Raw genomic sequence first — 57,671 nt, 5'->3', positions numbered from 1 at the left:
CACCGCGAGCCGGCACGCGCACTGGCTCAACCCCGAGCCCAAGCACCTGTGGGGCAGCGGCGACTCGGCGGTGCCGCGCTACCAGGAGGTCATCACGATGCACGAATGCCGGTCCGCCAAGCAATTGGCCGCGGTGATCGACCAGCTGCTGCCGGTCTGAGACCTCCCCCTTCCCCCTTCCCCCTTCCCGCGAGGGTGCGTGTTTGTACGCGGACACGCCGCGGGGCCCGTACAACTGCGCACGCTCGCGCAGGAGCCCGCCTGGGAAATCGGGCGGTATCGCACGCTCAAGTAAGCTGGCACATCGTGCAAAAGCGGCTTCGCAGGTTGGGAGTGATGGGTGGGACGTTCGACCCCATCCATTACGGCCACCTGGTCGCCGCCAGCGAGGTTGCCGACCTCTTCGACCTCGATGAGGTGGTGTTCGTGCCCAGTGGCCAGCCGTGGCAGAAGAGCCGGCACGTCTCCGCCGCCGAGGACCGCTACCTGATGACGGTGATCGCCACCGCGTCCAATCCCCGCTTCTCGGTGAGCCGGGTCGACATCGACCGCGGCGGGCCCACCTACACCCGGGACACCCTGCGGGACCTGCACGAGCTGAATCCCGATTCCGAGCTGTACTTCATCACCGGCGCCGACGCGCTGGAGAGCATCCTGTCCTGGCAGGGCTGGGAGGAGCTGTTCGGGCTCGCGCGCTTCATCGGCGTCAGCCGCCCCGGGTACGAGCTGCGCCGCGAACACATCACCGGCGTGCTGGGCGAGCTCACCGAGGACGCGCTCACCCTCGTCGAGATCCCGGCGCTGGCGATCTCGTCGACCGACTGCCGCCGCCGCGCCGAGGAGCACCGCCCGCTGTGGTACCTGATGCCCGACGGCGTCGTGCAGTACGTCTCCAAGCGGCGGCTGTACACCAAACCCGGGGCCGAGGGGTCGGCGTGAGCGCCACGCAGGAAGCGATCGACATGGCGACCGTCGCCGCCGGCGCGGCCGCCTCGAAGCTGGCCGACGACGTGCTCGTGATCGACGTCTCGGGCCAGCTGGTGATCACGGACTGCTTCGTCATCGCCTCGGCGTCCAACGAGCGGCAGGTCAACGCGATCGTCGACGAGGTCGAGGAGAAAATGCGCAAGGCGGGCTACCGGCCGGCGCGGCGCGAGGGCGCCCGGGAGGGGCGCTGGACGCTGCTGGACTACCGCGACATCGTCGTGCACATCCAGCATCAGGACGATCGCAACTTCTACGCCCTGGACCGCCTGTGGGGCGATTGCCCGGTGGTGCCGGTGGAGCTCGACGACTCGGCGGGCGAGCAATGAGGGTGCAATGAGAATCCGCCGCCTGGTGATGTTGCGGCACGGGCAGACCGACTTCAACCTCGGCAGCCGGATGCAGGGCCAGCTGGACACCGAGCTCAGTGAACTGGGCCGCGCGCAGGCCGTGGCCGCCGCCGAGGTGCTGGGCAAGCTGCAGCCGCTGCTGATCGTGTCGTCGGATCTGCGGCGCGCCTACGACACCGCGCTCAAGCTGGGGGAGCGAACGGGGTTGAAGGTCTGGGTGGACGATCGCTTGCGCGAGACCCATCTCGGCGACTGGCAGGGCCTGACGCACGCGCAGATCGACGTCGAGGCGCCGGGCGCCCGCCTGGCGTGGCGCGAGGACGCGACGTGGGCGCCGCACGGCGGGGAAAGCAGGGTCGATGTGGCCACCCGCAGCCTGCCGCTGATCGCCGAGCTGGTCTCCGGCGAGTCGGAATGGGGCGACCCGCACCAACCGGACCGACCGGTGGTGCTGGTCGCCCACGGCGGGCTGATCGCCGCGCTGTCGGCCGCGCTGCTGCGGCTTCCGGTCGCCAACTGGCCGGTCCTGGGTGGCATGGGCAACGCGAGTTGGGTGCAGCTGTCGGGTCACTCCGACGATTGGGGCGCCGGCGCCGATTTCGATGCCATCCGCTGGCGCCTGGATGTGTGGAACGCTTCGGCGCAGGTGTCCAACGATGTCCTCTGAGCGCGGGCCCCGCCCCACCCTGCTGGTGTTCGCCGACTCCCTGTCCTATTACGGGCCGACCGGGGGACTGCCCGCCGACGACCCGCGCATCTGGCCTAATATCGTTGCCGCGCAACTGGATTGGGATGTGGAGCTGATCGGTCGCATCGGCTGGACCAGCCGCGACATCTGGTGGGCGGCGACCCAGGACCCGCGGGCTTGGGCGGCGCTGCCCAGGGCGGGGGCGGTGATCTTCGCGACCGGCGGGATGGATTCGCTGCCGTCGGTGTTGCCGACCGCGATCCGCGAGCTGATCCGCTACGTGCGGCCGCCGTGGCTGCGGCGCTGGGCCCGCGACGGCTACGGCTGGCTGCAGCCCCGGCTCTCCCCGGTGGCCAGGCCGGCCCTGCCGCCGCATTTGACCGCCGAGTACCTCGAACAGACCCGTGGCGCAATCGATTTCAATCGCCCGGGCATCCCGATCGTCGCGTCGCTGCCGTCGGTGCACATCGCCGAGACCTACGGCAAGGCCCATCACGGACGGCCCGGGACCGTCGCCGCGATCACCGAATGGGCGCAGCAACACGACGTTCCGCTGGTGGACCTCAAGGCCGCGGTGGCCGAACAGGTGATGAGCGGCCGCGGCAATCCCGACGGCATCCACTGGAACTTCGAGGCCCACCAGGCGGTCGCGGAGCTGATGCTCAAGGCGCTCGCCGAAGCCGGGGTGCCGCGCACGTGACCGTCGTGGTGGTGACCGATGCGTCGGCGCGCTTGCCCGCCGAGCTGCTCGAAAAGTGGTCGATACGAGTGGTTCCGCTGCACATCCTGCTCGACGGCCACGACCTGCGCGACGGCATCGACGACATCCCCGACGACATCTACCAGCGGCACGCCACCACCGCGGCGGCCACGCCCGCCGAACTCGCCAACGCCTACCAGCAGGCGCTGGCCGACAGCGGGGGCGACGGGGTGGTGGCGGTGCACATCTCCGCCGCGCTGTCGGGGACCTGCGGCGCCGCCCAGCGGACGGCGGCCGACCTCGACCCGGGCGTGCGCGTCGTCGACTCGCGATCCGCGGCGATGGGCACCGGTTTCGTCGCGCTGGCCGCCGCCCGGGCCGCGGCCGCCGGCGGCGACCTGGACGTCGTCGCCGGGGCCGCGACGTCGGCCGTGTCGCGCGGCCGGGCCTACGTGGTGGTCCACCGGCTGGACAACCTGCGGCGCAGCGGGCGGATCGGCGGGGCCACGGCCTGGCTGGGCACCGCGCTGGCGCTCAAGCCGGTGCTGCGCATCGACGACGGGAAACTCGTTCTGGCCCAACGGATTCGCACAGTCACCCACGCGACCGCGGCGATGATCGAGAAGGTCTGCGACGTCGTCGGCGACGCCCCCGCCGCCCTGGCGGTGCACCATGTCGCCAACCCGGACGGCGCCAAGGAGGTCGCGGCGGCCCTGGCCGAGCGGCTACCGGCGTGCGAGCCGGCGATCATCACCCCGCTGGGGCCGGTGCTCGCGTTGCACGTCGGCGCGGGAGCCGTCGCGGTGTGCCTGGACCTAGCTCCTGGCGGCTGACGCCACCGGTGCCGTCACGGCGGCGGGCGGACGGCCGTAGTCACCGCGCGGATGCACAACGAGCGGCCACCAGAACCAGCGTCCGAGCAGGGTGGCGATCGACGGCATCAGCAGCGTGCGCACGATCAGGGTGTCGAGCAGCAGGCCGATGCACACCGTGGACCCGAACTGCCCCAGCACGCGCAGGTCGCTGCCGAGCATGGACGCCATCGTGAAGGCGAACACCAGCCCCGCGGCGGTCACCACCCCACCGGTGCCGGCCATCGAGCGGATGATCCCCGTCTTGAGCCCGCGGTGGATTTCCTCTTTGAACCGCGACACCAGCAGCAGGTTGTAGTCGGAGCCGACCGCCAGCAGGATGATCACCGACAGCGCCATCACGATCCAGTGGATTCTGATGCCGAACAGATCCTGCCAGATCAGCACCGACAGCCCGAATGATGCGGCGATCGAACTGGCCGCGGTGCCGACGATCACCAGCGCGGCCACCACGCTCCGGGTGAGCAGCAACATGATCATGAAGATCAACGTCAGGGCCGACACCACGGCGATCATCAGGTCGTATTTCTCGCCGTCGGCCATGTCCCGGAACGTCGCGGCGGTTCCGCCGAGATACACCCGGGCATCCGACAGCGAGGACTGCTTGAGCCCCTCCTGCGCCGCGGTGCGTTCGGCGTCGACCCGTGAAATGCCCTCCGGCGTCATCGGATCGCCCTGATGGGTGATGAAGAACCGCGCCGACTTGCCGTCCGGTGACAGGAACATGCGCAGGCCCGTCTGGAAATCGGGGTTGTCGAAGGCCTCCGGCGGCAGGTAGAAGAAGTCGTCGTTCTTGGACTGATCGAAGCTCTGGCCCATCACGATGGCGGTGTTGCTCATCGCCTCCATCTGGTTGATCATCGCCCTGAACGTCTGGTAGAGCGTCAGCGTGATGCCCCGGGTGTTCTTCAGCGTCGAGATCAGCACGGGGAACAGCGCGTTCAGGTCGTGCGTGGCCTTGGCGGTGTGCGCGATATCGGCGGTGAGGTAGTGGAATTGCTCGGCGAGCTGGTCGAAGCCGTCGAAGGTGTCAAACAGGGACCGCAAGCCGATGCACAACGGGATGTCGTAGCAGTGCCGCTCCCAGTAGAAGTAGCTGCGTATCGGTCGGAAGGTGTCGTCGAAATCCGCGATGTGGTCGCGTAGCTTGTCGGTGATTTGCGACGTCACCGCGGTGGTCTTTGCGCTGTCGTCGGCGGCATTGGCCAAATCCAGCGACACCTCGTACTGGCGCTGGGTGGTGTCGATCTGGGTCTGTAGGTCGTCGGCCATCTTCAGGATGTCGTTCATGCGCTCCTTGAGGAAGCTCATGTTCTGCATCGTCGTCTGACTCTGGATGCTGTTCTGGAACGGGATCGAGCTGTGCTGGATCGGAATCCCCAGCGGCCGGGTGATGTCCTGGACCATGGCGATGCCGAGCGTGCGCATCTCGTTCTTTGCCACCCGGTCCAGCACCAGCATGTCGGCCGGGTTCCGCATGTCATGGTCGGACTCGACCATCAACAGGTCGGGGTTCATCCGCGCCTCGGAGAAGTGCCGGTTCGCGGCCTCCTGCCCCTGGTTGGACGGGGCTGACAACGGCAGGTAATGGCGGTCGTTGTAGCTCGTGTGGTAGCTCGGGAGGGCGATCATGCCGACCAGCACGACCGCGGCACTGACGGCCAAAACCGGTGCGGGCCAACGCACGACGGCGGTGCCCACCCGCCGCCACAGCCGGCCGCGCTTGGCCTGCCTTTCGAAGAGGTGGAAGCGGCTGCCGACGAAGACGACCGCGGGGCCCAGCGTAAGCCCGGCCGCGACCACGACCAGCATGCCGATCGCCACCGGTGCGCCCATGGTGTTGAACCAGGGCAACCGCGAAAAACTCAGGCAGTAGGTCGCCCCGGCGATCGTCAGGCCCGAGCCCAAGACCACGGGGGCGACGCCCTTGAATGTGGTGTAGTACGCGCTTTCCCGATCCTCACCGGCGGCCAATGCTTCTTGATAGCGGCCGACGAGGAAGATGCCGTAGTCCGTTCCGGCGGCGATCGCCAACATGGTGAGGATGTTGGCGGCGAAGGTCGTGAGCCCGAATGCGTTGTGGTACGCCAAAACCGCGACGACGCCGCGCGAACACGCCAGGGCGACAAAGGTCATGAACAACTGGACGAGCGTGGTGACGATGGACCGGTAGACCAGCAGCAACATGATCGCGATGGCGCCCAGCGTGAACAGCGTGATCTTGGCCAGGCTGGCGTTGCCGATGATGTGCATGTCGTCGGACAGCGCGGCGGGACCGGTGACGTAGGCCTTCACGCCGGGCGGCGCCTTGTTCTCGTCGATCACCTTGCGGACCGCGTCCACCGACTCGTTGGCCAGCGTGGTGCCTTGGTTACCGGCCAGGTTGATCTGCACATAGGCGGCCTTGGCGTCGGCGCTCTGCGCCCCGGCCGCCGTCAGCCGGTCACCCCAGAAGTCCTGGATGTGCTGGATGTGCTTGGGGTCCTGGCGCAGCTGCCGAATCACGTTGTCGTAGTAGTGGTGCGCGTCGGGGCCGAGGGGCTGCTGGCCCTCTAGCACGATCATCACCGTGCTGTTGGAATCGAATTCGCGGAAGTTGTGGCCCATCCGCATCATCGCCTTCATCGACGGCGCGTCCAGCGGGGCCATCGGCGCCGAATGCGCCTCGCCGACCTTTTCCAGCGTGGGAACGATGACGTTCACCAAGACGGTGATGGCCACCCAGGCCACAATGATCGGAATCGCAAAGATGCGGATCGCGTGGGGGAGATAAGGACGGTGGCCGCGATCCGCCATGCTGGGCTTGCCGGTCCTGATCGGGCCGGTATCCGCCGTGCTCGCGTCGCGCTCGGCCTTGTCGATCTCGGTCATGCGGACTTCACCAGGCAGAAGGTCTGGGCGTTATGGCCGTCGGAATTCTGGTCATCGCGGACGACACCGTCCACGGTGATCTTGCAGCTGATTCTGCTGCCGTCGCTCTGCGCCATGATGTTGGCGCTCACCGACGGAAGCGTGGTGGAGATGGTGGTCGACCAGGGCAGCGGGGCGTTGTTGACTTGGTGGGTGTTCGCGTTCTCGTCCCAATAGTTGATGTTCGCCGTGGAACCCGGCGGGCCGGAGACGTCGTAGACGACGACCTTCGGGTTGAACTGCACGATCTCGATCCCCCTGCCCGCGTTCGCGTTGAGGTCCTGGGACCCGAAAATTCTGTGTAGCCGCGAGACGACCAAGGTCGAGACGGCGAGCACGACCACTAACACCAGCGGAATCCACGCTCGTTTGAGCGCCCTGGCTAGGGCCTTCACCTTGACCGCCTTCCGCTCGCCCCGCGGACCACCGCCGTCACCGACACGCCGGTTTGCCGATACATTGCTGTGCTAAGCATCGTAAACCGTAGTGCACGGGACCGTTCCTGTGGGTGCTGACTTTGTGATGACCGACACGGGCCGGTCAGCGGGCCACGCGGCCGGTGACCGGCGGGAGGTCGGCGAGGGTGACGATGCCGGGCCTGGCGGCGACGACGGCCGGGACCGCGTTGGTCACCGGCATCGCGGTGTAGATCATTCCCAGCCCCATGAATCCGGGCTCCGTCCAATCCTTCGGCGGCAGGCAATGCAGCACGGTGCGCATGTTGGGCAGGCCGAACACCTGAATGACGTGGCCGTGCTCGAGGGGTTTGGGCGGCACCACGTGATTGCCCATGGTCCAGTTGAATCCGACGCTGACGACGTTGCGATCGCCTTCCCAGCCGCGGTGGTAGCCGTAGACGCTGCCCACCGTTCCCGCGGGGATCTTCATGAAGCCCAGATCGGAGTCGGCGGTGGCCGCGGTGAAGGTGACGTCGAAGGTCATCCGGTCCAGTTTCGCGCCGATCGCGTCGGCCATCATCGCCGCGGACTCCGCGAAGACCTCGCTTTCGGTCCGCACGCTCTCGGCCAGCCCCGGGGTGTCGGGATCCTGCGAGAAGCCCATCGCCGTCTGGGTTTCGGCCGACTCGTATGTCGAGCAGTCCACCGACTCGGTGATGCGGATCTCGTCGACGCGCTCGCACGAGGCGGACAGCACCATGCCGACCATGTTCGTCATCCCGGGGTGCGCCCCGCTGCCGAAGATCGTCGAACCGCCCCGCTCGCAGGCGTCCGCGATGCGCTCGCGGTCCGCCGGTGTCTGCTTGCCGCCGGTGATCCACGCGGCGCTGGTGCACACGTTGACGCCCGCCGCAAGCAGCCGCACGAGTTCATCGATGTTGGGCCACAACGGGTTATAGCAACACGCGTCGGGCCGCAGCGCCAGCAGCGCGTCGATGTCGTTGGTGGCCTTGACCCCGGTCGGCTCCGGCCAGCCGGACAGCTCCGCGGCGTCGACACCGACCTTTTCGGCGCCGTGCGCGTAGACCCCGACCAGCTCCATGTCGGGCCGGCCGATGATGGCGTGCAACGAGCGGCGCCCAATATTGCCGGTGGTCCACTGAATCACCCGAAGCGGGCGGTCTGCGCTGGTTGTGCTCATCGAATGGCTCCTTTGCCGGTGCGGTTGGAACCATTATGTTCAACCGGGGTCCGGGCTCAGGCGTCCAGCCGGGTGAATTGGTCCTGGCGGTATTGCTCGACGCAGGCGGCGCGCCGGATCTTGCCGCTCGTGGTGGTGGGAATCGACCCGGGCGGCACCAGGACGAGGTCGCCGACATGCAACCCGTGCGCGTTGGATATCGCCGAGGTGACGTCGCTTTTGACACCGGTGAGCCAGTGCGTCGCGTCCTCGGCGGAATCGCCCCGCTTCTTGAGCTCGACGACGGTGACCAGCTTCTCGGTGCTGTTCACCGGAACCGATATCGCCGCGACCCGGCCGCCGGTGATCTGTTGGACCGTCGCCTCGATGTCCTCGGGATAGTGGTTGCGCCCGCGGATGATCAGCAGATCCTTGATGCGCCCGACGATGAACAGTTCACCGGAGTAGACGAAACCGAGGTCGCCGGTTCGCAGCCACGGCCCGTCGGGCGTGCCCGGCGACGGGTCGACGAGCGCCGCGCCGAAGCAGCGCTGTTCCTCCGGGGGTTTGCCCCAGTAGCCCTCCGCGACGTTGGGGCCGTGCAGCCAGATCTCGCCGACCACGCCGGCCTGGCACTCGCGGCTTGTGTCGGAGTCGACGATGCGCAGCGAGGGTGATTGCGGCACTTTGTATTTGACCAGCGCCGTGCCGGTGCCCCCCGCGGATCGCTGGACGCGGCCGGCGGAGAGCTCCTCGGTGTCGAAATGAACCACGCCCGACGAATCGCTCCAGGTCCCGGCCGTGACGAAGACGGTCGCTTCCGCCAGGCCGTACGAGGGACGCACCATGTGATCGCGAAAATTGAAGTGCGCGAACCGATCAACGAAGCGTTGCAGCGTGGCGGGTTCGACGCGTTCGGCACCGCTGATGATGCCCAGCACCTCGCCGAGGTCGAGCCCGGCCAGGTCGGCCTCGGTCGTCTTTCGGGCGGCCAGGTCGTAGGCGAAGTTCGGCGCCGCGGAAAACGGATGCGGACTTTTCGCCAGCGCCTGCACCCATCTGGCCGGCCGTTCCAGAAACGCGACCGGGCTCGTCAGCTCGCCGCGGAAGCCGCCCAGGATCGGTGCGCAGACCCCCAGCACCAAACCCATGTCGTGGTAGAAGGGCAACCACGAAACGATCGTGGCATCCGAGGGCACCTTGATCTGGGACTCCGCGAAGAAGCTGCGCATCAGCTGGTCGAAGTTCACCTGCAGGTTGCGGTGCGAGATCATCACCCCGGTCGGCAGCCGGGTGGAACCCGAGCTGTACTGCAGATACGCGGTGCTCGGCAAATCGGCTATGCGAACGCTCGTTTCGCCGTCGGCGTCCAGATTCAGCGCATCGACTTCGACGATCTTCGGGGGATCGCTCAGGCCCGCATGGTCGACGTATTCGGCGATATCGTGCGCGACCGCGGAGGTGGTGAGAACGATCGTCGGTGACGTGTCGGCCAGCACTGCACCCACCCGCTCATGAGTCGAACCGCGGTGCGGCATCGGGAGCGGCACCGCGATGAGCCCGGCCTGCATCGATCCCAGGAACGCCGCGATGTAGTGCAGGCCCTGGGGAGCCAGGATCACCGCCCGGTCCCCGACGGACCCGTGCAGGCCGAGCTCGCGTGCCACGTTCAGCGTTCGGCGGGATAACTGCGACCACGTGAGGCTTTCGGGCACGCCCGCCCAGTCGTGCTCGTAATCGGTGAACGTGAAGGCGATGTCATCGGGGCGCAGGCTGGCGCGCCCGTGCAGCATCGACAGCACGGAGGACTGAGGCGGTGGTGTCACATTAGATCCGTCTGGTTTGTCCGACGCGTCGCGTCAGTGGTCGGCCCGTCCCGGGCCATGCGACAACACAGACATGGCGCCGGCAAGGATCTGTGAGAACGGGTCGGCGCCGCCGCCGAACGTCGCCTGGTTGGCCGGCGCGGTGACTTCCGCCGGGTCGAAGCCGTGCACCGGGTCCACCTGAACCGGAGCGGTCGACGGGTCGTCGTTTCGCGAATAGCCGGCGTTCACCCGGGGAATCAGGATCGCGTCGAGTTTGTTCAGCGTGTCTTCCGGGATCCCGATGTACTTCAGCGGCATGACCAGCGGAAGGTGCTTCTCCGGGACCATGATCGTGGTGTCCTTCGCGCCCCGGGAGTTGATCGTCGTCCGGATGTTCTGCGGCGGCACCATGCTGCGGTTGGTGAAGGCGACCGCGGTGTGACCGGTGGCGAGACCCATCAGCGTGTTGGCGAAGGCGAACATGTTGTCGGGCCGGTCGGGGAAGTCCGCGATCGAGTCGTAGGCGGCCACGAACCTGTCGGTGTCGTACTGGCTCTCATAGGGCGGCGGCATCGTGTAGTCGAGCGCGGGAACGGTGCTGCCTACTGGGAACATGGCGGTCAGGAAGCTCTGGCCGAAGGCGTGATGCCCGATCGGGTCGCCGAAGGTGGCGAAGTTCAGCGTGTTCGGCGGGGGAGCGGTGGGGTCGGTCGCCAGGCGGGCCTGCGCGCCGTCGACCACGAACCCGCCCTCGGACAGGCCGATCGCCGTGCCCGGGCGCCCGGTCTTGATCGCGGCGACCAGGTTGTCCACTCCCGTGTCGACCGACTCGCCGACGCTGGGGCCGTCCAGGCCGAGGCCCGGGAGGATCTCATCGCCGACTTTGCCGATACCCGGGAAGAGCCGCCCGAGCACGTGGCCCTGAACCTGCCCCGCCGGGTAGTTGATGATCTCGCGCTGCTGGCCGGGGAACCATTGGGCGCCCTCCTGGCGGATGTATTCGTCGTAGGGGATGCCGAGCACATGGGCGCCGCCGAGGGCGAAAGCGGTCTGGTCGCCGGGCGCCCCCGGTGTCGGCGGGCCGCCGATCGGCGTGTCGTCGGCGGAAACCTTACCGGTGCCGAAATACCCTGTGGCGCCGACAGTTACCAGCGCAGTCACTCCTGCGAGTAGTTTCCTCATCCCTACCCCTGACCCCTCGGCTTCCCTAGTCTCACATACGTCATGGGTGCGCGCCCGCCGGGTTGCGGCCGGACGCCCGCGACGGCCACCAGTTCGCCCGGCCGACCAGTGCGGCGACGGCGGGAACCGTGATGGTGCGCACCAAGAAGGTGTCCAGCAGGATTCCCACGCCGATCACGAAGCCTCCCTGGACCACGGTACCGATGCTGGAGAACAACAGACCGCCCATCGACGCGGCGAAGATCAGTCCCGCGGCAGTGATCACGCCGCCCGTCGAGCCCAGCGTGCGGATGATGCCGTACCGCATGCTGCGCGGAGATTCGTCACGCATGCGCGAGACGAGCAGCATGTTGTAGTCGGCTCCCACCGCGACCAACACCACGAATGCCAGCGGCGGCACGCTCCAATGCAATTGCTGGCCGAGCAGCATTTGAAACACCAAAACGCCGATGCCGACCGCCGACAAGAACGAAATGACCACGGAGGCAACCAGATACAGGGGCGCGACGATCGCACGAAGCAGCGCGATCAAGGTCAGCAGCACGACGAGCAGCGTCACCGCGATGATGAACCGGATGTCGTGCTGGTAGTAGTCGCGGGTGTCTTTCAGGCCGACGGTGTATCCCGCCATCGATACCGTGGCATCCGACAGCGAGGTATTCGGTTGGGCGCCCCGGGCCGTCGCACTGATCGCGTTGACCTGATCCATGGCTTCGGTGCTGAACGGGTTGAGTTTGGTTTGCACCAGGTACCGCACCGAGTGTCCGTCCGGCGAAATGAACGCCTTGGCGGCCTGCTGGAACTCCTTCAGGTGCAGCAGCTGCGCCGGGATGTTGAAGCCGGCCATCGCCGGTTGTGCCGCGTCCTGTTTCAGCGACAACAGGAACGCCGCCGATTCGCTGAGGCCCGCCCCGAGCTGTTTGACCTGGTCGACGAGCTGGGCCACCGCGTCGGCCACCTGCCGGCTGCCACCGGCGAACCGGTCGGCGCCATTTTGCAGGCTGTTCAGGTTGGCCTGCAGGCCGCCGGGCTGGTCGATTCCCAGGGAATGCAGCACGGTGGTGAACTTCGTCAGGGCGGCGCGCAGGCGGTCCGTCGACGCTCTCAGCGCCCGCTTGTCCTGGAATTCCTGCAGCTGGTGGGACAAGTCGTTGATCGCGTCGAGGTCTGCCTGGTCGCGCCCGCCGGTGAGCTGCTCGAACGTCCCGCGGGTGGCGCTGCACGACGGATCGGCATCGCAGACCGGGTTGCCCTGCAGCGCCGTCAGCACCGGGCCCATCCAGGCGAACATGTTCTTGGCGGCCGTGAAGTTCCAGCCCATGGCGTTGCTGAGCGCGTTGACGTGGTCGACGAGTTGGGCCGCGAGGTCGACCTCTTTGACCAGCGTGTCGCCGCTGTACTGGTTCTTCGTCGACGAGAAGGCGTTCTCGAGCTCCTGCACGCTGGCGGTGAGCTGGGTGACCTGGCCGCGGACCTCGCGGAGGCTGTTGGCCAGCGTGCCGGCGCCGTCGACCAGCCTGTTGAGGTCGGCGGTGTGGTCGTTGATCAGGTTGGAGCCGCCGGCCAGCATGGTGCCGATGGCGCCGGCCTGATAGGTGGCCCGGAATTGCTCCGGGACGGTCCCGGTGGGACGGGTGATGCCGCTGACGGCGGCGACATTCGGCAGCTGGCTGACGCGGGCGGCCATCTGCTCGAGGTCCGCGAGGGCCTGCGGGGTGCGCAGGTCACGCGGGGATTGGACGAGGATGTACTCCGGGATGGACTGATTCACGTTGAAATGGCGGTCCAGCGCGGCGTACCCGACCGAGCTGGGCGCGGACGGCCCCAGCGCCTTGCGATCGTCGTAGTTGTAGCGCACCAAGCCGGCGCAGCTGGCCAGGATGATCAACACGAGCAGGCTGGCGACCAGATGGGCCCTCGGCCGGCGCACGATCCGCACGCCGGAACGCCGCCAGAACCGAGCGGTGAGTTCGCGCCGCGGCTTGACCCAGCCGCGCCGCCCGGCGAGCATCAGAATCGCCGGCAGCAGCGTCACCGCGGCAAGGAATGCCACGCCGATCCCGATCGCCGCCGACGCCCCGACCGTCTTGAAAACTCCCATCCGGGCGAAGCTGATGAGCAGGAAGGTGATTCCCACGGTGGTGGCCGACGCGGCGATGACTTTCCCGATCGAGCTCATCGCTCGCCTGACCGCGTCGTCGGAATCCGCGCCCGAGCGCCGATAGTCGTGATAGCGGCTGATGAGAAAGACCGCGTAGTCCGTCCCGGCGCCGGCCATGATCGCGCTCAGGAACACCATGGACTGATTCGAGACGCCCGAGCCCGTCAGCTGCGAATATCCCGCCACCACCGCCTGTGCGATCACCAGGGAGACCCCGATCGTCATCAGCGGCAGCAGCATGGTGACGGCGCTGCGGTAGACCACCAGCAGGACGATGAGCACCAGGACGCCGATCGCCAGCTCGATGGGAAGCCGGTCCCGCTGGCCCGCCACGGTCAGGTCGGCGACCGTCGCCGCGGGGCCGGTGACGTTAGCCGTCAGGGGCGTTCCCGCGACCGTGTGTTTGACGATGTCGCTGATCCGGTTGAAAGCGTCGTAGGACCGCGGCGTGCCCAATTCGCCCGCGACGCCGACCGGCAGGACCCAGGCCTTGTGGTCCGCGCTGGTCACGACCTGACGCAGGGGTGGCGTGGTGACGAAATCCTGCACCATCACGACGTCCCGCGGGTCCCGGTGCAGCGCGTCGACGAGTTTGCGGTACACGGCTTCGTCGTCGGGCCCCAGCCCCTTGTCGTTGGTCAGGACTACCAGCATGAGGTCCTCGGTGCCCGATTCGTGAAACGCCTGGGTCATCTTGCGGGCGGTGACGTTCGACGGTGCGTCGCTGGGCAGGATGGCCAGCGGATGCTTCTGGGCCATCTCGCCCAGCGAGGGGAGGGCCAGCGGCAGGGCGACCGCAACCGCGACCCACAGCCCGATCACTACCCTGGGCCAACGCACCACAAAATCGGCTAGCCGTCGCATTTCGCCCTCACCTCGAACCGTGCAATTCCGCGTCACGAGCCACCGGATTACCCCGCGCTACGCAACGCGTCCCCAATGCCCGCTGGCGGCGACCCGCGCGCACACGGACTTCATCGCTTCCATATAGCGGGTCACTGATTTCTGGGCGATCGGGTTGTCCGGATACATGATCGCCATTGCGGTGCCCTCGCCGTACCGGAATACGTAAATGGTCAGCTGATACGAATAGCGGCCGTCGGAGTAGATCCCGAGATTGTTCGCATAACCGAGGTCGGCCGCCGCCAGCACGGCGTTGAGGGGAGCCGCGCCGCCGTGCAGGAAGTTGGACACCGGAAAGTTCGGCTCCGGCCAGTTCAGCCACGGCGCCAATTCCAGTACCCGGTAATACGGCACCTTCGCCAGGTGCAGACCGGAATCGAACGACGACTGCGCCGCCCATGCGGCCTCGCCGAAGGAGGCCGCGGCGATCGGCACGGTGATCGGGACGAGGCCGGTGAACCAGCCCTGCGTCATGAAGTTGTCGGAAGTCCTGCGGGTGTCCCGGGGAGTCAGGCCGTAGTAGGTCAGAGCGCCCGTAAACTCGTGCTCGACCAGCGCGAAGCAGGCGAACAAGCCGCCGACGAAGCGTGCACCGACAGCTCCGCAGGCGGCTTCGAAGCGCTCCGTCTGCGCCGGATCCATCAGGAATTCGGAGATCAGGTTGCTGTCGCTCGGCTCCGACGGGTCACCCAGCGGGAGGGGGAATTCGGGAAAGCCGCCGTTGTTGTTTTCCGCGAAGTCAATCCACGCGCGCACCCCGGGCGAATCCACCGTCAGCGACGACGTGTACTGGCGCTCGCGGGCGCAGAAATCGTTGAAGCTGCCGGCATCGGGGAGTGCGAGCGGATCGCCGCCCCCGCTCAGCGCCGCGTACATTCCGTTGGCCTCGAGCATCGTCGTGCCGATCAGCGTGGCGTCCCCGTGCACGTGATCCATGGCGGCGAAGAAGGTGAAATGGTTTTCGCCTTGGACGATCCCGAAGGTGAAGCAGCCCCATTCCAATGGGTTCGGTATGGCCACGACGTGAGCGCGTATTTCGTCGACGTCCATCGGGCCGTGATCGATCGCCGTGAATTCAATATCGGCGGGATCCGTCAGGGTGTGCCTGACGAACTCCCCGTTGCCGGTGTGTTCGAACCAGCTGCGGAATGTGTCATGCCGGCGCAGGTAGGCGTTGACGGCGTGATCCATGGCGGAGATATCGCATTGGCCGGGCACTTCACAGGTGGCGATGATCTGCCGGGAGAAGTCCAGCCCCGCGCCCGTCCGCTCGACGTAATTACGAAGATGCTGGCCCTGCATGTAGCTGACCGGCACGGAACTGACGGGCGCCTGCCGGACCTTCTCGGCGGCCGTGGTCGTCGGGTGCCAGGAAATGACTGATCCTGGAATCGGCTCCCACTCGCCCAGCGAGCCGATCGTGATCTTCCCGATTCGCAATATTTTCTCCCCGGTTGGCGCGGCTGGTTCGGCCGCTGCTAGCGACACCCAAGATAACCCTCTCGGCGGGCACCGTCGGCGGTATGAGCCGACGCGTCCCCAACGCGAAGGCGGGCCGGCACGGTAGTGACGACCGCCCCGGCGTGGGACACGAGCCGGTCGGCACGCCCCGACCATACTTGCGCGATGCGCCGCCGGAACAAGCCACAGTTGGCATACTTGCGGTCGGAGGTGATTCGGCTGCGGCAACCGGTTCGGCATGTGTACATTCGCCACGACGGTCGCTGGAGCCAGTACGCCGGGGGGACTTCCGCCAGGTCTGTTCCTGGGTGCGTGCAGTGAGCGGCCGAGCGCGTGGTTCGGAGCAACCACGGCCACGGCGCCGCAAGGGCGCGGGCATCGAATCTTCCGATGGACACAGGGAGGAAAACCGCATGACATCCGCCGAAGAGCCGGTGCGGGGGGCATCGGGTTCTGCGGGCTTCGCGATCGTCGGTTACGCGGCCCGCTTTCCGGGCGCGGCGGACGCGGACGAGTTCTGGCAGGTGCTGCGGGACGGCAGGGACGCGATATCGGAGGTGCCCGAGGATCGGTGGGACGCCGACGAATTCTTCGACCCGGATCCGGACACGCCCGGGAAGGTGGTGACCCGCCGCGCGGGTTTCGTCGATGACGTGACGGGGTTCGACGCGCCGTTTTTCGGCATGTCCACGCGCGAGGTCCGGCTGATGGACCCGCAGCACCGGCTCCTGCTGGAGACGGCGTGGCGCGCGGTCGAGCATTCGGGTACCGCGCCAACGGCTTTGGCGAACACCAATACCGGCGTGTTCATCGGCCTGGCCACCCATGACTACCTGGGCATGGCGTCGGGCGAACTGACTTTCCCCGAGATCGAGGCCTACATGGCCATCGGGACGTCGAACGCGGCCGCCGCGGGCCGGATCAGCTACCGATTGGGGCTGCAGGGACCATCGGTCGCCGTCGACACGGCGTGCAGCTCGTCGTTGGTGGCGATCCACCAGGCCTGCCAGGCGCTGCGACTGGGGGAATGTGACCTCGCGCTGGCCGGCGGCGCGAACGTCATGCTCACCCCGGCGACCACGATCACCTTCTCCCACGCCCACATGCTGGCGCCCGACGGCCGGTGCAAGACGTTCGATGCGGCTGCGGACGGCTACGTGCGCGGCGAGGGTTGCGGCGTCATCGTCGTGAAGCGGCTCGAGGACGCGCTCCGCGACGGTGACCGCATTCGGGCCGTGATCCGGGGCAGCGCGATCAACCAGGACGGGGCATCGGGCGGTTTGACGGTGCCGAACGGTGTTGCTCAGCAACGGGTTATCGCCGAGGCACTGAAGCGCGCCGGCGTCTCGCCCAGCGAGGTCGGATACCTCGAGGCGCACGGGACGGGGACGTCGCTGGGCGATCCGATCGAAGCGCAGGCCGCTGGCGCGGTGCTGGGTGAGGGTCGCGAGCCGGGCCGGCCCCTGTTGATCGGGTCGGCAAAGACGAATATCGGGCACCTGGAAGCCGCCGCCGGGATCGCGGGCGTGATCAAGGTCATCCTGTCGCTCGAGCACGAGTTGTTGCCGCCGCACCTGCACTTCCGCAATCCGTCGCCGCACATTCCCTGGGACCGGCTTGCGCTGCAGGTCGTGCAGGAGGCCACGCCGTGGGAGCGCAACGGCCGGCGACGTATCGCGGGTGTCAGCTCGTTCGGGTTCGCCGGGACCAACGCGCACGTCATTCTCGAGGAAGCTCCCGATGTGGTTGGTCGGATCGACCCGCCGACGGTCGAGGCGCCCGGGGACCGGCGGTTTTGCCTCCTGCCGCTGTCGGCGCGCACGCCCGCCGCGCTGGTGCAGGTCGCCGAGCAATACCGCAGCTGGTTGAGCGCCCACCCGGAGGCCACGCTGGCCGATGTGTGCTTCACCGCCGGGGTGGGGCGGGCGCACTTCGAGCACCGCGCCGCACTGGTGGTCAACTCGAAGGAATCCGCCGGCGAGTTGCTCGGCGCGCTCGCGGACGACCGCCCGGCGCCCGGTCTGGTGCGCGGCACATCCGATGACACGCCGAAGACGGCGTGGCTGTTCACCGGTCAGGGTAGCCAGTACGCGGGCATGGCCCGCGAGCTGTTCGAGACCGAGCCGGTGTTCGCCGAGACACTGACCCGATGCGCGGCGGTGGTCGCCGATGTGCTCGAAAAGCCGCTGCTCGACGTAATTTTCGACTCGGACGGGCCGGACGGCGAGGAGACGCTGCGGCAGACGTCCTACGCCCAGCCCGCCCTGTTCGCGGTGGAAATGGGCCTGGCCCGGCTGTGGCAGTCATGGGGCTTCGAACCCGGCGTGGTGCTGGGCCACAGCGTCGGCCAGTACGCGGCGGCCTGCGTCGCGGGCGTGCTCAGCCTCGAGGACGGCATGCTGCTGATGGCCGAGCGTGGCCGCCTGTTCGGCAGCCTGCCCGACGGCGGCCGGATGGTCGCGGTCTTCGCCGCCGCCGAGCGCGTCGAGAGCCTGACCGACGAGTTCCCGAGCCTGTCGGTGGCCGCCTACAACGGCGCCAACACCGTCCTGTCCGGACCCGCGCAGGATCTGGAGCAGGCGGTGGCCGGGTTGACGGCCGACGGTGTCCGGTGTGACTGGCTGGACACCAGCCACGCGTTCCACTCGGCGCTGCTGGATCCGATTCTCGACGACTTCGAGGCGTACGCGAACCGGTTCGAGTTCGGCTCGCCACAACGGATGTTGGTGTGCAACCGCACCGGCGCCGCGCTCGGCAGGAGCGTGAAACTCGACGGCGCCTACTGGCGTCGCCACGCGCGCCAACCCGTGGAGTTCGCCAAGAGCGTGCGCACCCTGGCCGAGCTGGGTTGCAAGGTGTTGCTGGAGATCGGACCGCAACCGGTGCTCACCGCCGCGGCGCTGCGGGCGTGGCCCGACACGGTCGCCGCGCCGCGGGCGATCGCGTCGTTGCGCCGAAACACCGCCGACCGCCGCCAGATCACCGAAGCCCTCGCCGACGCGTACGTCCTGGGCCACCTGCCCGACTTCGCCGTCGTCTCCGGACCGGCGCGCAAGCTCGACCTGCCGACCTACCCGTTCCAGCACCGCGAGTACTGGTATCGGGACAATCGGGAACGCCCAAACCAACAACAGCACACCGCCGTGGGCAGCCATGCCGTCCAGCTGCTCGAGGACGGCCGGATCGAGGAACTCGCCACGCTGGTCGATGGCGAGAGCGCCGACGAGCAGACCCTGCGGGTGCTGACAAAGCTTGCCGCGCAACACAACCGGCAGCGCAGGACGCAGTCGATCGCGGACGCGCGCTACGAGATCCGCTGGGAGAAGTCCACTGGGCGCGGCGGGGCTTCGGAGGCGCCGGACGCGGGGACCACCTGGCTGCTCATCGGCGACGACGCCGATGCGATCGCACCGCTGATCGACGCGCTGACCGCGCACAGCCACCAGCACCGGATCCTCGGGCTGCCGGTATCCGACGCGGACGAGCAACGGCTCGAGGCCACGTTGCGCGAAGCGGCGGAAGACGAAGCGGTGCTGCGCATCTTGCACGTCGCGGCCCTCGAATCCGACACCGCACCGTCGATGCGGTCACTGCTGCGCATGCAACACCGAATTCTGGGCGGAACGCGCCGATTGTTCCGCGCGGCCGTCGCCGCCGAGCGGCGCATACCCATCTGGGTGGTGACCCGCGGCGCGCAACGCGTCACCGACGCGGACGGCGTGTCACCGGATCAGGCCTGCCTCTGGGGATTTGGCCGCGCCGCCTCGCTGGAGCACCCGCAGGTGTGGGGCGGCCTGGCGGACCTGCCGGGAGGCCGGGACAACGATGTCGCCGAATGGTCGCAGTTGATCGACCAGGTGGTGACGGCGCCGCTTGGCTTCACCGCCCGCGAAGACCAACTGGCCGTGCGCGATGGCGCGATCTATGCGCCGCGGCTGGTCCGACGGACCGAACAGCCGGTCGCCACGCCGCCGGCGCTGCGCGATGACGCAACGTATCTGGTGACCGGTGGGCTGGGTTCGATCGGCCTGGAAATGGCCGGGTACCTCGCCGCGCACGGCGCCCGGCAGCTGGTGCTGACCGGGCGGCGCGCGCCTAGTGACGCCGCGCAGGGGCGCATCGCCGCCATCCGCGAACAACACGGCTGCGAGGTCCGGGTGGTCGCGGCCGATGTCGGCGACATGCATGAGGTCGAGCGCCTGTTGGCCACCGTGCACGCGGAGCTGCCGCCGCTCGCGGGCATCGTCCATGCCGCGGGGGAGATCGGAACCACCCCGTTGCGCGACCTGGACGACGCGGAGGTCGATCGCGTTTTCGCCGGGAAGGTCTGGGGCGCTTGGCATCTGAGCGAGGCCGCGGCTGATTTGCGGCTGGACTTCTTCCTGAGCACCTCCTCGATCGCCTCCGTATGGGGCGGATACGGTCAGACCGCCTACGCCGCGGCCAACGCCTTCCTCGACGGGCTGGCGTGGTGGTTGCGCGAGCGGAGGGTGCCCGGCATCAGCGTCAACTTCGGTCCCTGGTCGGCGGGCATGGCCGACGCACAGGCCCGCGCCCGCCTCGATCAGCGCGGGGTCCGGACGCTGTCTGCGGCCGATGCGCTGGCGGGCATGGCCGACATCATGGCGGCTGCTGCGACCCAAGGGGTGGTGGCCCGGATCGGCTGGGACCGGTTCCTGCCGCTGTACCAGCAAGCCGGACGGCGAGCGTTCCTGGCGGAGTTGGAGCGCGAGATCCCCGAATCGGCGCCCGCGGCCCCGTTGTTCGGGCCGTCCGGGAAGACCCAACTGGTCGAGCAGCTCACCAACGCCCCGGTGCAGCAGCGCAAGAAACTCCTCACGGACCACCTGCGGGCCGCGGTGGCGGAGGTGACACGCGTCGACGTCGCGGAGATCCGCGAGGACGCCGGATTCTTCGATCTGGGCATGGATTCGCTGATGGCCGTCGAATTGCGGCGCCGCATCGAGCAAGCGGTGGGCAAGGAGGTGCCGGCCACCCTTGCGATGGATCACCCACGGCTCTCGGACGTGGTGGATTACCTGCTCGGCGACGTGCTCGGCCTCGGCGAGGCATCGGCGCAGTCGGGGCGCCAGCTTGCCTCCGCGGTGACGACGCGCACCGACGAACCGATCGCGATCGTCGCGGTGGCGTGCCACTTTCCGGGCGCGACCAATCCCGAAGCCTTCTGGGAGTTATTGTCCGGCGGGGTGGATGCGATCTCGGAGGTCCCCGAGGATCGATTCGACATCGACGAGTTCTACGACCCGGATCCGGAGGCGCCGGGCAAGATCTACAGCCGCTTCGGCGGATTCCTGGACGAGGTCGACGGATTCGATCCCGAATTCTTCGGCATTTCCCCGCGCGAGGCGATCTGGATCGACCCGCAGCAGCGGCTGATGCTGGAAACCGCATGGGAGGGCTTGGAAAGGGCCGGGTACGCGCCGTCGGCGCTGCGCGGCAGCCGCACCGGCATCTTCGTGGGGGTGGGCGCCAACGAGTATTCGCATCTGCTGTCCGCGAATTCGGTCGACAAGCTCGAGCCCCAGTTCATCACCGGCAACGCGCTCAACGCGATCTCGGGTCGGGTCGCCTTCGCGCTGGGGCTGGAAGGCCCGGCGGTCGCGGTCGACACGGCGTGCAGCTCGTCGCTGGTGGCCGTCCACCAGGCGTGCCAGGCATTGCACTCCGGGGACTGCGATCTGGCGCTGGCCGGCGGCGTGAACGTCCTGCTGAGTCCGGTGACCATCATCGCCGCCTCGCGCGCCCGGATGCTGTCCCCCGTCGGGCGATGCAAGACCTTCGACGCCTCCGCCGACGGCTATGTGCGCAGCGAGGGCTGCGGGATCCTGGTGCTCAAGCGGCTCAGCGACGCGGTACGCGACGGCGACCGGGTTTGCGCCGTCATCCCGAGCACCGCGGTCAACCAGGACGGCGCGTCGAGCGGGTTGACCGTGCCCAATGGCGGTGCGCAGCAACGGCTTATCGGCACCGCCCTGGCCCGCGCCGGTCTGGTCGGCGGGGACGTCGACTACCTCGAGGCGCACGGGACGGGCACCCCCCTGGGCGATCCGATCGAGGTGCAGGCTGCCGCGGCCGTCTACGGCACCGCCCGCGACGCGGACCGGCCGTTGCTGATGGGATCGGTGAAGACCAACATCGGCCACCTCGAGTCGGCATCGGGGGTCGCCGGCCTGATCAAGGTCGTGTTGTCGCTGCAGCACGAAATGTTGCCGCAGAGCCTGCATTTCGAGAAGCCGTCACCGCACATCCCGTGGGATTCGCTGCCGGTGCGCGTGGTGGACAAGGCGACGCCGTGGCAGGCCAACGGGAAACCCCGCCGCGCGGGCATCAGTTCGTTCGGGTTCACCGGCACGAACGCGCACGTGCTGATCGCGGAGGCGCCGGCGCAACCGGCGACCCCCGACGAGTACTCGACGGGCGACGTCTTCTCCGACGTCGCCGCGGCGTCGGAGTCGGAGGCGCAAGAGGAACCGGTAGCCCTGCTGCCGCTGTCCGCGCGGTCACCGGAGGCGTTGGTGGCGTTGGCGCACCGCCACGAGGAATGGCTGAACGCCCACCCGAAGGTGGACATCGCCGACGTGTGCTGGACGGCCGGGGTGGGTCGTTCCCACTTCGAACACCGGGCCGCACTGGTCGTGGATTCGGTTCAGGGCGCCCGGGAGCTGCTCGCCGAGTTGGCCGAGAACCGGCTGCGACCGGGGGTGGTGCGCGGCGAGTGCACGGACCGGCCGACGACGGCGTGGTTGTTCACCGGACAGGGCAGCCAGTACCCGGCGATGGCGCGCGAGTTGTTCGACGCCGAGCCGGTTTTCGCGGAGACCGTGACGCGTTGCGCCCAAGCGGTGGATCCGATGCTGCCGCGTCCGTTGCTGGAGGTGCTGTTCGCGACCGACCGGGAAACCGCCGAAGCGGTGCGGCACACGTCCGTTGCGCAGCCCGCGTTGTTCGCCGTCGAAATGGGGCTGGCCCGCCTGTGGCAGTCCTGGGGCGTCGAGCCGGACGTGGTGCTGGGGCACAGCGTGGGCCAGTACGCGGCGGCGTGCGTGGCCGGGGTGTTCAGCCTCGAGGACGGGGCTCGCTTGATCGCCGAACGCGGCCGGCTGTTCGGCAGCCTGCCCGACGGTGGGCGAATGGTGGCGGTGTTCGCCGACGCCAAGTACGTCGAGGAGATCGCGGGCGAGTTCCCCCGCGTGTCGGTCGCCGCCTACAACGGCCCCAACACAGTGTTGTCGGGACCGGGGGAGGACCTGGAACAGATCGTCGCGAGGGGCGGCAACGACGGGATCCGGTGCACCTGGCTGGAGACCAGCCACGCCTTCCACTCGGAGTTGTTGGAGCCCGTGCTCGGTGAATTCGAGTCGTACGCAGCGCAATTCGAGTTCGCGGTGCCGACGCTGCCGCTGGTCTGCAACCGCACCGGCGCCGTGCTGACCGCGGATACCCCGCTCGACGCGCAGTATTGGCGGCGGCATTCCCGCCAGCCGGTGCAGTTCGCCGAAAGCGTGCGCACCGTGGCGGCGCTGGGCTGCTCGGTGTTGATGGAGATCGGTCCGCAGCCGGTTCTGACCGGGGCCGCGGTGCAGGTCTGGCCGGAACATCTGGCTGCGCCGCGGGCGATCGTGTCCCTGCGCAAGGGCGTCGCCGACCGCCGCCAGATCGCCGAAGCGCTGGCCGGGGCGTACGTCAGCGGCCATCGACCGAAGTTCGCTGCGCTGCATCGGCAACCGCGCCGCAAGCTCGAACTGCCCACCTATCCGTTCCAGCGGCGCAGCTTCTGGCCCAAGACGTCCGGCGGCGTCCCCGGCATCGACGGCCAAGGCGCCTCCGTGTCCGGAATTCTCGGTAGTGCAAAAGATCTCGCCTCGGGCGACTGCGTTTACACCAGTCGGCTGTCGGTCAAGTCGCAGCCGTGGCTTTCCGATCACGTCATCTACGGCACCGTCGTCGTCCCGGGGGCGACGTACGCCGCCATGGCACTGGCCGCCGTCGGGCCGCCGGGGCGGGTGCAAGACGTCTTCTTCTACGAGCCGATCATCCTGCCGGAGAAGGCCTCTCGCGAGGTGCAACTGACGCTGCATCCGCTGGAGGACGGCGACGGCTGGAGCTTCCGGGTGCACAGCCGCCCCTACGGCGCCCGCGACGCCGAATGGTCGCTGAACGCCGACGGCACCGTCGTGACCGGCGTCGGGGCCGAGCCGGCGCGCGATCCGGTGGGCGCCACGGATCCCGTCGACGCGGCCATCGAGCGGATGAACCGGATGCGTCCGCAGGAGCTCTTCGACACCTTCGCCGACATGGAGCTGGCGTGGGGGCCCAACTGGTCCGGTTCGTTGAAGTCGCTGTGGCTCGGCGAGGGCGAGGCGATCGGCGATATCACCGTCGGCGACGAACTCGCCGAACATCTCGGCACCGAGCCGATGCATCCCGTACTGCTCGACCTGTGCACCGGCGTCGCCTTCCCGGCGTTCCCGGCGCTGCTCGCGGCCGAACAGGGCGTGAGCGATCTGTTCTTGCCGCTGCGGTACGGCGCCGTGGAGCTGCGCGAGAAGATGCCGCGGCGGTTCTACTGCCGCGCGAAGTGGCACACCAGCGGCCTGGACAGCGAAACCCAGGTGTTCGATCTCGACTTCCTCGACCGGGATGGCCGACGGCTGGGCGGGATTCGCGAGTTCACGGTCAAGCGCGCCCCCCGGGAGGCGCTGCTGCGCGGGCTTGGCGGCGACGCCACCCGGCTGCTCTACGCCCTCGGCTGGCACGAGGTGCCGCCGCCGGCACCGAGCGGTGAGGTCGACGGCGCGACAACCGCGCTCGGCACCTGGCTGGTCGCGGGCTTCGGGGAGTTGGCCGCCCACGTGCCGGGCTGCATCCCCTTCGACCGGGGCCCGGAATCGGAGTCCCTGGGGCAGCTGCTGGCGCAGGCGCAGGAGCGCGGCATGCCCTTCTCGGGCGTCGTGTGGCGCGCCGCCGGACCGAGCGCGGACGAGTCGAGCGCCGAATCCGTCGCGCGGCTTCAGACCGAAATCGCCGATCTGCTCAGCGCCGTGCACACCCTGCAGGCCGATGGGGCGCCCAAACTTCCGGGCGGGCTGTGGATCATCACCGAACGGGCCGTGGCGACCGAATCGGGCGAGGCCGTCGATCCGGTGCAGGCGGCGTTGTGGGGGCTCGGCCGCACCATCGTCAACGAGGAACCGGCGCTGCGCTGCAGGATGATCGATTGCGACGGATCGGAGCAGGCCGTGCGCTCGCTGGCCGGCCTGCTCGGCGAACCTTTTGACGAACCGGAACTGGCTGTGCGCCAAGGGAAATTCCTGGCATCACGGTTGTTGCAATGGTCGCGCAGCGGCCACCTCGCGATACCGCGGTCAACCGATTACGTGCTGGCGCCCACCGAACGCGGCGCGATCGACAACCTGCGCCTGACCGAGGCGGAGGTGTCGCCACCGGACGACGGCTATGTGCAGGTGCGCGTGGAGGCCGCCGGCCTGAACTTCCGCGATGTGCTCAACGTGCTGGGCCTCTATCCCGGCGATCCGGGTCCCATCGGTGGCGACTTCGCGGGCGTCGTCACCCAAGTGGGGGGCGGCGTCGCCGGACTCGAGGTCGGCCAGCGCGTCTACGGCTTCATGCAGGGCGCGTTTTCCAGCCGGTTCAACGTGCCGGCCCAGTTGCTGGCGCCGATTCCCGCCCGCGTGAGCGCCGTGGACGCGGCGACCATTCCCGCCGCGGCGCTCACGGCCCGGCTCGCCTTCGACTGGGCGCAGCTGAAGCCCGGCGACCGGGTGCTCATCCACGCCGCCAGTGGTGGCGTCGGATTGGCCGCCATCCAGATGGCCCAGCAGCACGGCGCGACCGTCTTCGCCACCGCCAGCACCTACAAGCGCGCGACGCTGCGCAGGCTGGGTGTGGAACACGTGTATGACTCGCGCACAACGGATTTCGCCGATCAGATCCTCGCCGACACCGACGGCGCCGGCGTCGACGTGGTGCTCAACAGCCTGACCAACGAGGGCTTTGTCGAAGCGACCGTGCGGGCCACCGCCCAGAACGGGCGTTTCGCCGAGATCGCGAAGCGAGACATCTGGACTCCCGAGCAGATGGCGGCGGCCCGTCCCGATATCGCCTACGAGATCGTCGCGCTCGACACGGTCACCTTCCAGGAGCCCGAACGCATCCGCGGCTTGCTGGGCGAGGTGTCGGCCGGGTTGGCCGACGGCGAGTGGGCGCCGCTGCCCGCCGAGATCTACCCGCTGACCGAGGCGAGGACGGCGTTTCGCCGGATGCAGCAAGCGCGGCACATCGGGAAGATCGTGCTGCAGATGCCGAATCCGCTGCAGCCGCGCGGCGATCGCAGCTATCTGATCACCGGTGGGCTCGGCGCGATCGGCCTGCACACGGCGTCGTATCTGGCCCAGCTCGGCGCCGGGGACATCGTGTTGACCAGCCGGCGCGCGCCCGATGCCGACGCGCAACGCGCCATCGAGGACATCGCCGAGCGCTACCGGTGCCGCATCCACACCTTCGCCGCCGATGCCGGCGAGGAATCCGAAGTGGAGCAGTTGCTGGAGCGGATCCGGGCGGAGTTGCCACCGCTCGCCGGCGTGGTGCACCTGGCAGGTGTGCTCGACGACGCGCTGCTGTCGCAGCAGGACCTGGAGCGCTTCCGAACGACGTTGGCGCCCAAGGCGTTCGGAGCCTGCTACCTGGACCGGTTGACGAAGGGCGACGAGCTGGACTTCTTCATCGTGTCGTCCTCGGTGTCCAGCCTGCTCGGTTCGCCGGGGCAGGCCAACTACTCGGCGGCCAACGCGCTGCTCGACGGGCTGGTCGCCCGGCGACAGGCGCAGGGCTTGCCGGCGACCGGCATCAACTTCGGTCCCTGGGCCAAGGGCGGCATGGCGTCCTCAGAGGCCGCGCGCGCCAATATCGGTGCGCAGGGCCTCATTCCGCTGGAGCCCTCGGCCGCGCTGGGCGCCCTCGCCGAGGCGGTCGCCAACGGAACCGCGCAGGCAACGGTCATCAAGGCCAACTGGCAGCGTGCCGCCAAGGTGCTCGGCAGTTCTCGCCCCCCGATCCTCGATCTGGTGCTGCCCAGCGCCGCCACGGAGGCGGCCGGTGACAGCGAGCTGCTCCGGCAACTGCAGGAGATACCGGTGGCGCAGCGCGCCGTTTTCATCACCGAATTCCTACAGCGCGAGGTGCAGGGCTTCCTGCGGCTCGCCCAACCACCGGCCGCAACCAGCCGGTTTTTGGACCTCGGTACGGATTCGCTGATGGCGGTCGAACTCCGCAACCGGCTGCACAGCCAGTTCGGTGGTGCGTTCACCATCAACGCGACCGCGGTGTTCGACTACCCGACCATCGGAGGCCTCGCCGAGTACCTCGCCGGTCAGCTGCCGGAGGCCGACTCCGAGGCGGGTGCGGTGGAATCGGTTGCCGCGCCGGAGGACCCGAGTCCGCAATCGGTGGCGGGGCCAGAGCCCGATGAATCCGGCGGGTCAGTCGCTGATGTCGAACCCGGCGATGACCTTGGTCGGGCGTAGCCGCACCACCAGTTCGCCGGGAACGGCGTTGCGGCGGCCGAACTCGTCGGCGCGGTCGGCGCCCATGTAGCGGGCCCCGGTCCGCGTCGCGATGTCCAGCACGTCCCGCGGTTCCTCGCTCACCGATGCCACACCCTGCACCTGGACGAACGAGTACGGCGGGTGCGGATCGTCGACGCAGATCACCACCCGCCGATCACGCGCCAGGGCACGGCCTTTCGAGGTTTCCCGCCCGGTGTTGAACGCCAGTTCGCCGTCGTCGACCACGAACCACACCGGCGCGACCAGGGGCCGGCCGTCGGCGGCGACGTAACCCAGCATTCCGGTGCGGGTGCCGGTCGAGAGGAACCTGATGACCTTGTCGGACAGCTCGGCCATCGGCCTACAGCCGGGCCAAGTCGTAGTCGCCGAGGTGGTCGATCAGGTTGTGCAGGTGGTCGCCGGAGGTGCCCAGCGTGTGCTCGATCGCGGTGAGCCGCGCGGCGTAGTGGCTGACCGGATATTCCGCCGTCACACCGATTCCGCCGTGCATCTGGATGGACTCCTGCGCGATGTGCCGCCCGGACCGGCCGATCTGGACCTTGGCGCGCGAGGCCACGACGGGGTCCAGGTTGCCGTCGGTAATCGACATCGCGGCGTACAGGCTCATGCTGCGCGCCAGTTCCAGCGACACGTACATGTCGGCGGCCCGCTGGGTGAGCGCCTGAAACTTGTTGAGCGTGACGCCGAACTGCTTGCGGGTCTTGAGGTAATCGGTGGTCAGACGCAGCGCTTCCTCCATCGCCCCGACGGCTTCGGCGCACAACGCCGATTGGATGCGCACGATGGCGTCGCGGATGGCGACCGACGCGTCGCCCGCCTCGCCGAGGGGCTCCGCGGAGGCGCCGTCCAGGTCGATCTGGGCGCCCCGCTGACCGTCGAACGTGCGGTAAGGGTGTCGTGTCACGGCGTCCGCGTCCACCAGGAACAGGCCGGTGCCGCCGTCGGGCAGCGCGGCGCTGACCACCAGCGCGTCGGCGCAGTCCCCGGCGAGCACCGGGTTCTTGCGTCCGGTGAGCGCCCACGAATCGCCTTGCCGCACAGCCCGAGTCGTCACGTCGGCGGTCGGTTTGCGGTGCCCGGGTTCCAGGTGGGCGAAGGCCAGCAGCCGTTGCCCCGCCGCGACCTCGTCGAGCTGCAGTTTCTGGGCGTCGCTGCCCAGCTCGGCGATCAGCGCGCCCGGTGCGAGCGCGCCGTGCAGGATCGGTTCCGGGGCGAGCCGGCGGCCCACCTCGGTGAGCACCACCATGATCTCGATCTGGCCGGCCTCCTCCGGCTCGAACCCGAGGCCCAGGATGCCGGTGTCGGCGAGCTGGCTCCAGACCTCGCGGCTCCAGCCGAGGTCGGTGCCGATGACCTTGTTGCGGCTCTCCGGGTCGTAGGTGCGAGACAGCAGGTCGCGGGTCGTGTCGCGCAGCAGGGCCTGCTCGTCGCTCAGCTGAAAGTCCATGACTGCCTCACAATCCGAGAATGGTGGACGCGATGATGTTGCGCTGCACCTCGCTGCTGCCGCCGTAGATCGAGGTCTTGCGGTAGTTGAGGTAGTGCGGGGCGCTGTGTTGCGCCCAGTCCGGCGAGGCGATGCCGTCACCGTTGACCGGCAGCGAGTCCGGGCCGGCCACCTCGACCAGCAGCTCGGTGGCGATCTGCTGCAGTTGGCTGCCGCGCAGCTTGAGCACCGACGACGCGGGGTTGGGCTGCCCGTCCGCGGAGTCCGAGACCACCCGCGACTGGGTGAGTTCCAGCGCCAGCACCTCGTTTTCGGCCTCGGCGAGGCGCGCCGCGAACAGCGGATCGTCGAGCACCCCGGTTTCGGCGGCGCGCTTTTTCACCTCGGCGAGGCGCACCTTGGTGCGCCCCACCCCGGCGATTCCGGTGCGTTCGTTGCCCAGCAGGAACTTCGCGTACGTCCAGCCCTGATTCTCTTGCCCGACAAGCTGATTGGCGGGCACGCGGACGTCGGAGAAGAACAATTCGTTGATCTCCTGGCCGCCGTCGATGGTCTTGATGGGGCGCAGCGAGATGCCGGGCGTCTTCATGTCGAAGAGCAGGAACGAGATCCCGGCCTGGCGTTTGGGCGCCTGCGGGTCGGTGCGCACCAAACAGAAGATCCAGTCGGCGTACTGGCCGAGCGTGGTCCAGGTCTTCTGCCCGTTGACGACGTAGCTGTCGCCGTCCCGGACCGCGGTGGTGCGCAGCGACGCCAGGTCCGAGCCGGCCTCGGGCTCGGAGAAGCCCTGGCACCACCAGATGTCGAGGCTGGCCGTCGGCGGCAGGAAGCGTTGCTTGATCTCCTCGGAACCGAATTCGGCGATGACCGGGCCGACCATCTTGGTGTTGAAGTTCAGCGGCTCGGGCACGCTCGCCAGTTGCATTTCGTCGGCCCAGATCTGGTGCTGGGTGGGCGTCCAGTCCTTGCCGCCCCATTCGACCGGCCAGTTCGGCACGGCCAGCCCGTGCTCGTGCAGGATCTTGTGGCTGGTGACGATGTCCTCGCGGCGCACCGACGCCGCCCCGGCGCGCCCCCGCTCGCGCAGCTCCTCGGGGATCTTCGTGGTGTAGAAGGTGCGGAGCTCATCGCGGAAGGCGGCTTCCTCGGGTGTGAGCGCCAATTGCATGGCAGTCTCCTGTCGTCGGGGGACCACCGGAGGGGCGCAGCCGTCAGCCGGGGACCGGCGGTCTCGTCCTGCACGTTAAGCGCACAACGCCGTTCAGCGTTAATCGGGGGGCACGGGTGCGGCCCCGTCACCGCCGGGCATTCCGCCTCCGGCGCCGCCACCAGGCAAAGCAGACGATCGTGACGCCGCCGAGGGCGGCCGCCATCGCCAGGCGCGGCGCCGCGGATCGCGCCTTTTCGGCCTTGCCGGCGATCGCTTCGACGGTGGCGCCGAGTTGATCGCGCGTCTGCTCGATGTCGGCCTGCAGGTCATGGATGCTGGCGTCAGGCCCGACTGCGGGAGTGCCGGGACCCCGCGGCCGTTCAGCGTGGGTCATGGCGGGCGTCTTTCACTTTCTGAACGTCTTTCTTGACGTTGGCGACGGTGAGGGGCGCCGCCGGAGTGACGTCCTCGGCCTCGTGCTTACTGAGCAGCGTCGCCGCCCCGGCCGCGGTGAACAGCGCCCCGGCGACGATCAGGGCGGCCGCCCACACCGGCACTACCAGCGCGACCGCGGCAATGCCCGCCGCGATCAGGCTGGCCAGGCCGGATAGGGCGAGTATCCCGGCCGCGCCGAACAGTCCCGCGCCGATGCCCGCGTGTTTGGCCGATCGCTCGATTTCTTTCTGCGCCAACTGCATTTCGTCGCGAACCAGCCGTGACAGCTGCGACGAAAGCTGACTCATCAGCTCGCCGAGCGAGGCGTCGGACGTCGGCTTTGCCTCCGTGCCCATACGCGGCTGGCTACCCCCGCCTGCGGACGCCAAACCTGCGGAGACCCCGCTTATGCACAGCCCCGGCCCGCTCCACAGCCGGGCGGGGCGCACCCCGTCGCGCGCGTCCGTTTCGGGGGTCGACGCGCCTACGGTCGGCGCATGCGAACAGAACTGCCCGCCGCGCGGCTACAACGCAGGCTCGGAGCGGACCCGGAAACCGATTCGGACGGGGCCGCGGACGGATCGGGATCGGACCCCCAGGATGACCAGAATTCGCTGCTTCCGCGCTGGGTTCCGGAGGCAGGCGAGGGCCGCGGCTGGATGGCCAAGATGCGCGCCGACCCCGGCCGCGCGGGCGCGGTCGCGTTGGCGATCGTGGCCGCGTTGGCCGTGCTGGTCACGGTGTTCACCCTGATGCGGGACCGGCCCGCGCCGGTGATGTCGGCCAAGCTGCCACCGGTGGAGAGGGCCGCAACGGCCAGCCCCCGATCCTCGGCGACGCCGGGCGCCGGCCAGCCGGCCGGTGGCGATCGACCGGTGGTGGTGAGCGTGGTCGGCCTGGTGCACACCCCCGGGCTGGTCACCCTGGCGCCCGGCGCGCGCATCGCCGACGCGTTGCAGGCCGCCGGCGGCGCGGTCAACGGCGCCGACACCATCGGGTTGAACATGGCCCGCCCGGTCGGCGACGGTGAGCAGATCGTGGTCGGGCTCGCTCCCGCGCCAGGGCGGCCGGCCGCGCTCGGCAGCTCGGTGGCCTCCGGCACGTCGCCGGCGCCCGGGACGCGGGGGGCGGCGGGGCCCGCCTCGGGCACGGTGAAGCCGAAGGCGGGCGAGGTGCTCGACCTCAACACGGCGACCGTCGAGCAGCTGGACGGGCTGCCCGGCGTGGGACCGGTCACCGCCGCCGCGATCGTGGCGTGGCGGCAGGCGAACGGCAAGTTCGCCAGCGTCGACCAGCTCGCCGACGTCGACGGCATCGGTCCGGCGCGGCTGGAGAAACTGCGCCCGCTCGTCCGTGTGTGACGCCGGTGCGCCGGCCGGGTGGCGGCGGATTGGCCGACGCGGACGTCGACGTGCGGCTGGTGGCCCCCGCGCTCACCGGCTGGGTGGTGACCGCCGCCGGGATCTGGTGGCCGGTCGGGCGGGCCCTGGCGGCCTGCTGCGTCGTGGTGGTCGCGGTGGGTGCGCTGGCCCGCTGGGCGGCGCGCGGGTCCGGCCGGCGGCGGCTACCTGCGATCGGGGTGGGCGTGGTTGCCGTCGGCGTGGTGGGTGCCGGCTTCGGGTTGGCGATCGGACTGCGCGCCGATGCGGTAGGTCGCCACCCGATCACCGCGGCGTTCGGGACGGCCGCCCCGGTGACGGTCAGCCCCGCCGAGACTGCGCTGCCGCTCGGCAGCGGGCGGGTGATGTTTCGTGCCAACCTGCGGCGGCTGCGCGACGACGAGGCGTCCGGCCGCGTGGTGGTCTTCGCCCGGGCGTCGGACTTCGGCGACCTGATGGTGGGTCAACCGGTGCGGTTCACCGCGCGCATCAGCCGCCCGGGCCGCCGCGACCTGACGGTGGCGGTGCTCAACGCGTCGGGCCGGCCGACGCTGGGGACCGCCGGTGCGGTGCAGCGGGCCGCTCACCAGGTGCGCCGCCGGTTCGCCGCCGCGGCCCGCAACACGCTGCCCGCGGACCAGGCCGCGATGCTGCCCGCGCTGGTGCTCGGCGATACCACGGCGGTCACCGGCGAGACCGGCCGCGACTTCCGGGCGGCGGGCATGACGCACTTGACCGCCGTGTCGGGGGCCAACGTCACGATCGTGTGCGCGGCGGTGCTGTTCTCGGCCCGGTTGATCGGCCCGCGCGCCGCCGTCGCGCTCGCCGCCGTCGCCCTGGTGGCGTTCGTCATCGTCGTGCAGCCGACGGCAAGCGTGCTGCGGGCGGCGGTGATGGGCGCGATCGCGTTGGCCGGGATGCTGTCTTCCCGTCGGCGGCAGGCGATTCCGGCGCTCGCGGCCACCGTGCTCATCCTGCTGGCGGTCGCCCCGCAGCTGGCCGTCGACGTGGGTTTCGCGCTGTCGGTGCTGGCGACGGCCGCGTTGGTCGTCGTCGCGCCCGCCTGGTCGCGGCGCCTGGCCGGCAGGGGCGTGCCCAAGCCGCTGGCGGACGCGCTCGCCGTCGCGTGCGCCGCGCACGTGGTGACCGCCCCGCTGGTCGCCGGGATCTCGGGCCGCGTCAGCCTGGTGGCCATCGCGGCCAACCTCGCGGTGGCGCCGTTGATCGCGCCGATCACCGTGTTGGGCAGCGCGGCGGCGGCCGGCTGCCTGCTGTGGCCGGCCGGCGCGCAGCTGCTGATCCGGTTCAGCGGGCCGGAGCTGTGGTGGGTGCTGCACGTGGCGCGGTGGGCGGCCGACCTGCCCGCGGCGACGGTGCCCGTTCCGGCCGGTGTGCCCGGCGTGGTGGTGGTCGCGGCGGGCACGACGTCGGTGCTCGTGGTGGCGACGCTGCTGTGGCCGCGGCGCTGGTTCCGCCGGGCGCTCGGGGTGGCCGGGGCAGCGGTCGTCATGTGCGCGCTGGCGTGGTCGCTGTCGAACCTTGTCACAGCTGCGTGACACCATCGTGGGGTGAGCGAGGTTGTGCACCACCTGCACCTGGTGTTGGGGGACGAGGAGCTGCTGGTCGAGCGGGCGGTAGCCGACGTGTTGCGGTCGGCGCGCAAGCGCGCCCGCACCTCTGACAACCCCGACGTTCCGGTGAGCCGGATGCGGGCCGGCGACGTGAGCACCTACGAACTTGCCGAACTGCTGAGCCCGTCGCTGTTCGCCGACGAGCGCATCGTCGTGCTGGAGGCGGCCGGCGAAGCGGGCAAGGACGCGGCCGCGATGATCGCCGCGGCCGCCGCCGACGTCCCGACGGGCACGGTGCTGGTGGTGGTGCACTCCGGCGGCGGGCGGGCCAAGGCGCTGGCCGGCCAGCTGCAGTCGCTGGGCGCCGAGGTCCATCCGTGCGCGCGGATCACCAAGCCGAGCGAGCGCGTCGATTTCGTCCGCAAGGAGTTCCGCGAGCTGCGGGTCAAGGTCGACGAGGAGACCGTTACCGCGCTGCTGGACGCCGTCGGCTCCGACGTGCGCGAGCTGGCCGCCGCGTGTTCACAGCTGGTCGCCGACACCGCCGGTGTCGTCGATGCCGCCGCCGTGCGGCGTTATCACAGCGGCAAGGCGGAGGTGAAGGGCTTCGACATCGCCGACAAGGCGGTGACCGGCGACGTCGCCGGCGCTACCGAGGCGCTGCGGTGGGCGATGCTGCGCGGCGAACCGCTGGTGGTGCTGGCCGACGCCCTGGCCGAGGCCGTGCACAGCATCGGCCGGGTGGGTCCGCTCTCCGGCGACCCGTATCGCCTGGCGGCGCAACTGGGGATGCCGCCATGGCGGGTGCAGAAGGCCCAAAAACAGGCCCGGCGCTGGTCGCGCCACTCGGTGGCCACCGCGATGAAGGTCGTGGCGGAGCTCAACGCGAACGTCAAGGGAGCCGTCGCCGACGCGGACTACGCGCTGGAGTCCGCCGTCAGGCAGGTGGCCGAATTGGTGGCCGACCGCGGCCGCTGAAGGGCCCGATGGCGGCTCAGATCTTGTTGAGGGCCCGGGCGAGCGCCGACTTCTTGTTGGCCGCCTGGTTCTTGTGGATGACGCCCTTGCTGGCCGCCTTGTCCAGCTTGCGGTTGGTCGACACCAGCAGCTCGGCGGCCTTCTCCTTGTCGCCGGAGTGGGCGGCCTCGCGGAACGAGCGCACGGCGGTGCGCAGCGAGGACTTGACCGCCTTGTTGCGCAGGCGGGCGCGCTCGTTGGTCTTGATGCGCTTTTGCTGCGACTTGATGTTGGCCACGCGTCAGTTCCTTCTTGAAGATCGGTGTTTTGCTCCGGGCGCCCCACACCCGATGGCGATTGCCCAGGTTAGCAGTCGGTTACGTTTTCTCCCAAAAGGGGAAACCGTGGCCTGCCAGAACGTCGATTTGAGGCAGCATCTCTAAGGTGAGTCTTCCGAGCCAGCTTGAGGACACCAGGCGGGGCCCGCGCGGCGCTGCGGGGCGCCCGGACGCGCGCGCCGAGCGGATCTTCGGCGGCTACACCGAGTCGGACGCCTACGCCGACGTTTATTCGAAGGCCTTCGACGAGATGTTCGACGCGCAGGGCACCGTGCGCGGCCCGTACAAGGGCATCTACGCGGAGCTCGCGCCGTCGGACGCCTCGGAGCTGAAGGCCCGCGCCGAGGCGCTGGGCCGCGCGTTCATCGACCAGGGCATCACGTTTTCGCTGTCGGGCCAGGAGCGGCCGTTCCCGCTGGACCTGGTGCCCCGGGTGATCTCGGCCGCCGAGTGGAGCCGGCTGGAGCGCGGCATCACCCAGCGGGTCAAGGCCCTCGAGATGTACCTCGACGACATCTACGGCGACCAGGAAATCCTGAACGACGACATCATCCCGCGCCGCCTCATCACATCCTGTGAGCATTTCCACCGGCAGGCCTTCGGCATCGTCCCGCCCAACGGCGTGCGCATCCACGTCGCCGGCATCGACCTGATCCGCGACGAAAAGGGCAACTTCCGCGTCCTCGAGGACAACCTGCGCTCACCCTCGGGCGTGTCGTACGTGATGGAGAACCGGCGCACCATGGCGCGGGTCTTCCCCAACCTGTTCGCCACCCACCGGGTGCGCGCCGTGGACGACTACGCGTCGCACCTGCTGCGCGCGCTGCGCAACTCCGCGGCCACCAACGAGGCCGACCCCACCATCGTCGTGCTGACTCCGGGCGTGGCGAACTCGGCCTACTTCGAGCATTCGCTGCTGGCCCGGCAGATGGGGGTCGAGCTCGTCGAGGGCCGCGACCTGTTCTGCCGCGACAACCAGGTGTACATGCGCACCACCGAGGGCGAGCGCCAGGTCGACGTCATCTACCGGCGCATCGACGACGCCTTCCTCGACCCGCTGCAGTTCCGTGCCGACTCGGTGCTGGGGGTGGCCGGCCTGGTCAACGCCGCCCGCGCCGGCAACGTCGTCATCTCCAGCGCGATCGGCAACGGCGTGGGCGACGACAAGCTCGTCTACACCTACGTGCCGACGATGATCGAGTACTACCTCGGCGAGAAACCGCTGCTGGCCAACGTCGAGACCTACCGGTGCTGGCTCGACGACGAACGCGAAGAGGTGCTGGACCGGGTCGACGAGCTGGTGCTCAAGCCGGTCGAGGGCTCCGGCGGTTATGGCATCGTGTTCGGCCCGGAGGCCTCCGACAAGGAGCTGGCCGCCGTCGCCAAGAAGATCCGCGACGACCCGCGCAGCTGGATCGCGCAGCCGATGATGGAGCTGTCGACCGTGCCGACGCAGGTCGGGAGCACGCTGGCGCCCCGCTACGTCGACCTGCGGCCGTTCGCGGTCAACGACGGCAACGACGTGTGGGTGCTGCCCGGCGGGCTGACCCGGGTGGCACTGGTCGAGGGCTCGCGGGTGGTCAACTCGAGCCAGGGCGGCGGCTCGAAGGACACCTGGGTGCTGGCGCCGCGCGCCGCGGCCGGCGCCCGGGAGCTGGGCGCCGCCGAGGTCGTCCGGTCGCTGCCGACGTCCATCCCGGACCCGGTGCTCGACGGTGCGCCGCGGCTGTCGCAGCAGCAGCCACAGCCGACGGAGCTTCCCGACGAGCAACCCCAGCAGCAACAGCAACAGAGGATGCGCTGATGCTGGCCCGCAACGCCGAGGCGCTCTACTGGATCGGTCGCTACGTCGAGCGCGCCGACGACACCGCCCGGATCCTGGATGTGGCGCTGCACCAACTGCTCGAGGATTCCAGCGTCGACCCGGACCAGGCGTCCCGGCTGCTGTTGCGGGTGCTGGGCATCGACCCACCGGATCACGACCTGGATGTGTGGTCGCTGACCGACCTGGTCGCCTTCAGCACCAACGCCTCCGGCGGGTGTTCGATCGTCGACGCCATCACGGCGGCGCGGGAGAACGCGAAGTCCGCGCGCGAGGTGACGTCCATCGAGATCTGGGAATGCCTCAACACCACCTACCACGCCCTTGCCGAACGCGAGCGCGCCGCCAAACGCCTTGGGCCACACGAATTCCTGTCGTTCATCGAGGGCCGGGCGGCGATGTTCGCCGGCCTGGCCGACTCGACGCTGTCGCGCGACGACGGATACCGCTTCATGCTGCTGGGCCGCGCGATTGAGCGCGTCGACATGACGGTGCGGCTGCTGCTGTCGCGCGTGGGGGACAGCGCGTCGTCCCCGGCGTGGGTGACGCTGTTGCGTTCGGCGGGTGCGCACGACACCTACCTTCGGACCTACCGGGGCGTGCTGGATGCCGGCCGGGTGGTCGAATTCATGTTGTTGGACAGGCTGTTTCCGCGCTCGGTGTTCTACTCGCTGCGGCTGGCCGAACACAATCTCGAAGAGCTGCTGCATAATCCGCAGAGCCGCATCGGCTCCACCGCCGAGGCGCAGCGCCTGCTCGGGAAGGCCCGCAGCGAACTGGAGTTCGTGCAACCCGGCGTGCTGCTCGAGTCGTTGGAGGATCGGCTGGCCGGCTTACAGCGCACCTGTAGCGATGTCGGAGAGGCGTTGTCGCTGCAGTACTTTCACGTCACCCCGTGGGTGGCATGGTCGGACGCCGGCCAGCGCGCCCTGGTCGGCAGGCAGGGCGAAAACTGATGTGGCGGCTGCGGGTCGTGCACACCACCGGCTACGCCTACCAGTCGCCGGTCACCGCCTCCTACAACGAAGCCCGCCTGACCCCGCGCTCGGACACCCGGCAAAACGTCATCCTCAACCGGGTCGAGACCATCCCCGCGACGCGCTCCCACCGCTACATCGACTATTGGGGCACCGCCGTCACGGCGTTCGACCTGCACGCGCCGCACACCGATCTCACGGTGACGTCCTCCTCGGTGGTCGAGACCGAGCGGGGGGAGCCGGCGGTGGGGGAGGTCAGCTGGAGCGACCTGCACTCCGCGGCCGTGATCGATCGCTTCGACGAACTGCTGCGCCCGACGGCGCACAGCCCGTCGAGCAAACGCGTTGCGTCCGTTGCCAAGAAGCTCGCCAAGTCCTACGAGCCCGCCGAGGCCGTCGTCGCGGCCGGCAAGTGGGTGCGCGACGAGCTCGACTACCTGCCCGGGACCACCGGCGTCCACTCGTCGGGGCTGGACGCGCTGAACGAGGGCAAGGGCGTCTGCCAGGACTTCGTGCATCTGTCGCTGATGGTGTTGCGGGGCATGGGAATTCCCGGGCGCTACGTGTCCGGCTATCTGCACCCCAACCGCAACGCGGTCGTCGGGGACACCGTGGACGGGCGCAGCCACGCCTGGATCCAGGCGTGGACCGGTGGTTGGTGGAATTTCGACCCCACCAACGACAGCGAGATCACCGAGCAGTACGTCAGCGTGGGCGCCGGGCGCGACTACACCGACGTCTCCCCGCTGAAGGGGATCTACTCCGGGGAAGGGGCGACGGACCTCGACGTGATCGTGGAGATCACCCGGCTGGCGTAGCCGCCGAGGCGGCGCGCTAGTGCCGCGGACTGACCTCGACCCGAAGTAGGTCGTCGCCCAGCTCCACGCGGCCGCCGAATTCGGCGGCGGCCAGCGCGCGCCACTGTTCCTCTTGCCCGGGCACCAGCGCCGGCACGTAGTGCGTCATCACCAGGGTGCCCACGCCCGCCCGGGCCGCCGTCGCCGCGGCCTCCTGCACCGACGAGTGGTAGTCGCAGATGTCCTGCAGGCGCTGCTGCGGGATGTTGGCGACGATGTCCTTGCGGATCACGGTGTGCACCAAGGCGTCGGCGCCGCGGGCCAATTCGTCGAGGCCGGCGCAGGGCACGGTGTCCCCGGCCAGCACCACCGACGCGCCATCGGAGTCGATGCGGAAGCCGATGGTCGGGGTGACCGGCCGGTGATCGGTCGGTGCCACCCGGATGGACACCCCGGCGCGGTCCCACGCCGGTCCGTCGGTGTATTCGTGCACCTCGACCGCGGGCGGATCGTTGAGATCGGCGTGGTGGGCGATCCGGTAGCCGATGTCATGGCCGAACGCCTTCAGCGTCGCCTCCACCGTCTCCGCGGTGCCGGGCGGTCCGATGATGGGCAGCGGCGCCGGGTCGGGCGAGAACGTGGTGATCCACCGCGTGATGAGCAGGTCGCCGAGGTCGCCGATGTGGTCGCTGTGCAGGTGGGTGAGCAGCAGCGCCGACAATCCGGCCGCGCCCACGCCGACCGCGGCCGCCCGCTGCAGCACGCCCCGCCCGCAATCGATCAGGAACACCTGCCCGCCGGCCCGCACCAGGGTCGACGGTCCGGCGCGGTTCGGGTCGGGGATCGGGCTTCCTGTTCCCAGCAAAGTGATCTCGATCATCGCTCTATCGTCGCAAGCCGTGCCCGGACGCAGCGGCATTTGACCGGGCCGTGTTTGGGCACCGAATCCGAGGGTATGGGAGCGTCCGGTTCCGGTTCTCGTGGTGTGCCTTTCCCGGCGCGCGAGTTAGCCGTAGCCTGGTGTGAAGCGGATCACAACCGGCTGGAGGCCTGATGCGGATTGCGGACGTCTTGCGGAACAAGGGCGCGGCGGTGGTGACGATCAACCCGGAGGCCACGGTCAAGGAGTTGCTCGCCGGTCTCGCCGAGCAAAACATCGGTGCCATGGTGGTGGTCGGCGACGACGGCGTCGTCGGCATCGTCTCGGAGCGCGACGTCGTGCGCCAACTGCACACGCACGGCGCCAGTGTGCTGTCCCGGCCAATCTCGAAGATCATGACCGCCAACGTCGCCACCTGCACCAAATCCGACACGGTCGACTCGTTGAGCGTGCTGATGACCAAGAACCGGGTGCGCCACGTGCCGGTGCTGGACGGCAAGAAGCTGATCGGCATCGTCAGCATCGGCGACGTGGTGAAGACCAGGATGGAAGAGCTCGAGGCCGAGCAGCAGCAGCTGCAGTCCTACATCACCCAGGGCTGATTCGGCACTAGCTCCACGCGTATTCGGCGCGCAGCCGCGCGGCGATGACGTCGAAAATCTCGCGGTCCAGGATGGCGCCCTCGCGGCGGATGCTCTCCTCGGGCACGTCGAGCACCCGGTCGAGCCGGACCCAGCTCTCCCGGCCCTCGTAATCCCACGCGCCCGCGCCGATCCCGACCCAATCCCGGTCGCCGGCGTGCCGCTCCTGGCTGGACACCACCAGCCCCAGCAGGACGCGGCGGTCGCGACCCACGACCAGGACGGGACGGTCCTTGCCGCGGCTGGGATCGTCCTCGTAGACCACCCACGTCCAGACGATCTCCCCGGGATCGGCGCGGCCGTCCAGGTTCGGGGCGTAGACCAGCTTGCGCGCCCGCTGGGCGGTCGGGAAGCTGGCGCTGGTCACCGGCCGGCCCGCGGTGATGGCCACGGGCGGTTGCGGGGCGGCCGCGGCGATGACATCCGCGGTGATCTTCACGGCGTGCTGCAGTTCCCGCGCGACGACCTGGGCTGTCTGGGCGGCGATCACAGCATTGCGGGCGAACCGCTGCAACGTCTTCCACTGGGATTTCCGCGGGGACGCCATAGTCGCAGCATAGACGCGGGCGGCCGGGCGCGATTGCGTCCGAATAGGTCCCGGGCATCCCGCACGGATACCCTGGACGCACCGGCGAACCGCCGCTCACCAGGCCTCGCGCGGGCCCAGACCAGGAGATTCCCATCAGCAGTTTCGCCGACAAGACCTTCACCCCGCCGGCGCGGATTCGGAATTTCTGCATCATCGCTCACATCGACCACGGCAAGTCGACGTTGGCGGACCGGATGCTCCAGCTCACCGGCGTCGTCGATGAGCGGTCGATGCGCGCCCAGTACCTGGATCGGATGGACATCGAACGGGAGCGCGGGATCACCATCAAGGCCCAGAACGTGCGCCTGCCCTGGAAAGTCGGAGACGAAAACTACGTCCTGCACCTGATCGACACCCCGGGTCACGTCGACTTCACCTACGAGGTGTCGCGCGCGCTGGAGGCCTGCGAGGGCGCCATCCTGCTGGTCGATGCGGCCCAGGGCATCGAAGCGCAGACCCTGGCCAATCTCTACCTGGCGCTGGACCGCGACCTGACGATCATCCCGGTGCTCAACAAGATCGACCTGCCGGCCGCCGATCCGGACCGCTACGCCGGTGAGATCGCCCACATCATCGGTTGCGAACCGGGCGACGTGCTGCGCGTGTCCGGCAAGACCGGGGAGGGCGTGCCGGAGCTGCTCGACGAGGTGGTCCGTCAGGTGCCGCCGCCGCAGGGCGACGCCGACGCGCCGACCCGCGCAATGATCTTCGACTCGGTCTACGACATCTACCGCGGCGTCGTGACCTACGTTCGGGTGGTCGACGGCAAGATCACGCCGCGCGAACGCATCGCGATGATGTCGACGGGCGCCACCCACGAACTGCTCGAGGTCGGCATCGTCTCGCCCGAACCCAAGCCCAGCGAGGGCCTGGGCGTGGGGGAGGTGGGTTACCTGATCACCGGCGTCAAGGACGTCCGCCAGTCCAAGGTCGGCGACACGGTGACGACGGCCCGGCACGGCGCCACCGAGGCGCTGACGGGCTACCGCGAGCCCAAGCCGATGGTGTACTCGGGGCTGTATCCCGTCGACGGCTCCGACTACCCGGACCTGCGCGATGCCCTGGACAAGCTGCAGCTCAACGACGCCGCGCTGACCTACGAACCCGAGACGTCGGTGGCGCTCGGCTTCGGGTTCCGCTGCGGGTTTTTGGGCCTGCTGCACATGGAGATCACCCGCGAGCGCCTGGAGCGCGAGTTCGACCTGGACCTCATCTCGACCTCGCCGAACGTCGTGTACCGCGTCGTGAAGGAAGACGACACGGAGATAATCGTGACCAACCCGTCGGACTGGCCCGAGGGCAAGGTCCGCACCGTCTACGAGCCGGTGGTGAAGACGACGATCATCGCGCCCAGCGAATTCATCGGCACGATCATGGAGCTGTGCCAGTCCCGCCGCGGTGAGCTCGGGGGCATGGACTATCTGTCGCCCGAACGGGTGGAATTGCGCTACACGATGCCGCTCGGCGAGATCATCTTCGACTTCTTCGATTCCCTGAAGTCGCGCACCCGCGGCTATGCCAGCCTCGACTACGAGGAGGCCGGCGAGCAGGAGGCCGAGCTGGTCAAGGTCGACATCCTGCTGCAGGGCGAGGCCGTCGACGCGTTCAGCGCGATCGTGCACAAGGACTCCGCGTACGCCTACGGCAACAAGATGGCCACCAAGCTCAAGGAGCTCATCCCGCGCCAGCAGTTCGAGGTGCCGGTGCAGGCGGCGATCGGATCGAAAATCATTGCGCGCGAGAACATCCGGGCGATCCGCAAGGACGTGCTGTCCAAGTGCTACGGGGGTGACATCACCCGCAAACGCAAGCTGCTGGAAAAGCAGAAGGAAGGCAAGAAGCGGATGAAGACCATCGGCCGCGTCGAGGTGCCGCAGGAGGCGTTCGTCGCCGCGCGGTCGACCGACGCCGCCGGGGACAAGGGTAAGAAGTAGCCGTGCGCAGAATCGGGCCGGCGACGGCGTTGCTCGTGGTCGCCGCGGTGGTGGCGGGCTGCGGCACGGTGGTGGGCGGCACCGCGAAGCCGGCGCCGAATCTCAAGCCGCGGCCGCTCACCGGTGCGACCGTCAAGCAGGTACTCCTCGACGGGGCCGCGCTGTCGCGGATGCTCGGCCAGCCGTTCGTCGCCCGCAATCCACCCGAGTCCGGCGGCCCCGAAACGCTGTTCCACAAGGACGAGACGGTGTCGCCGGCCGGTTGCCTGGGCGTGACCGCGATGCTGCAAAAAAGCGTGTACCAGTCCGGCCCCCAGCCCGCCGACGTCAAAGACGTTGCGTCGGAGTCGTGGTGGAACAACGGCGAGCCGGCGCAGGTGCTCACCGTGATCGAGGGCGTGGTGACGCTGCCCTCGGCCGCACAGGCCGCCGCGCTGTTCGCGCAGTTCGCGCAGCAGTGGCAGCAGTGCGCGGGCACCACGATGACGGAGCAGACCGGCCCGATCAGCACGACAAACGTCATCAGCGACGTCCGGATGGCCGATGCCTCGAATACCATTGTGGCCGCGACCAATACGGCGACGTCGACGCTGCCCAACATGCCGCCCCTGCGCCCCACGCCCCAGGCGCGAGCCCTGGGCGTGCAGTCGAACTGCCTGGTCGAGGTCGAGGTGGTCTTCTTCGGCGAGCGACGCTCGTCCGACCCGGGATCGGGCAACGTCGACACCAGCGCCATCGACGTCGCGCACGCCCTGATGGACAAGGTGAACACCCTGGGCTGAGGCGGGCGCTGACAAAGGCCTGGGACCTCGCTGCGGCTGCCCTGTGTTTCCGGCGCGGCGCAGCGCGCCTTGGGGAAACCGGGGTTAAAATCAAGGTGAACAAAAGGTTAACGACCAACTCAGATGTGACCGCATGAAACCCCTCTCGTTCTTGGCAGTCCCGCTGGCCGTCGTGCTGCTAGCCGCCGGTTGCGCGGTGCACATCGGCGGCACCGCGCTGCCGGCGCCGGGCCTGGCGCCGCGACCGCTCGGCGGCCCGGCCGTCGACCATGTGCTGCTGGGCGATGAGACGCTGTCGCGAATCCTCAAGCAGCCCTTGGACCTTGACCTTCGTTTTCCGCCGCAGTTCGGGGGCGCCGAGGAGCTGCAGGACGCTGGAACGGCGTTGCCCGACGGCTGTCTCGGGGTCGCCGCGATGCTGCAGCAAGGCGTCTACGAATCCAGCGATGTCGAAGAGGTCGCGGTTGCGGCCTGGCGGCACGCCGCCAGGCCCGCGGATGTGACGGACGTGAAGGAGGGCGTGGTCAGCCTGCCCAGCGCCGCTGACGCCGACGCGCTGTTCGCGAAGTTTTCTCGGCAATGGCAGGAATGCAGTGGCGTGCAGACGTCCCTGCCGGGCGGCATGTTCAGGCTCAAGGGCAAGATCACCGACGTGCAGGTTCTCGATTCCGTTGTGGCGGCGACGGTTTGGGAAGGGTGGCGGTCGCCGCATCCCGATTCGGTGTCGGTCCCGGCGGGGCGTGCCATTGCGGTGCGCGGCAATTGCCTCATCGAGGTCGAGGTGGACTTCTTCAATTCCGCGGGACCGTCGGCCCACGGACCGGGCGAGATCAACAACAGCGCCGTCGAGATCGCGCGCGCCATGATGGACAGGATCGGCGCGCTGATCTGACGCGGCAGACCGCGAGCAGACGCAAATCGCACGAATCCGGTTCGGATCGTGCGATTTTGCGTCTGCTCGCCGGTAACCGTCCTACATGGGGGCGTTCGCGGGCTGGAAGCCCCCGGTGCTGTCGGCCTCCTCCTCGGCGCGGATGACGTGGACCACGGCGTTGATCAGCGCCAGGTGGGTGAACGCCTGCGGGAAGTTGCCCAGGTGCCGCCCGGTGCGCGGCTCGATCTCCTCGGCGTAGAGGTGCAGCGGGCTGGCGTAGGACAACAGCCGCTCGCACAGCCGCTTGGCCCGGCCCACCTCCCCGATCTCGACCAGCGCCGACACCAGCCAGAACGAGCAGATCGTGAACGTGCCCTCCTCGCCGGACAGGCCGTCGTCGGTCTCCTCGACCCGATACCGCAGCACCAGGCCTTCCTCGGTGAGCTCGTTGGCGATCGCCAGCACGGTGTTGCGCACGCGCGGGTCGTCCGGCGGCAGGAACCGGGTCAGCACCACCAGCAGCAGCGAGGCATCCAGCGCGTCGCTGCCGTAGCGCTGGGTGAACACGCCGCGCGAGTCCACCCCGTGCTCGAGGATGTCCGCCTTGATCTCCTCGGCGATGGCCCGCCACTGCTGGGCGTAGCTCTTCTCGCCCTGCCGCTCGGCGAGCTTGGAGCCGCGGTCGAGCGCCACCCAGCACATCACCTTCGACGACGTGAAGTGCTGCGGCTCCCCGCGCACCTCCCAGATGCCGCGGTCGGGCTCGCGCCAGTGCTTGATGGCCTCTTCCACCTGCTTTTTGAGCACCGGCCACAGGGTCTCCGGGATCTGCTCGCGCGACTTGGCGTGCAGGTAGAACGAGTCCAGGATCGAGCCCCAGATGTCGTGCTGGACCTGGTCGTAGGCGCCGTTGCCGATGCGCACCGGCCGGGCGTGGTCGTAGCCGGACAGGTGGTGCAGCTCGTCTTCGACCAGGCTGCGTTCCCCGCCGACGCCGTACATCACCTGCAGCGGGTGCCGCTCGTTGCTGTTGGCGCCGGAGACGTCGGCGATGAACGCGAAGAAGTCGTCGGCCTCGCGGTCCAGCCCCAAGGTGTACAGGCCCCACAACGCGAACGTCGAGTCGCGGACCCAGGCGTAGCGGTAGTCCCAGTTGCGCTCGCCGTGCGGCGTCTCCGGAAGCGACGTGGTGCTGGCGGCCAGCAGCGCGCCGGTGGGTGAGTAGGTCAGCCCCTTCAAGGTGAGCGCGCTGCGCTGCAGGTAGGCCCGCCACGGGTGGTCGGGGAAGTTACCGATGTTGATCCACTGCCGCCAGCACTCGGTGGTCTGCCACATCTTGTCGGCGGCCTCTTCGTAGGTCTGCGGAGCGGGGTGTTTGGTCCAGCTCAGGGCGACGAAGATGTCGTCGCCCTCCTTCATCCGGGTGCGGGCGCGGGCCTCCCGGCCCTCCAGCCCGATGCGCAGGTTGGTGGTCAGCCGCAGCGTGGGGTGGGCGTCCGGTTGTCTGCTGGCGCGCGCGATGGCCTCGCCGTACGCGTTGGCGGAGTATTCCCAGGTGGAGCCGACGCGGTGGTAGTCGAACGCCGGTTCGCAGCTCATCATCAGCTCGACGGTGCCGCTGACGCAGCGCACGGTGCGCAGCAGGATGTGCTCGGCGTCCCAGTCCATAGGGGTGCGGCGATGAGTCCGCGACCGCCGCTCGATGTCGTGCCACTTGCCCATCACCAGCGCGTCGCGCACGATCAGCCACCCGGTGTGGGTCTGCCACGTGGTCTCCATGATCAGGCTGCCGGGCAGGTAGCGGCGGGCCGAGGGCACCGAGACGCCGTACGGGCCGAGCCGGAAGTGCCCCGCGCTGCGGTCCAGGATCGCGCCGAACACGCTCGGCGAGTCGGGGCGGGGCACGCACAGCCATTCCACCGACCCGGCGGGGGAGATCAGGCACGTCGTCTCCCAGTCGGACAGGAACGCGTAATCGGCGATCGGCGGAAACGGGTTCCGCAGCGACGCGCTGGCCGTCAGCGGCGCGGGCGCGTTGAAATCGATCGGCGAGGGCAGCACCGTTTCGGCGGCCGTGTCGAACGCTTCCAGCGGGGGCTCCCCGGGAGCACCGTCGGCCGGCTGGTCGGCGGGTTGGGCGTGCAGAACCATCCCGACATCATCGACTGTCAACCTGCCCGGCGTCCAATGTTTGCACCGGTGGGAGGTCGGCGTGTTTGCCTCACCGTGACTTTTACACCAGCCCGGGCCGGCGCCGGGCCGCGGCACGTTGGTTTGACCGTGCCGCAGCGAATAGGGTGAGCCGGGTGAGCGCGTTCCTGAATTGGTGGGACGGCAACGAGCTGTGGCTTTCGGGACTGCCGTTCGTGCTGCAGGCCCTGATCGTGATGCCCGTCGTATTGGCGGTGGCCTACGTCGCGGCGACCGTGCTCGACGGCCTGCTCGGGTGGGGCATCACGTTGTTGCGCCGGATCCGGCACGCCGATGAGGCGCCCGGGTAACGCGCATGCCCCGGTCACATGTGACCTTGATTCTGATCACGCTTGTCGTGCTGGTGATCGTCGCGTGGCTGGCGACGCACTGACGAGACGGTCTCGGCGGATCCTGTTAGGCTTCGCGACATGCACGAGGCGTCCGGTGTTTTCGAATGCGCCGTCTTCGTGCACTGTTGTCGCTGACTCCCAAACCCCGTGCGTGGTCTGGTCTGGAGTCGTGAATTCTCCCGCATTGCCAAACGCCTTTCCGCCGTCACGGGACCGCGAACCGAAGTCCCGCACGGAAAGGCCCCCAATGCTCAACGACATCGGCAGCGCGCCGCGCCGGCCGGTCCTCCGGTGCATCGGGGCGCTGGCGCTGATCGTCGGTGTCGTCGCCGCGTGCGCGGGCGGCCCCAGCGACGTCGTCGGGGGCGGCGGGCCGGGCAACGCGCGCACGAGCATCACCCTGGTCGCCTATTCGGTCCCAGAACCGGGCTGGAGCAAGGTGATTCCCGCATTCAACGCCGCGGAGGAGGGCAAGGACGTGCAGGTGATCGCCTCGTACGGCGCCTCCGGTGACCAGTCCCGCGGGGTTGTCGACGGTAAGCCGGGCGACGTCGTGAACTTCTCCGTGGAGCCCGACATCGCGCGATTGGTCAAGGCCGGCAAGGTTTCCAAGGACTGGAACGCCGACGCCACCAAGGGAATCCCCTTCGGGTCGGTGGTAACGCTGGTGGTGCGCAAGGGCAATCCGAAGAACATCAGGGACTGGGATGACCTCGTGCGGCCCGGCGTCGAGGTCATCACGCCCAGCCCGCTGAGTTCGGGCTCGGCCAAGTGGAACCTGCTCGCCCCGTACGCCGTCAAGAGCCAGGGCGGCAACAACGCCCAGGCGGGTGTCGACTTCATCAGCGAGCTGGTGCGCGAACACGTCAAATTGCGGCCCGGGTCGGGCCGGGAGGCCACCGACGTCTTCGTCCAGGGCAGTGGCGACGTGTTGATCAGCTACGAGAACGAGGCGATCGCCACGGAGCGGGCCGGCAAAGCCGTCGAGCACGTCAACCCGCCGCAGACCTTCAAGATCGAGAACCCGGTGGCGGTGGTGAGCACCAGCTCTCATCTCAATGCCGCCGTTGCCTTCAAGAACTTCCAGTACACCGCCGCCGCGCAGCAGGTGTGGGCGCAGGCCGGCTTCCGTCCGGTCGATCCGGCCGTTGCGGCCGACTTCCGCGACCAGTATCCGGCGCCGGCGAAACTGTGGACGATCGCCGACCTCGGCGGTTGGGCGACAACGGATCCGCAGCTGTTCGACAAGAACACCGGCAGCATCACCAAGATCTACACGCAGGCCACCGGATGACGGCCACCGTGACGCGCGAGTACCAGCCGCCGGCGGGTGCGTGGCGGCCGCGAGGAGCCGGAACGACGCCACTGCGGGTCGGCGTTGCGACGTTGTGGCTTTCGGTGATCGTGCTGCTGCCGCTGGCCGCCATCGCGTGGCAGGCGGCCGCCGGCGGCTGGCACGCCTTCTGGCTGGCGGTCACGTCGAACGCCGCGCTGGAGTCGTTCCGGGTGACGCTGACCATCTCCGCCGGCGTGACGGCCGTGAACCTGATCTTCGGCCTGCTGATCGCGTGGGTGCTGGTGCGCGACGACTTCTTTGGCAAGCGGCTCGTCGACGCGATCATCGACCTGCCCTTCGCGCTGCCGACCATCGTGGCCAGCCTGGTGATGCTGGCCCTGTATGGCCACAACAGCCCGGTGGGCCTGCACCTGCAGCACACCGCCTCCGGCGTGGCGGTGGCGCTGGCCTTCGTCACGTTGCCCTTTGTGGTGCGCGCCGTGCAGCCGGTGCTGCTGGAAATGGATCGGGAGACCGAGGAGGCGGCGGCGTCGCTGGGCGCCAGCGGCGCGAAGGTCTTCACCTCGGTCATGTTGCCGTCCCTGCTGCCCGCCCTGCTATCCGGTGCGGGGCTGGCCTTCTCCCGGGCGATCGGCGAGTTCGGGTCGGTGGTGTTGATCGGCGGCGCCGTCCCGGGCAAGACCGAGGTGTCGTCGCAGTGGATACGGACGCTGATCGAAAACGACGACCGCACCGGTGCCGCTGCGATATCCATTGTGTTGCTGGCGATCTCGTTCTTCGTCTTGTTGGTCTTGCGAATCGTGGGCGGGCGCGCCGCCAAGCGGCAGGAGCTGGCCGAATGACGTCGTCGCGCAGGATCCGCTACCTCATCCGATTCGCCGCGCTCTCCTACATCTTCGTGTTGCTCGTCGTTCCCGTGTCGTTGATCCTGTGGCGGACCTTCCGGCCCGGCATCGGTCAGTTCTTCGACTGGGTGAGCACACCGGCGGCCATCTCGGCGCTGAATTTGACGCTGCTGGTGGTGGCGATCGTGGTGCCGCTCAACGTGGTGTTCGGCATTCCGACCGCACTCGTTTTGGCGCGCAACCGTTTCCGCGGCAAGGGGGTGCTGCAGGCGGTCATCGATCTGCCTTTCGCGGTGTCGCCCGTCATCGTGGGCGTGGCGTTGATCCTGCTGTGGGGCGCCGGTGGCGCCTTCGGGTTCGTCGAACGCGACCTCGGGCTCAAGATCATTTTCGGGCTGCCCGGGATCGTGTTGGCCAGCATCTTCGTCACCCTGCCGTTCGTGGTGCGCGAGGTGGAGCCGGTGCTGCACGAGCTGGGCACCGACCAGGAGGAGGCGGCGGCCACCCTGGGGTCGGGCTGGTGGCAGACGTTTTGGCGGATCACGTTGCCCTCGATCCGGTGGGGCTTGACGTACGGCATCGTGCTGACCGTGGCGCGCACCCTCGGTGAGTTCGGCGCGGTGATCATCGTGTCGTCCAACCTGCCCGGGAAGTCGCAGACCCTGACCTTGCTCGTCGCGGACCGGTACAACCGGGGGGCGGAGTACGGCGCCTACGCGCTGTCGACGCTGCTGATGGGGGTGGCCGTGCTGGTCCTGATCTTCCAGCTGGTTCTCGACGTCCGCCGGGCACGGGCGATCAAGTAAGCGCGACAAGGAGACTCCCGATGACCGACAGCCGACTCCAGCGCGGTGACAACGCGATCATCGTGCACGACGCCTACAAACAGTACGGCGACTTCGTCGCGCTGGACCATGTGGACTTCGCGGTGCCGAAGGGCTCGCTGACCGCGTTGCTGGGTCCCAGCGGTTCGGGCAAGTCGACGCTGCTGCGGGCCATCGCCGGCCTGGACCAGCCCGACAGCGGGACCGTCACGATCAACGGTCGCGACGTCACCGGGGTGCCGCCGCAGCGCCGCGGCATCGGGTTCGTGTTTCAGCACTACGCCGCGTTCAAGCACCTGACCGTTCGGGACAACGTGGCTTACGGATTGCGGATTCGCAAGCGGCCCAAGGCCGAAATCAAGGAGAAGGTCGACAACCTGCTGGAGGTGGTGGGGCTCAGCGGATTTCAGACCCGCTACCCCAACCAGCTGTCCGGCGGCCAACGACAGCGCATGGCGCTGGCCCGGGCGCTGGCCGTCGACCCGCAGGTGCTGCTGCTCGACGAGCCGTTCGGCGCATTGGACGCCAAGGTGCGCGAGGACCTGCGGGCGTGGCTGCGGCGCCTGCACGACGAGGTGCACGTCACCACGGTGCTGGTCACCCACGACCAGGCGGAGGCGCTCGACGTGGCAGACCGGATCGCGGTCTTGAACAAGGGCCGCATCGAGCAGGTCGGATCGCCCACCGAGGTCTACGACTCCCCGGCGAGCGCGTTCGTGATGTCGTTCTTGGGCGCGGTCTCCGAGCTCAACGGCGCGTTGGTCCGCCCGCACGACATCCGGGTCGGCCGCAAGCCCGACATGGCCGTCGCCGGCGGGGACGGCACCGCGGAATCCATCGGGGTGGTGCGCGCGACGGTCGACCGGGTGGTCGCGCTGGGATTCGAGGTGCGCGTGGAAATGACCAGCGCGGCCACCGGGGGCGCCTTCACCGCGCAGATCACCCGCGGCGACGCCGAGGCGCTGGACCTGCGCGACGGCGACACCGTCTACGTGCGGGCCACCCGTATCCCACCCCTGCCCAGCGACATCGCGGTCCCGGGGAGCGGAGACACCGACCAGAACCGGAACACGCTGACGTCGGCGTGACGTTGGGCCAGGCGGTGTCGCGCCGACCTCGTCACGGGTTGTCGCCCATGACCGCGCCCTCGCGGCGGGGATCGGCGCCGCCGGCCCACCCCGGCGCGCTGCGGGTGATCGCGGAAAGCCCGCTGGACTGGTCGGTCAGATTCACCCGGTGCCCCAGCGCGCGCAGGCCGACCACCAGCGGATCGTGATCGCCGTTGTCGGACCGGTTGATCTCCGGATCCTCGCCGCCGACGTTGGTTTGCGGCGAGTTGTCCGCGCCGAAGTCGACCAGCGACACCGCCTGCTGCGGGTTCAGGCGCCAATCCATCATCGCCACCAGGGTTTTGACGACATACTGAATGATCGTCGAACCGCCGGGTGAGCCCGTCACCGCGTACAGCGCGCCCCGGCCCGCCGGCGCGGCATCGAACACCAGGGTCGGGGCCATCGAGCTGCGGGGCCGCTTCCCGCGCTGGACGCGGTTGGCCACCGGAGATCCGTCGGCCGCGCGCGGGTTGGCGGCGAAATCGGTGAGCTGGTTGTTGAGGACGAAGCCGTCGACCATGTGGAACGAACCGAACGGCGACTCGACGGTCGTCGTGAAGGCGGCCGCGTTGCCGTAGGAATCGATGACGCTGACGTGGCTGGTGCCGTGCTCACGGCCGGGTGGCGCGACGCCGCCGGGCATGCCGAAATCACCGGGCTCGGCGGTTCCCATGCTGTGCTGTGGCGAGATCAGCGCCGCCCGCCCCGCCAGATAGCCCGGGTCGACCAGCGTGGCGAGCGATCCGCCGGGCAACGCGACGAAATCGGCGTCGGCGACGTACTTGTCGCGGTCGGCGTAGGCCAGCCGCTCGGCCTCGGAGACCAGGTGAGCGCCCAGCACGCTCGGCCGACCGCCGTTGAGGTCCACGTCCGTGGGCCGGTAATCGCCCATCGGGAAATGCTCGAGGATTCCGAGCGTGGCCGCCACCGCGACGCCGCCCGACGACGGGGTGGGCATGCCGCACACCTGCCGGCCGCGGTACGTGGTGCACAGCGGGTCGCGTTTCTTGGCGACGTAGCCCGCCAGGTCCTCGTTGGTCATCAGGCTCGGCGTGCGCCCGCCGGTGGTATCGCCCGCTGCGGCGACGATGTCGTGCGCGACGTCGCCGGTGTAGAAGGCGCTGACGCCGGCCGAGGCGATGGCGGACAGGGTTTTTGCGTAGGCGGGGTTGGTCAGCCGGGTTCCCGCGGCCTTCGGGCTGCCGTCCGGGTTCAGGAAGTAAGCGCGCGCCTGCGGATCCAGCCCTAGTGGTGCCGCCGAGTCGGCGATGGCGGCGGCCAGCCTGGGGCTGATGTCGAAACCGTTGTCGGCCAACGCGACTGCCGGGTCGAAGAGATCGCGCCACGGCGCGCGTCCGTGGTCGTGGTGCACGAGTTCGAGCATCCGAAGAACACCCGGTATCCCGATCGATCGGCCCGAGGCACGCGGGTCGGGCCGGGGGACGGCGTGATCGTCGTCGCCGATCCAGCGCAGGTAGTTCTCGGTGGCGGCCGCGGGCGCGGTTTCGCGGCCGTCGTAGGCCTGCACCGAACCGGTGCCCGCGCCGTAGTACACCGCGAATCCGCCGCCACCCAGGCCCGAGGACTGCGGTTCGACCAGGCCCAGGACCGCCTGGGCGACCACCATCGCGTCGGCGGCGGTGCCGCCGTCGCGCAGCACCCGGCACGCCGCCTGGGTCGACAGGGGATTGGCCGTGGCCACCGCGTAGTGAGCCGTGCGCACCACGGTCATGTCGCCGCGGTACCCGGTCGCCGTCTCGGGGTGCGCCGAGAGGTTTCTCGACGACGGTGCACCCGGGCGGGCCTGCGACGCCGGCGTGCCGTTGGGCGCGATCTCGCACGGACCGGCCGCGTGGGGCGGGGGCGCCTGGTTGCCGCCACACCCCGCCAACCCCACTGCCAGCGCGGCCAGCAGCGCTCGAATTCGCAAGGGCGTGTTCAAGACACGAAGTTTACTGGCAACTCCAGCGAATCAGGTGGCAATCCGGTGGCTGCCCTTCGGAGTCGGGGGTCGGGTGTCGGCAAACTGGAGCGCCGCCGGCGATGCGCGCAGGATGACCGAACTGATAACAACGGTAGCCATATTATCATTTAGTACTCTAAGTGATGATAAGATGGGATCCATGTCATCAGCTAACTCGGGCACCGCAGTGGGGTACGAAACCCTCATCTGGGGTGCGCCGACCGAAGCGGGTTACCAGCGATCCGACCTGCGTGCTGCCCTGCGCCAGTCCGGTGAGTACCAGGCCGCCATCCCTGCCCAGACTGCCAACCTCGACGTTAGCCTGCCGTCCGAGGTTCTAGCTGCCGCCGAAGAGGCCAGTCAAGAGATCGTGCGGTTCGATACAGAACTTGGGGGCGAGATCGCCCCATTCGCCTCCGTGCTGCTGCGGACAGAATCAGCAGCCAGCTCAAAAATTGAGAACTTGACAGCGTCTGCACGAGCGATCGCTGAGGCCGAAACCCTGGGAAACACCAAGCGCCGCAACGCTTCAATGATCGTTGCGAACACCCGGGCGATGCAGGCGGCGATCGACCTGGCCGGCCAGATCAGCGACCAGGCAATCCTGGCCATGCATTACGCGCTGATGCACGAGAGCGAACCGGCGATCGCCGGCAAATGGCGCACCGAGCAGGTGTGGGTCGGCGGGGGAAATTTCGGCCCTCGCGGCGCCGATTTCATTGCGCCGCATCAGGACAGGGTCTCCGGTGCCATTGATGATCTAGTCCGATTTGCCAAGCGCAGTGACATAGCGGTCCTTCCGCAAATCGCAATTGCGCATGCACAATTCGAAACCATCCACCCCTTCCCCGACGGTAACGGCAGGACCGGCAGAGCCCTGATCCAGTCGATGTTGCGCAACAAGCGGTTAACTCGTCAGGTCACGGTCCCCGTCTCGGCGGGCCTGCTAACCGACACCAATTCGTACTTTCAGGCACTAACCGCGTATCGCGAGGGCGACCCTGCGCCAATAGTCGAGAAAATGTCTGAGGCATCGATTCTGGCCGTTGTCAACGGTCGACACCTAGTGGGTGATCTGCAAACCATTAGAGGGCAGTGGGAATCGAAGATCACCGCCCGCCGCAACTCAGCCGTGCACCGTGTCGCGGACTTGCTAATCAAACGCCCCGTGCTTAACGCAAAACTGGTCAGCGATCAACTGAACATCGCGATTAACAACGTCTATCGATACTTGGATCCGCTTGCCGAGGCCAAGATCATCGTCGAGTTCACCGACCAGGCGCGTAATCGGGCCTGGCACGCACCCGAAGTTCTCGGTGCGCTAGATGCTTTCGCAGAGCGCGCCGGTCGTCGAGCGCCGCTTGCGTGACGTTGGCGGTTTGTCAGGGGGTCGCCGCTCGCAGGCTGTTCGGTCAGGCGGCGATCCGACCGGCGGAAGCCACCAGCGCCCGATCGAAGCGGTCCAGCACCGTCTCGGCGACCAACCGGTGCGCGCCCAGGGGTTCCGCCACCTCGATGCCGGCGTCGTCCGCGAACTCGCGCACCCGGTCGGGCAGCAGGCCCGGCGCCAAAAACCACGGAGCGATGACCACCCGCCGCGCACCCTGCCGGCGCAACCGGCCGGCGGCCTCGGCCAGCGACGGTTCCGGACGGGTCACGAACGCCGTCGTCGCGCCCGCCCAACTCGTGCCCGTCAGCAGGCGCGGCGCCACCTGCCGAGTGCGCGCGTTGGCGCGCGGGTCGGATGAACCGATCGACGCCACCAGCACGCCGACCCGGTCGTCGTGCCGGGAGACACGCATGTCCGTAACCCGTTGCCGCAGCAGCGAAATCAGCCGTGGGTCCTCGCCGAGCACGTCAGCCTGGGCAACATCGATACCCGACCGGGCGATCTGGGCGGGGATGTCGATGCGCGCGTGGTAGGCGTTCGCCAGCAGCAACGGGGTGACCACCGCGCCGCCCGGCAGGTCGCCGAGCACCTCGGCCAGGCCGGGCGTGTTGAGCTCGCAGAATGCCAGCCGCACGTCCAGGCCGGGCCGCATCCGCGCGAGCTCGCCGGCGACGGCCCGGGCATTGGCCGCCGAGCGGGGGTCCCTGCTTCCGTGCGCGGTCAGCACGAGGGCGGTCACTACGCGTGCAACCCGCATTCCGTCTTGGCGTGCCCCTGCCAGCGCCCGCTGCGCGGGTCGGCTCCCTCGGCCGGCTTGGCGGTGCACGGAGCGCAACCGATCGACGGATATCCGTCGTAGACAAGGGGATTGACCAGCACGTCGTGCTCGTCGATGTAGTTCTGCATGTCGTCGTCGCTCCACGTCGCCAGCGGGTTGATCTTCACCAGCTTGTAGCCCTCGTCGAAACTGACCAGCGGGGCGTTGGCGCGCGTCGGCGAGTCGCTGCGGCGCAGCCCGGTGACCCATGCCGAGTAGCCGCGCAGCGCCCTGCCCAGCGGGGCGACCTTGCGCAGCCGGCAGCACTCGCCGGGGTCCCGCGCGAAGAGGTCCTTGCCCAGCAACCTGTCCTGCTCGGCCACCGTGTGCTCGGGCGTCACGTTGACCACCCGGATGTCGTAGACGGACTCGATCGCGTCCCGGGTTCCGATGGTCTCCACGAAGTGGTAGCCGGTGTCCAAAAACATCACCGGCACCCCGGGCCGCACCTTGGCGGCCAGGTCGATCAGCACGGCCTCCTGCATGCTGGACGCCACCACGTAGTTGCAGGTCGCCCAGCCCCGGGGGCCGTTGATGCCGCCGAAGTGGTCGTCGGTCCAGCGCAGCAGGTCGGTGGCGCTGGCGCCCTCGAGCTCCGCGGCGCCACGGGCGGCCAGCTCACGCAGATCGGCCTCCGTTGGGCTGGTCGTTTCTACGGTCATCGCAAGTCGCCTTCCTCGGCGCGAACGACCCACTGCGCGAATCGTTCGCCGTCGCTCCGGTGCTTGATGAAGTTGCGCACTACCCGATCGATGTAGTCGCCCAGCTCGTCGCTGGTGACCTTGTGCTGACGCAGTTTTCGGCCGAAACCGCTGTCCAGGCCGAGGCTGCCGCCCAGATGCACCTGGAAGCCCTCGACCGAGCCGCCGTGACCGTCGTCGACCATCTGACCCTTGAACCCGATGTCGGCGACCTGAATGCGCGCGCACGAGTTGGGGCAGCCGTTGATGTTGACCGTGATCGGCACGTCCAGCCGGGAGTTGAGGTCCTCGAGCCGGCGCTCCAGCTCGGGCACCAAATCCTGTGCCCTGCCCCGTGTTTCGGCGAAGGACAACTTGCAGAACTCGATCCCCGTGCAGGCCATCAGGTTTCGGCGCCACTGCGACGGGCGCGCCTGCAGGCCCAGCCCCTCCACGCCGGCGATCAGGTCGTCGACCCGGTCATCGGGCACGTCGAGGATGACCAGCTTCTGGTAAGGCGTGAACCGGATTCGGTTGGAGCCCGCCCGCTCGGCCAGGTCGGCCACCGTCGACAGGATGGTGCCGGACACCCGGCCCGCGATCGGGGCGACCCCGACCGCGTTGAGCCCGTTCTTGAGCCGCTGCACCCCGACGTGATCGATCGGATGCTTGACCGGCTCGGGGGCCGGGCCGTCGAACAACGGGCGCTTGAGGTATTCGGTTTCGAGGACCTCGCGGAATTTGTCGATGCCCCAGTCCTTGATCAGGAACTTCAGCCGCGCCTTGGACCGCAGGCGCCGATAGCCGTAGTCGCGGAAGATCGAGGTGACTGCCGCCCACACCTCGGGCACCTCGTCCAGCGGAACCCAGGCGCCGACGCGCTGGGCGAGCATCGGGTTGGTGGACAGGCCCCCGCCCACCCAGAGATCCAGGCCGGGGCCGTGTTCGGGATGGTTGACGCCGATGAAGGCGATGTCGTTGATCTCGTGCGCGACGTCCTGCAGTCCGGAGATGGCGGTCTTGTACTTGCGGGGCAGGTCGGCGAAGTCCGGCTTGCCGATGTAGCGACGCACGATCTCGTCGATCGCCCAGGTGGGGTCGATGACCTCGGCGAGGGACTCGCCGGCCAGGGGCGAGCCCAGGATCACGCGCGGGCAGTCGCCGCACGCCTCGGCGGTCTGCAGCCCGACCTCGTCGAGCCGCCGCCAGATCTCCGGGACGTCGCCCACCTGGATCCAGTGCATCTGCACGTTCTGCCGGTCGGAGATGTCGGCGGTGTCCCGGCCGAACTCGGTCGAGATCTGGCCCACGGTGCGCAGCGCGGCGGTCGACAGCGCGCCGCCGTCGCAGCGCACCCGCATCATGAAGTACTTCGCCTCGAGCAACTCGGCGTTCTCGTCGCCGGTGTACGACCCGTCGTAACCCTGTTCGCGCTGGGTGTACAGGCCCCACCAGCGGAAGCGGCCCCGCAGGTCGCCCTTGTCGATGCTGTCGAATCCGCCCTGGGCGTAGAGGTTTTCGATGCGGTCCCGGACCTCGAGCGGTGCGCCGGCCTGCTTCATCTCTTCGTTGGGGTTGAGCGCTTCGCGGTTTCCCAGCGCCCACTGGCCCTCGTTGCGGGGCTTGGCGGGACGGGCTGTCGTCATTGGATCTCCTTCGCGAACATCGCAGGCTTGGACGCGCAGCACACCGCATTTATTTCGGCTGCGCAGATCCGGCAGCCAGCTGAGTTACAGGTGGGGCGGGCCTACGGCATCAAGGCAGACAGCAACAACAACAGCTGCAGACACGCTTGAGATCGATGTGCCGCCGCGCCACGAGGGCGATGCGCAAGCTGCGGTTGGCGGTCACGGCTGCCATTCTGCCACGGATCGACGCGGGGGTTTCGAGCAGGTCATATTTTTCCTCACGCTGACCCAAAGTAGGCAGCGACCCTGGGCGCCCGGGCACACCGGCCCGCCAATCGCCTGAAAACCGGGCGGACCGTCTTCAGCGCCCTCCTGCGCCGCGTGACCAGCGCCGATGCGCTCGCCGGCGCCGACGCCGCACGGCCCGACCGGGCCGCCGTGGGAGGATTTGGCATGCCACTTCGCGAGGCCCCGGCCGACCTGCCCGCCGTAGCGCCGAGTCCCGGCCGGCCGTTCGGGCTCTACGTCCACGTCCCGTTCTGCTTCACGCGGTGCGGTTATTGCGACTTCAACACCTACACCCCGGCCGAGCTGGGCGGCGTCAACCCCGACGCCTGGCTTCAGGCGCTGGGAACGGAGCTTGCACTGGCGGCCGCGCGGATGGACGCACCGACCGTGAGCACGGTGTTCGTCGGTGGTGGGACGCCCTCGTTACTGGGCGGCGAGCGCATCGCGCGGTTGCTGGGCATGGTGCGCGACCACTTCGTCCTGGCCCCCGACGCCGAGATCACCACCG

General features: G+C 68.9%; 43 protein-coding genes and 1 pseudogene (1 of these 44 running past the window's edge). 24 read left to right on the top strand and 20 right to left on the bottom strand.

The annotated features are described in order from the left end of the window. From A5673_RS06145 to A5673_RS06120, 6 genes are all read left to right on the top strand, one after another. Window positions 1-160, top strand: partial view of a VWA domain-containing protein gene (locus A5673_RS06145; RefSeq protein WP_156747914.1) — the end only. It extends 1,286 nt beyond the left edge of the window; the window shows 160 of its 1,446 coding nt (coding positions 1,287-1,446); its start codon lies beyond the left edge, outside the window; the stop codon is at window positions 158-160. Between the two features lie 146 nt (window positions 161-306). Then, a complete protein-coding gene (gene nadD / locus A5673_RS06140; RefSeq protein ID WP_082958568.1) occupies window positions 307-939 on the top strand; it encodes a nicotinate-nucleotide adenylyltransferase in 633 nt (210 codons plus the stop codon). Further along, complete coding sequence (gene rsfS, locus A5673_RS06135; RefSeq protein ID WP_068228547.1) at window positions 936-1,313, top strand: ribosome silencing factor; 378 nt, start codon at window positions 936-938, stop codon at window positions 1,311-1,313. Before nadD ends, rsfS begins: the two co-directional genes overlap by 4 nt. A gap of 7 nt (window positions 1,314-1,320) precedes the next feature. Next, the gene (gene gpgP, locus A5673_RS06130) at window positions 1,321-2,001 is read left to right on the top strand and encodes a glucosyl-3-phosphoglycerate phosphatase (protein WP_068228544.1); all 681 of its coding nucleotides are present in this window, start codon (window positions 1,321-1,323) and stop codon (window positions 1,999-2,001) included. Further along, window positions 1,991-2,722: a diglucosylglycerate octanoyltransferase gene (gene octT / locus A5673_RS06125; RefSeq protein WP_068228537.1), complete on the top strand. Its 732-nt coding sequence runs from the start codon at window positions 1,991-1,993 to the stop codon at window positions 2,720-2,722. Before gpgP ends, octT begins: the two co-directional genes overlap by 11 nt. After that, window positions 2,719-3,555, top strand: coding sequence for a DegV family protein (locus A5673_RS06120; RefSeq protein ID WP_068228535.1), 837 nt, complete (start codon window positions 2,719-2,721; stop codon window positions 3,553-3,555). Before octT ends, A5673_RS06120 begins: the two co-directional genes overlap by 4 nt. Here A5673_RS06120 and A5673_RS06115 read toward each other — a convergent pair. The 7 genes from A5673_RS06115 to A5673_RS06085 form a co-directional block, all read right to left on the bottom strand. Beyond that, on the bottom strand, window positions 3,538-6,465 hold the full coding sequence (locus A5673_RS06115) for an RND family transporter (protein ID WP_068228533.1): 2,928 nt from the start codon (window positions 6,463-6,465) through the stop codon (window positions 3,538-3,540). The genes A5673_RS06120 and A5673_RS06115 overlap by 18 nt on opposite strands. Then, window positions 6,462-6,899 (bottom strand): MmpS family transport accessory protein, encoded by a 438-nt coding sequence (locus tag A5673_RS06110; RefSeq protein WP_082958567.1) that lies wholly within the window; start codon window positions 6,897-6,899, stop codon window positions 6,462-6,464. Before A5673_RS06110 ends, A5673_RS06115 begins: the two co-directional genes overlap by 4 nt. 145 nt (window positions 6,900-7,044) lie before the next feature. After that, window positions 7,045-8,103 (bottom strand): dihydrodipicolinate reductase, encoded by a 1,059-nt coding sequence (locus tag A5673_RS06105; protein WP_068228529.1) that lies wholly within the window; start codon window positions 8,101-8,103, stop codon window positions 7,045-7,047. Between the two features lie 56 nt (window positions 8,104-8,159). Beyond that, window positions 8,160-9,908: an AMP-binding protein gene (locus tag A5673_RS06100; protein ID WP_082958566.1), complete on the bottom strand. Its 1,749-nt coding sequence runs from the start codon at window positions 9,906-9,908 to the stop codon at window positions 8,160-8,162. Between the two features lie 33 nt (window positions 9,909-9,941). Further along, the gene (gene pe, locus A5673_RS06095) at window positions 9,942-11,072 is read right to left on the bottom strand and encodes an acyltransferase PE (protein WP_068228527.1); all 1,131 of its coding nucleotides are present in this window, start codon (window positions 11,070-11,072) and stop codon (window positions 9,942-9,944) included. A 40-nt stretch (window positions 11,073-11,112) separates the two neighbouring features. Next, window positions 11,113-14,097, bottom strand: a complete 2,985-nt coding sequence (locus A5673_RS06090; RefSeq protein ID WP_068228523.1) for an RND family transporter — start codon at window positions 14,095-14,097, stop codon at window positions 11,113-11,115. A 57-nt stretch (window positions 14,098-14,154) separates the two neighbouring features. Further along, window positions 14,155-15,576: a condensation domain-containing protein gene (locus tag A5673_RS06085; RefSeq protein WP_068228518.1), complete on the bottom strand. Its 1,422-nt coding sequence runs from the start codon at window positions 15,574-15,576 to the stop codon at window positions 14,155-14,157. Window positions 15,577-16,010: 434 nt separating this feature from the next. Here A5673_RS06085 and A5673_RS06080 point away from each other — a divergent pair, with 434 nt between their 5' ends. Next, window positions 16,011-27,161: a type I polyketide synthase gene (locus A5673_RS06080; RefSeq protein WP_068228516.1), complete on the top strand. Its 11,151-nt coding sequence runs from the start codon at window positions 16,011-16,013 to the stop codon at window positions 27,159-27,161. On the opposite strand, the gene A5673_RS06075 is transcribed toward A5673_RS06080, so the two are convergent. The 5 genes from A5673_RS06075 to A5673_RS06055 all read right to left on the bottom strand — a co-directional run bounded on the left by A5673_RS06075 (window position 27,117) and on the right by A5673_RS06055 (window position 30,591). Then, window positions 27,117-27,539, bottom strand: a complete 423-nt coding sequence (locus A5673_RS06075; RefSeq protein ID WP_068228514.1) for a PPOX class F420-dependent oxidoreductase — start codon at window positions 27,537-27,539, stop codon at window positions 27,117-27,119. The two genes, A5673_RS06080 and A5673_RS06075, sit on opposite strands and share 45 nt — an antisense overlap. Before the next feature lie 4 nt (window positions 27,540-27,543). After that, window positions 27,544-28,650, bottom strand: coding sequence for an acyl-CoA dehydrogenase family protein (locus tag A5673_RS06070; RefSeq protein WP_068228511.1), 1,107 nt, complete (start codon window positions 28,648-28,650; stop codon window positions 27,544-27,546). A 7-nt stretch (window positions 28,651-28,657) separates the two neighbouring features. After that, window positions 28,658-29,818 carry an acyl-CoA dehydrogenase family protein gene (locus A5673_RS06065; RefSeq protein WP_068228508.1) on the bottom strand — a complete coding sequence of 387 codons (1,161 nt, stop codon included), beginning with the start codon at window positions 29,816-29,818 and terminating at the stop codon, window positions 28,658-28,660. Window positions 29,819-29,945: 127 nt separating this feature from the next. After that, window positions 29,946-30,194: a DUF3618 domain-containing protein gene (locus tag A5673_RS06060; RefSeq protein ID WP_068228505.1), complete on the bottom strand. Its 249-nt coding sequence runs from the start codon at window positions 30,192-30,194 to the stop codon at window positions 29,946-29,948. Further along, window positions 30,181-30,591, bottom strand: coding sequence for a phage holin family protein (locus tag A5673_RS06055; RefSeq protein WP_068228503.1), 411 nt, complete (start codon window positions 30,589-30,591; stop codon window positions 30,181-30,183). The genes A5673_RS06060 and A5673_RS06055 overlap by 14 nt, the downstream gene beginning before the upstream one ends. A 141-nt stretch (window positions 30,592-30,732) precedes the next feature. Here A5673_RS06055 and A5673_RS06050 point away from each other — a divergent pair, with 141 nt between their 5' ends. The 3 genes from A5673_RS06050 to holA are packed head-to-tail and all read left to right on the top strand — an operon-like array spanning window position 30,733 to window position 34,163. After that, window positions 30,733-31,596 carry a ComEA family DNA-binding protein gene (locus tag A5673_RS06050; RefSeq protein ID WP_068228501.1) on the top strand — a complete coding sequence of 288 codons (864 nt, stop codon included), beginning with the start codon at window positions 30,733-30,735 and terminating at the stop codon, window positions 31,594-31,596. Window positions 31,597-31,646: 50 nt separating this feature from the next. After that, window positions 31,647-33,170 (top strand): ComEC/Rec2 family competence protein, encoded by a 1,524-nt coding sequence (locus A5673_RS06045; protein WP_068228613.1) that lies wholly within the window; start codon window positions 31,647-31,649, stop codon window positions 33,168-33,170. Window positions 33,171-33,203: 33 nt separating this feature from the next. After that, on the top strand, window positions 33,204-34,163 hold the full coding sequence (holA, locus tag A5673_RS06040) for a DNA polymerase III subunit delta (RefSeq protein WP_156747908.1): 960 nt from the start codon (window positions 33,204-33,206) through the stop codon (window positions 34,161-34,163). Window positions 34,164-34,179: 16 nt separating this feature from the next. Here holA and rpsT read toward each other — a convergent pair whose 3' ends face one another. Then, window positions 34,180-34,440, bottom strand: coding sequence for a 30S ribosomal protein S20 (gene rpsT / locus A5673_RS06035; RefSeq protein ID WP_068228496.1), 261 nt, complete (start codon window positions 34,438-34,440; stop codon window positions 34,180-34,182). Window positions 34,441-34,577: 137 nt separating this feature from the next. On the opposite strand from rpsT, the gene A5673_RS06030 reads away from it, so the two are divergent. From A5673_RS06030 to A5673_RS06020, 3 genes are read left to right on the top strand one after another with little or no spacing between them, the layout of a single operon-like run. Beyond that, window positions 34,578-36,284, top strand: a complete 1,707-nt coding sequence (locus tag A5673_RS06030; protein WP_082958565.1) for a circularly permuted type 2 ATP-grasp protein — start codon at window positions 34,578-34,580, stop codon at window positions 36,282-36,284. Beyond that, on the top strand, window positions 36,284-37,258 hold the full coding sequence (locus tag A5673_RS06025; RefSeq protein ID WP_068228490.1) for an alpha-E domain-containing protein: 975 nt from the start codon (window positions 36,284-36,286) through the stop codon (window positions 37,256-37,258). The genes A5673_RS06030 and A5673_RS06025 overlap by 1 nt, the downstream gene beginning before the upstream one ends. Next, on the top strand, window positions 37,258-38,097 hold the full coding sequence (locus tag A5673_RS06020; protein ID WP_068228487.1) for a transglutaminase family protein: 840 nt from the start codon (window positions 37,258-37,260) through the stop codon (window positions 38,095-38,097). Before A5673_RS06025 ends, A5673_RS06020 begins: the two co-directional genes overlap by 1 nt. Before the next feature lie 16 nt (window positions 38,098-38,113). Here A5673_RS06020 and A5673_RS06015 read toward each other — a convergent pair whose 3' ends face one another. Beyond that, window positions 38,114-38,956: a ribonuclease Z gene (locus A5673_RS06015; RefSeq protein WP_068228484.1), complete on the bottom strand. Its 843-nt coding sequence runs from the start codon at window positions 38,954-38,956 to the stop codon at window positions 38,114-38,116. Window positions 38,957-39,129: 173 nt separating this feature from the next. On the opposite strand from A5673_RS06015, the gene A5673_RS06010 reads away from it, so the two are divergent. Then, complete coding sequence (locus A5673_RS06010; RefSeq protein ID WP_066914112.1) at window positions 39,130-39,558, top strand: CBS domain-containing protein; 429 nt, start codon at window positions 39,130-39,132, stop codon at window positions 39,556-39,558. Between the two features lie 7 nt (window positions 39,559-39,565). On the opposite strand, the gene A5673_RS06005 is transcribed toward A5673_RS06010, so the two are convergent. Beyond that, window positions 39,566-40,144 (bottom strand): type II toxin-antitoxin system PemK/MazF family toxin, encoded by a 579-nt coding sequence (locus A5673_RS06005; RefSeq protein WP_068228481.1) that lies wholly within the window; start codon window positions 40,142-40,144, stop codon window positions 39,566-39,568. Window positions 40,145-40,200: 56 nt separating this feature from the next. On the opposite strand from A5673_RS06005, the gene lepA reads away from it, so the two are divergent. The 3 genes from lepA to A5673_RS05990 all read left to right on the top strand — a co-directional run bounded on the left by lepA (window position 40,201) and on the right by A5673_RS05990 (window position 43,794). Continuing rightward, entirely contained in the window at window positions 40,201-42,120 is a 1,920-nt protein-coding gene (gene lepA / locus A5673_RS06000; RefSeq protein ID WP_369806463.1) for a translation elongation factor 4, read from the top strand. A gap of 2 nt (window positions 42,121-42,122) precedes the next feature. Further along, entirely contained in the window at window positions 42,123-42,902 is a 780-nt protein-coding gene (locus A5673_RS05995) for a sensor domain-containing protein (RefSeq protein WP_068228475.1), read from the top strand. Between the two features lie 133 nt (window positions 42,903-43,035). Next, entirely contained in the window at window positions 43,036-43,794 is a 759-nt protein-coding gene (locus A5673_RS05990) for a sensor domain-containing protein (protein ID WP_068228472.1), read from the top strand. A gap of 81 nt (window positions 43,795-43,875) precedes the next feature. Here A5673_RS05990 and A5673_RS05985 read toward each other — a convergent pair whose 3' ends face one another. Next, window positions 43,876-45,927 carry a glycoside hydrolase family 15 protein gene (locus tag A5673_RS05985; RefSeq protein WP_068228470.1) on the bottom strand — a complete coding sequence of 684 codons (2,052 nt, stop codon included), beginning with the start codon at window positions 45,925-45,927 and terminating at the stop codon, window positions 43,876-43,878. Between the two features lie 155 nt (window positions 45,928-46,082). On the opposite strand from A5673_RS05985, the gene A5673_RS05980 reads away from it, so the two are divergent. From A5673_RS05980 to A5673_RS05960, 5 genes are all read left to right on the top strand, one after another. Then, a complete protein-coding gene (locus A5673_RS05980) occupies window positions 46,083-46,277 on the top strand; it encodes a hypothetical protein (RefSeq protein ID WP_068228466.1) in 195 nt (64 codons plus the stop codon). Between the two features lie 289 nt (window positions 46,278-46,566). Next, window positions 46,567-47,613 (top strand): sulfate ABC transporter substrate-binding protein, encoded by a 1,047-nt coding sequence (locus A5673_RS05975; protein ID WP_068228465.1) that lies wholly within the window; start codon window positions 46,567-46,569, stop codon window positions 47,611-47,613. Beyond that, window positions 47,610-48,458 carry a sulfate ABC transporter permease subunit CysT gene (cysT, locus tag A5673_RS05970; protein ID WP_068228464.1) on the top strand — a complete coding sequence of 283 codons (849 nt, stop codon included), beginning with the start codon at window positions 47,610-47,612 and terminating at the stop codon, window positions 48,456-48,458. The genes A5673_RS05975 and cysT overlap by 4 nt, the downstream gene beginning before the upstream one ends. Beyond that, entirely contained in the window at window positions 48,455-49,267 is an 813-nt protein-coding gene (gene cysW / locus A5673_RS05965) for a sulfate ABC transporter permease subunit CysW (protein WP_068228459.1), read from the top strand. The genes cysT and cysW overlap by 4 nt, the downstream gene beginning before the upstream one ends. Window positions 49,268-49,287: 20 nt before the next feature. Next, a complete protein-coding gene (locus A5673_RS05960) occupies window positions 49,288-50,373 on the top strand; it encodes a sulfate/molybdate ABC transporter ATP-binding protein (RefSeq protein ID WP_068228456.1) in 1,086 nt (361 codons plus the stop codon). A 31-nt stretch (window positions 50,374-50,404) separates the two neighbouring features. Here A5673_RS05960 and A5673_RS05955 read toward each other — a convergent pair whose 3' ends face one another. Next, complete coding sequence (locus A5673_RS05955) at window positions 50,405-52,339, bottom strand: gamma-glutamyltransferase family protein (protein ID WP_068228452.1); 1,935 nt, start codon at window positions 52,337-52,339, stop codon at window positions 50,405-50,407. A 181-nt stretch (window positions 52,340-52,520) separates the two neighbouring features. On the opposite strand from A5673_RS05955, the gene A5673_RS05950 reads away from it, so the two are divergent. Then, window positions 52,521-53,729, top strand: coding sequence for a Fic family protein (locus A5673_RS05950; protein WP_068228450.1), 1,209 nt, complete (start codon window positions 52,521-52,523; stop codon window positions 53,727-53,729). A 43-nt stretch (window positions 53,730-53,772) separates the two neighbouring features. On the opposite strand, the gene A5673_RS05945 is transcribed toward A5673_RS05950, so the two are convergent. The 3 genes from A5673_RS05945 to A5673_RS05935 are packed head-to-tail and all read right to left on the bottom strand — an operon-like array spanning window position 53,773 to window position 56,893. Next, window positions 53,773-54,489, bottom strand: a complete 717-nt coding sequence (locus A5673_RS05945) for a sirohydrochlorin chelatase (protein WP_369806462.1) — start codon at window positions 54,487-54,489, stop codon at window positions 53,773-53,775. Next, window positions 54,489-55,229, bottom strand: coding sequence for a phosphoadenylyl-sulfate reductase (locus tag A5673_RS05940; protein WP_068228444.1), 741 nt, complete (start codon window positions 55,227-55,229; stop codon window positions 54,489-54,491). Before A5673_RS05940 ends, A5673_RS05945 begins: the two co-directional genes overlap by 1 nt. Continuing rightward, window positions 55,226-56,893: a nitrite/sulfite reductase gene (locus A5673_RS05935; protein ID WP_068228443.1), complete on the bottom strand. Its 1,668-nt coding sequence runs from the start codon at window positions 56,891-56,893 to the stop codon at window positions 55,226-55,228. The genes A5673_RS05940 and A5673_RS05935 overlap by 4 nt, the downstream gene beginning before the upstream one ends. 435 nt (window positions 56,894-57,328) lie before the next feature. Here A5673_RS05935 and A5673_RS05930 point away from each other — a divergent pair. After that, a pseudogene (locus A5673_RS05930) lies at window positions 57,329-57,671 on the top strand (coproporphyrinogen III oxidase); the annotation flags it as partial.

The organism is Mycobacterium sp. E3198 (assembly GCF_001667015.1).
GTDB lineage: Bacteria > Actinomycetota > Actinomycetes > Mycobacteriales > Mycobacteriaceae > Mycobacterium.
This window is presented reverse-complemented; position numbering and strand designations above follow the sequence as displayed.

Excerpts from the sequence above, each read along its gene's own strand:
- gpgP (WP_068228544.1), top strand. The coding sequence starts at position 1,321 with ATGAGAATCCGCCGCCTGGTGATGTTGCGGCACGGGCAGACCGACTTC.
- octT (WP_068228537.1), top strand. The coding sequence starts at position 1,991 with ATGTCCTCTGAGCGCGGGCCCCGCCCCACCCTGCTGGTGTTCGCCGAC.
- A5673_RS06115 (WP_068228533.1), bottom strand. The coding sequence starts at position 6,465 with ATGACCGAGATCGACAAGGCCGAGCGCGACGCGAGCACGGCGGATACC.
- A5673_RS06105 (WP_068228529.1), bottom strand. The coding sequence starts at position 8,103 with ATGAGCACAACCAGCGCAGACCGCCCGCTTCGGGTGATTCAGTGGACC.
- pe (WP_068228527.1), bottom strand. The coding sequence starts at position 11,072 with ATGAGGAAACTACTCGCAGGAGTGACTGCGCTGGTAACTGTCGGCGCC.
- A5673_RS06090 (WP_068228523.1), bottom strand. The coding sequence starts at position 14,097 with ATGCGACGGCTAGCCGATTTTGTGGTGCGTTGGCCCAGGGTAGTGATC.
- A5673_RS06080 (WP_068228516.1), top strand. The coding sequence starts at position 16,011 with ATGACATCCGCCGAAGAGCCGGTGCGGGGGGCATCGGGTTCTGCGGGC.
- A5673_RS06075 (WP_068228514.1), bottom strand. The coding sequence starts at position 27,539 with ATGGCCGAGCTGTCCGACAAGGTCATCAGGTTCCTCTCGACCGGCACC.
- A5673_RS06070 (WP_068228511.1), bottom strand. The coding sequence starts at position 28,650 with ATGGACTTTCAGCTGAGCGACGAGCAGGCCCTGCTGCGCGACACGACC.
- A5673_RS06065 (WP_068228508.1), bottom strand. The coding sequence starts at position 29,818 with ATGCAATTGGCGCTCACACCCGAGGAAGCCGCCTTCCGCGATGAGCTC.
- A5673_RS06060 (WP_068228505.1), bottom strand. The coding sequence starts at position 30,194 with ATGACCCACGCTGAACGGCCGCGGGGTCCCGGCACTCCCGCAGTCGGG.
- A5673_RS06055 (WP_068228503.1), bottom strand. The coding sequence starts at position 30,591 with ATGGGCACGGAGGCAAAGCCGACGTCCGACGCCTCGCTCGGCGAGCTG.
- A5673_RS06050 (WP_068228501.1), top strand. The coding sequence starts at position 30,733 with ATGCGAACAGAACTGCCCGCCGCGCGGCTACAACGCAGGCTCGGAGCG.
- A5673_RS06025 (WP_068228490.1), top strand. The coding sequence starts at position 36,284 with ATGCTGGCCCGCAACGCCGAGGCGCTCTACTGGATCGGTCGCTACGTC.
- A5673_RS06020 (WP_068228487.1), top strand. The coding sequence starts at position 37,258 with ATGTGGCGGCTGCGGGTCGTGCACACCACCGGCTACGCCTACCAGTCG.
- A5673_RS06015 (WP_068228484.1), bottom strand. The coding sequence starts at position 38,956 with ATGATCGAGATCACTTTGCTGGGAACAGGAAGCCCGATCCCCGACCCG.
- A5673_RS06010 (WP_066914112.1), top strand. The coding sequence starts at position 39,130 with ATGCGGATTGCGGACGTCTTGCGGAACAAGGGCGCGGCGGTGGTGACG.
- A5673_RS06005 (WP_068228481.1), bottom strand. The coding sequence starts at position 40,144 with ATGGCGTCCCCGCGGAAATCCCAGTGGAAGACGTTGCAGCGGTTCGCC.
- A5673_RS05990 (WP_068228472.1), top strand. The coding sequence starts at position 43,036 with ATGAAACCCCTCTCGTTCTTGGCAGTCCCGCTGGCCGTCGTGCTGCTA.
- A5673_RS05985 (WP_068228470.1), bottom strand. The coding sequence starts at position 45,927 with ATGGTTCTGCACGCCCAACCCGCCGACCAGCCGGCCGACGGTGCTCCC.
- A5673_RS05975 (WP_068228465.1), top strand. The coding sequence starts at position 46,567 with ATGCTCAACGACATCGGCAGCGCGCCGCGCCGGCCGGTCCTCCGGTGC.
- cysT (WP_068228464.1), top strand. The coding sequence starts at position 47,610 with ATGACGGCCACCGTGACGCGCGAGTACCAGCCGCCGGCGGGTGCGTGG.
- cysW (WP_068228459.1), top strand. The coding sequence starts at position 48,455 with ATGACGTCGTCGCGCAGGATCCGCTACCTCATCCGATTCGCCGCGCTC.
- A5673_RS05960 (WP_068228456.1), top strand. The coding sequence starts at position 49,288 with ATGACCGACAGCCGACTCCAGCGCGGTGACAACGCGATCATCGTGCAC.
- A5673_RS05950 (WP_068228450.1), top strand. The coding sequence starts at position 52,521 with ATGTCATCAGCTAACTCGGGCACCGCAGTGGGGTACGAAACCCTCATC.
- A5673_RS05940 (WP_068228444.1), bottom strand. The coding sequence starts at position 55,229 with ATGACCGTAGAAACGACCAGCCCAACGGAGGCCGATCTGCGTGAGCTG.
- A5673_RS05935 (WP_068228443.1), bottom strand. The coding sequence starts at position 56,893 with ATGACGACAGCCCGTCCCGCCAAGCCCCGCAACGAGGGCCAGTGGGCG.